Raw genomic sequence first — 56,942 nt, forward strand, 5'->3', positions numbered from 1 at the left:
GAACCACTCAGGACCGAATCGTCCTATATTTCGATTTCAATTTATAAATCTACAAATTGCAGCTTGATATTAAATCAAACGAGGCTCCTGAGTATTTTCTCAGAGCCTCGTTTGTCTACAGTCTGATGCACGCTTCTAAATGAGAAGCGTGCATTTTTCTCACCGCATTCATTCTAAGCCTTTAATCCAGCGTGAATACAAAGGTATCGCCCCAATGCCTGCGCTGAACAAACCGCGCCGTTCGATTGGTGTTGTCGTACACAACAGACCACTGGGTGTTGCTGGTGATGTCCTCAGGGTTGGGGACCTGAGACGATGCCCGCAGAGCTGCCCACGCCGCGTCCGCAGTGACGTCGCCCGCGTCGAGGATTGCCGCGATGGCCAGTGCGCGTTCTTTGCCGTGGCCGAACTCGCCGTTGACCTGGTTGGGTTTCACCCGGTCCGCGTACAGGGCGTAGTAATTCGTGATCTCCCGCGCCGGCGTGACCGTCATCCTTCGCGCGGGATCCAACATGTCGTACTCCACCACGACGCTGTCACCCGATTCGTCGTTGATGAAGAAATGGTAATCGCGCCCCGCCATCGCGTGCATGTCGTAGCGGCCCATCAGTTCGACGGCCTCCTGGGTCGTGGCCGCGCGGTCCAGCACCAGCCGAATGGCCAGAGCGGTGTTGATCGCCTCCGCTTTCGCATGTTGGTCGACCGGCTCGCTGTCCAGGGTCAGCACCGCAATGCTCACCCCCATGACGTTGACGCCGTCAAGACAAGCGAAAGGCGCGAGCAGCGTCGCGGCCCGCTTCTCGATGCTCCTGTCGGCCTCGTTCGCGCCAAGGTTATTCAAGCAAGCAAACGCGATGGACGCGTAGCCGTCTTTGGGATGCGTGCGGACCAGCAGCGCTGAGGTGTCCTCTTTGAAATCGTAGTTTCGTCCTGTGAGCACCGCCCCGTCTGTCTCGGCGCAGAAAGCGCTGCAGCCAAAGGACGGCGGCGCGGCTTTGACGGATATCCCGGGAAGGGCCTGCGCCACAGCGGCGTCCGTGAATGTCTGGTCGTCTCTGGCGGCTTCGCCGATCAGAGCGTCCAAATCGTAGTCGTAATTGACCGTCATTTCGTACAAATTGTACTCGCCCTCGTAGGCGGTGAGCCTTTTGATCGAGGCTGCCGTTGAGACGCGTGGGTTGCTTCTTTTCATAATCTCTCCAATCTGCGCTGACGAGATGCGCGGGAAAATTTTTGATTGACGATTTGGGCCTGGCTGTCTAGCGCTTCATCTAGCTAAGCAAGCGTTTATTTATATCATGAGGGGCGATTCAATCTTTGTCAAGGATTTCAAAAATTAAAATAAAAAAAGACCGGGAAACGCATTTTTTGCGCTTCTCGGTCTCCTTGATTAGTAACGGTAATCGTAAATCCGCGTGGATTTCTTTTCGCTGCGCGGCAGATCGCCGATTGCCACCGCTTTCGGAATGATGCCGACATTGATCACGGACTTAAACGTGTCTCTCAGCTGTTTTTCAAAAGCCTTGTACCCTTCTTTCGGCAAAGCCGTTTCGACAAAAACGGTAATGTTGTCCCGGCCGTTGACGTGATCGATGAACACCTGGTATTCGCTGCTGGCACCTTCCACCTGTTTGAGGACGTCATCGATCTGTCCCGGAAACATGTTGACGCCGTGAACCTTGACCATGTCGTCGGTGCGTCCGAGGATGACGTCGATACGCGGCAGGTCGCGCCCGCAGGGGCAGGGTTCGTCATCGGGAATGATCCGGGTCAAATCGTGGGTGCGGTAGCGGATCAAAGGCGCCCCTTCTTTTTGGAGGGTCGTGATGACCAGCTCGCCGAGCTCGCCGTCCGGCAGCACCTCGCCGGTTTTTGGGTCGATGATTTCAAAGTAGAGGTAATCGTCAAAATAATGCATCCCGGTATTGTACTTGCAGTTGATCGCAATTCCCGGACCGTAAACTTCCGTCAGTCCGTAAATGTCGTAAAGCTCGACGCCGAGCTCATCCGCAATCCGGGCGCGCATTTTTTCGCCCCAGCGTTCCGATCCGATGACGCCCTTCTTTAAGGCGATGCGGTCGCGAATGCCGCGCTTAGTGATTTCTTCTGCTAACAGCAGCGCGTAAGACGACGTCGCACAAAGTACCGTCGACTGCATGTCTTCCATAAATTTCAGCTGCTTAGCGGTGTTGCCCGGCCCCATCGGCACGGTCATCGCGCCGAGTTTTTCCGCGCCGAGCTGAAAGCCAATGCCGGCGGTCCACAGGCCGTAGCCCGGTGTGATCTGAATCCGATCTTTCGGGGTGATGCCGGCGATTTCGTAGCAGCGTGCAAACAACGTCGCCCAATCGTCCACATCTTTTTTAGTATAAGGGATGATCACTGGCGTGCCCGTCGTGCCGGACGACGAGTGAATGCGCACGATCTCTTCTTCGGGAACGGCGGCGAGACCCAAAGGATAAGCGTTGCGCAAATCCGCCTTTTCAGAAAAGGGCAGCTTTTCAAAATCAGCCTGGGACTGGATATCTTCCGGATCGATGTCCTGAAGGCGCTTGGCGTAGAAGCCTCCGGCCGCCTTAACCCGCTTCATCTGAAATTTGATCTGTTCAAGGGTTTCCGATTTCATTTTCATGGATCTTATCTCCTCACCATTTCAGCGCCGAGGGCCAGCGCCTTTTTATTCATTTCGACAAAGGCCGGCTTGACCCGGCGGATCATCGCCTCTTTGATCGCTTCAAAGGACAATCCCATCGCGCCGGTTGCGGCCAGCGCACCGGTCAGCACGACGTTGAGCACCTTTTCCGAGCCGCACGCCTGGGCCGCTTGGTCGCCGTCGACGACAAAGCAATGTGCTGCGTTTGCCTCAAGCCATTTCAAAACCGTCTCGCCGTCGTAGCCGCTCTTCCCAAGGGAAGCTGTCACCGGGACAATGGCGCGGCGGTTGACAATGACAATCCCGTCCGGCTTCAGCGCCTTGAGATTCCGCGCCGCCTCTCCAGGTTCAAAACCGATGAGCACGTCGGCCTGACCATCTGGGATCAAAGGCGACGTCACCGCTTCCTCCGGCGTTTCGCCGATTCTCACGTGGGAGACCACTGCGCCGCCCCGCTGTGCCATGCCGATGGTCTCTGCCGTCCGGGCCTGACGTCCGCTGTCCATTGCCGCTTGGGCAATAATTCGAGACGCCAACACGGTTCCCTGTCCGCCGACACCGCAAAGTAATGCGCTTTTCATCCTTTCACCTCCATGCAATGCTTCGGGCAAATCTGATTGCAAAGGCCGCACCCGGTGCACAGAGCCGGATCAATCACCGCCTTCAGCCCATTTTCTGTTTCCATCATCGTAATGGCCGGGCACCCCAGCTCATTGATGCAGCGCTTACAGCCGATACAGGCGTCTTGATCCACTTCCGCGATGCCCTGTTTCGGCACGATCGCGATACACGGCGATTTAAAGATGATTGCCCGGACGCCCTTTTCGTCTGCCGCCGCCTGAATGGCCGGTACGGCTTCGTCGAGATCGAGGGGATCCACTGTCCGCACGCTGGTAACCCCAGCGCCGCGCAGCACGCTTTCGATCGATACCGGCTCAACCCGTTCGCCCATCATCGTCACACCAGTGCCCGGATGGGGCTGGTGGCCGGTCATGGCTGTCGTCGAGTTGTCGAGTATGGCGAGAACGATGTCCGCCTGATTGTAGACGCCGTTAATCGCGCCGGTAATCCCCGAAGCGAAAAAGGTCGAATCGCCGATGAAGGCAAAGTTTACGGTGGACGGGTCGATGTGATTCATGCCCTGAGCCATGGTGACCCCGGCGCCCATGCACAGGCAGGTGTCTACCATGTCCAGAGGCATCGCGTTGCCCAGCGTGTAGCAGCCGATGTCGCCGAGGGCGATGATTTTTCGGCCGCGCATCGCTTTTTTAACCGCATAAAATGCACCGCGGTGCGGACAGCCCGCGCAGAGCACCGGCGGACGCACCGGCAGCGCCGGTGATTCAGGCAAGTTCGTCGGATGAAGGTCCAGTGATAACCCCGTCTGTTTTTCGATGATGCCCGCGACGACAACCGCGGACAACTCGCCTGCCTCAGGAACCGCGCCCGAGCGCTTCCCAATGACGTCAACACCCATGGCCGCAAGATGATCCTCAATGTACGGGTCCAGCTCTTCAAAAGCCAATACCGTATCAACCTGATCGACAAATTGTCTGGCCGCCTGAATCGGGAAGGGATACGGTGTGTTCACCGTGAAAACTGTAAACTGATCCTCGTGGCCTTGAATCGCATCGGCTGTATAGGCGGCCGCAATTCCACCGCAGGCGATGCCGATTTTCCCTGTGCCGGCGATCGTATTCATGCCGTTTTCAGAAAAGGTCTTTGCCAGCTCTGACTCTCTCGCGAAAATCTTCTTCTTGTTCTGATAAGACAATCCCGGGAAAATGACCCACTTTTTATCTTTGACAAAACCTTCGACCGGCTCTGGCGGGACAAATTCAGGCACATCGATCACTGAACAAGCGTGGCACACCCGTGTGGTCGACCGAAGAATGACCGGCATGTTCTTGGCTTCGGACAGTTCAAACGCGGCCTGTACTTGTTCAAAGGCTTGTTCCGGTGATGTACAGTCCAGAACCGGAATTTTTGCGAACTGTCCCCAACTTCGGGTATCCTGCTCCGTCTGAGACGAGATCGGTCCCGGATCGTCCGCAACATAAATGACCATGCCCCCTTTGACGCCAACGTAATTGACGCACATGATCGGGTCCGACGCGACATTCAGCCCCATTTGCTTCATCGTCACCATCGAGCGCGCCCCGGCGTAGGCCGCACCAGCCGCGACCTCTGCCCCAGCCTTTTCGTTAATCGACCACTCGACGTAAACCCCATCAGGCTTGCGCTTTGCGATGGTCTCAAGCGCTTCAGTAGACGGTGTTCCCGGGTAGCCAGCGACCACCTGAACTCCGGCAGCCAGCGCGCCACAGGCGACCGCTTCGTTTCCCATTAATAATTCCTTCATCTTGCTCCTTCCCCATTGATTCTCTCACCTAATAAAAAAGCCTCCGGGCAGGCTTATCCGCCTTCCCAGAGACTGAATCATCTGCTCAATCCAATTTAACACAGTGTTAAAAACGTGTCAAGGCTCAAAGGTATTTCGAAGCCTCCGATACGCTGAGATGTGCCATCTGGCTTCGGTGATGATCTAGGAAATTCCGCACCCAATCTGGATCCGTTTTGGAATATTCCCGCAGACTCCAGCCGATGGCCTTGTTGATGAAAAATTCATCCGAACCCAGATTCATTACAATCACCTCTGCCAAAAGTTCAGGATTGGTCTGCGCTTTCATACCTCGCTGGTGATCGATGGCTACCCTTCGCATCCAGAAATTGTCATCTCTCGCCCAATCTCTCATGATGGCCTCGATTTTCGGCCGAAAGGCGGACGCATTCAGCCCGATTCGCCCGACAATTTTGTCCAGCCCATCGATGGTATCCCACCACTGCTTATGCCTGAGATAAGGCTCAATGCGGGGCACATCCTCAGGCGTCAGGCGGCGCTGCACGCCGGCAAGAGCGTCGATGACGAAATACTGCATTTCGCGATGGCTGTCTGTGTAGCAGCGATCTAAGAAATCGTAATCGATCGCCGGCGCCCGCTTGAAGGCCTTGATGTCCTCTTTATAAGCCTGCCGTCTGACTGCTGCTGGAATCCCGTAAAACGCAAACTGATTGCGCATATAAGCCGCCATCGGAACGGCGCGCTCCCTGTCTGCCACAGCCGCAAGGGCGTGTTTCACCGCCATGTATTTTTGATCAGCTTGTTTCATTTTCGACCTGCGTTACTCAAACCGACGATGCGGTTTTTTGTTTATTATATCACAGTTTATTGTTGACCGAATAGTGCTCAACATCTGATCATTCAAGAGAAGCTTGCCGGCGGCTTTTTATTTTATCCCAGCCGTCTGCCGTCGATGCCAATGGTGACGATCTGCCACGGGATGAATTTTCCAGAAGCTTGAAGGGCGTTTTTCGCCGCCATGGCCAGTCCGCCGCAGCACGGCACTTCCATACGCACGATGGTCACGTCCTGAATGTCATTGTTCGCAATAATGGCAGCAAGTTTTTCGGCGTAATTGACTGCGTCCAGTTTCGGGCAGCCGATCAGCGCGACCCGGCCTTTGATGAAGTCTTCGTGCATCCGGGCATAGGCGTAAGCCGTACAGTCTGCCGCGATGAGCAGTCTGGCGCCGTCAAAATAGGGCGCCTGGGTCGGCGCAAGTTTAATCTGCACCGGCCAGTTGGTCAGCTGACTTTTGGCAACAGGTGCTGCCTGTGGTTCGGGTGTGCTGTCCCGGTGGATCTGTCTGACCTGTGACCCTGGGCATCCGGCAAAAGGCGCCGATGCCTGCGCTCTGGCCGCCTTCGCCTGAGCGACCGCCACTTCGTCGTAAGCTGGCGCTTCTCGTTCTTCAAAGGTGATGGCCCCGGTCGGGCATTCAGGCAGGCAGTCGCCGAAGCCGTCGCAGAAATCTTCGCGAGTCAGTTTCGCGACGCCGTCTACCATTTCAATGGCCCCTTCGTGGCAAGCCGAGGCGCACAGGCCGCAGCCATTGCATTTTTCTTCGTCAATATGGATAATTTTGCGTATCATGAACATTTCCTCCGTCGTGTTACGTGTTGATCTTTAATTATGGTAACCCTATTTTGTCAGAAAAAATGCTGCTCGTCTGTTGTTAAAACCACAGTTTAATTTTTTATTTCGCCGCCACTTTTATCGTTATGATTTCTTGATTAAGTCGAGGAATAGCTGCCGCTGTTCGGGCTGAGATTCAAATACCCCCCGCGCCGCCAGCGTGACCGTCTGGGTGCCTGGCTTTTGGACGCCGCGCATGGTCATGCACATATGTTCAGCTTCGATTTTAACCATGACGCCCTTCGGTTTGAGGCATCGCTCCACGGCATCGGCGATCTGGCCCGTTAACCGTTCCTGAATCTGCGGCCGTCTGGCGTAGACCTCGACGGTCCGGGCGAGCTTGCTTAAGCCTACGACTTTATCGCCTGGCAGATAACCGATGTGCACCTTTCCAAAAAAAGGCACCAAATGATGTTCGCAGGTCGAAAAAAACGGAATGTCTTTGACCACAACGATCTCGCTTCCGCCGCCTTCCGCATCAAACTGCCTGGCCAAATGGGCGTCCGGCGACTGCCCCAATCCGCCATAAACTTCCTCGCACATCCGTGCGATCCGCCCTGGAGTCTCCAAAAGTCCAGAACGGTCGGGATTTTCGCCGATCCCCTCTAAAAACAGACGCACCGCCTGTTTAATTTTATCTTGATCCATACTTTTCCTTTCTCTCACATCATCTCGGCCTTTAAGTGTCTGTCCGCTTTCATCTGTGATATAATAAAGCGGTTCTTTACCCTTGGTTCATTCTTGTATTTTACAATCATCAAAGGAGAAAACGATGTCCACTAAACCCAAAACCCGCAATTTGGTTTTTACCGCGCTGCTCGCGGCGTTCATGGCCATTCTCGGCCCGCTTTCGATTCCGCTGCCCGGCGGTGTGCCGCTCTCCCCGCTGACTTTCGCACTTTTTCTATCAGCCTATTTATTGGGCTGGCGCTTCGGGACACTGGCCGTCGCCGTTTATCTGCTGCTTGGCTTTTTCGGTGTGCCGGTGTTCTCCGGTTTCACCGCCGGCGCTGGGAGGCTCCTCGGCCCCACCGGCGGCTATCTGATCGGCTACATTCTCGCTGCACTCATCGCCGGAAAACTTTGCGAAACCCGGCGAAAATTTATTCCAGCACTGATTTCGATGCTCATCGGCTCCATCGCCTGTCTGGCCCTCGGGACGGTCTGGTTCATGTTGGTGACCCACACCGCGCTGATTCCGGCGCTGCTCGTTTGCGTCGTGCCCTTTATTCCAGGGGATATCGCAAAAATGGCCGCAGCGGCTGCCGTCGGCAGAATTCTAGACGAACGGCTCGCGCGAAGCGGCCTGTCCATTCAGAAATTCGAAGCCGGTGAAAATCCGAAGCGCCGCGTTTAACGGTTGTCCACCGCTTCGGGGTTCATGTCGTGGTGGGAAAGGCGCTGCCACGCGGCGTCCTCCCACTTCGTTCCGGGCCTGCCGTAATTACAGTACGGATCGATCGAAATGCCGCCCCGGGGCATGAACCGTCCCCAGACTTCGATGTATTTCGGGTCCATCAGCGCGATTAAATCTTCCATAATCGTGTTCATGCAGTCCTCGTGGAAGGCGCCGTGGTCCCTGAAAGAAAAGAGATAAAGCTTTAAGCTTTTGCTCTCGACCATTTTTTTATCCGGCACATAGGCGATCACAACGTTGCCGAAGTCGGGCTGGCCTGTGATCGGGCACAGGCTCGTAAATTCCGGGCAATTAAATTTGACAAAGTAATCGTGATCCGGATGTTTATTTTCAAAAGTTTCGAGCATCTCCGGCGCGTAGTCCGTCGGGTAGACGGTTCCGGTGCTGCCGAGTTTCGTCAGATGCTCCTTATTTTTATCCCGCTGATCTTTCATTCGCTTTCCCTCCGCTCACGCTTTTTCGTATTGAGCCATCGCCGGATCGGCGACGCCGTTGGCTGCAAAAGCCGCAGCCCGATCCAGACAAGTCCCGCATTTGCCGCAGGGGTGTTCGCCCCCTTCGTAGCACGACCAGGTCAATTCGTAGGGCACGCCGAGTTCAAGGCCGAGTTTCACCACTGCCGCCTTGTCAATCTCGACAAAGGGCGCCACGATTTCGAGCTGGTGGCCCGAGCCTTCGTAGACTGCGCGATTCATCGCATCGGCAAAGGCCGGTGAGCAGTCCGGATAGGCAAAACCTGCCGAATCATCGGCGTGGGCGCCGTAGAGAATGACGTCGCAATGTTTTGAAAGAGCCATACTCGCTGCCGATGACAGGAACAAGCCGTTTCGAAAAGGCACGTAAGTCGACACCGGCGTTTCGCCGCCAGTAGCTTCAATCTGTTCGGCGTAGCTTTCTTCGGGAATCGCCTGATCCGAACCTTTGAGCAGCGCGCAGTCGCTGTACTTAAAAATCGGTGTCAAATCCAAAAACAATTGTTCGACGCCGTAATGCGCCGAGACATCCTTGGCCGCTCGAATTTCTTTATCGTGCTTCTGACCGTATTGAATGGACAGGGCGATGACGTTTTCCGCGCCGAGACGGTCCACCGCCAGACCCAGGGCTGTCGTCGAATCGACCCCGCCGCTGGTCAGCACCATGGCCTTCTTGTATTGATCTAATGATTTCATTTTATCCTCTTCTTACAATTTAAATTGCTTACACCCCGCGGGTCATCGGATCCCAGATGATCTTGTGCAGCTGCAGCTGCAGACGCACACCGTTGAGCCTCCGCTTTTCCATAAACGTCACGATATCCGCCGGCTGAATCTTCCCGAAAACCGGACTTAAAAACACGTGACAGGTACGATCGAGATCGTAGGCCGCAATGATGCGTGCGGCGTCTTCTAAATCGGCCCGGCTGCCGCAGACGAATTTCACACTGTCGTGAGAACCCAAGTACCGGTAATTGTCCGGCCGCATGGCGATGACGCAGGCGGTGCCGCTGGCCGAAAGCTTGCAGTCCAGCGTAAAGACCGGCCGATGCGCCGCGTCGGCGCAGAAGGGCGCGATATCGATGGAACCGTTGGTTTCCACCTCGACGCGGCAGCCGTCGTCGATGAGGCGGGCGATTAGCCCGTCAATGCCGTGCTGAAGGAGGGGTTCGCCGCCGGTCAGGGTCACATTGTGCGTGCCTGTGCTCTGCACCCAGGCTGCGAGGTCTTCGGCCGTCTCGTCATTCGCGGCGCAGTCCGCGCGGTTGGCCCATTTCGTGTCGCAGTAATCGCAGTCTAAATTACAGCCCTTAAACCGGATGAAAGCGGCCAGCTCTCCGGCGTGGGGGCCTTCGCCGTCAATACTGACAAATTTTTCAGCTACCTGCATTTTAATGATCCCTCTCATTCTTTTGGTCCGGCTCGTAAGCGGCCATATTGTTCGGCGTTTCGTAAACCTCAACGCGGCGGACGTCGTAGCCTTTGGCCGCCATCTCATCGCAGAAGCGTTTCGCAAGATTTTCCGCTGTGGGGCGGACGGGAATGGCCCGTCCGGAAAAGCCTTCTTCCGTTAAAACTTTCAGCGCCGCCTCTGAGAGACTCCCGTCTTCATAAATCAAGCGGTGATCAAAGCTGTCGCAAACCGCCTTGAGATCCGCCTTCAAATCGCCAAAGTCGACGAGCATACCGCGGTGCTGTTCGTCCGTCCTCAGGGTTTCGCCCTGGATTTCCACGGTCACTGTCCAATGATGGCCGTGAAGGTTCGCACATTTTCCGGCGTAGCCCTTTAAAAAATGCGCCGCGTCGAAATGTCCATTCGTTTTAAGTGTGTACATCGGTTTGCCTTCTTTCCCAATAAAAAAAGCCCTGCACAGGCAGGGCGTCATCATCTATTAAAGCCCTGGTTTTATTTATCGGCAGGATGGTGCAATCGAACTGTCGTCTGCATTATAGACCAAGGCGGACGCAAAATCAAGCCGGCTTTTCAGCCGCCTTAGCTATTTTCATTGTTACAGTTAATCTTTTCCGGGCTGTGTTACACCGGCATTGATCCGCGTCGTCACGAGGGTGGGATCGTAGTTGGCAAGGTAGTCCCCAATTTCCGAGAAGGATTTTGGAAAATTTCGATTCATCTGCGCCGCAATCGTCTTCTGGTAGAGCTTCTGCGATGCGCTGGACACGAAAATCTTCACGTGCATTCGCTTCGGCTTGCTGCCCTTTACAAGAATCGAATAGGCCATCCGCCCGGCACGATATCCCTGATTGTAGGGATCGGTGTAAAGCGTCGCCAGCACATTTTTCCCGACCGCAGCATCGCCGGCCACAGTCGAAACACCGGCTTCAGCCGCGATGGGGGTGATGACCTTTGCCTGTTTGGCAAGACCGCAATCCATCGAAAAGTACAGCGCGCTGCATTCTGAGACGGCGGTTTGGGCAAGCGTTTCTGCGTCCCAATCCGTGCTGGTTCTGGACAAATCGTAGGTTTTCGAAGCGATTCCGGCTTCGTCGAGCATCGCCTTCATTTTGTTGCACTGGTAAACGCTGTCCGGTTCCTTCGGGTCGCGAATCAATCCAACGGTTTTTAAATCAGGGGTCACCTCGATGAGCATCGACAGCGTATCCGGCAGGCTCGGCTCCCCGGACACGCCGGTGACGTTGCGTCCCGTTCGGTAGTCCCAATTATCGCTGACGGTCATGCCTAACGCCCGTTGGAAATTCACAACACCTGTGCTGAGAATGGGCACCGTTGTCGTTGCGTCTTCGGCCCCCATCAGCGCACGAGTCCCACTCGTGAGGATCAGATCTTTATTTTGTTTAACCATCTGCTTTGCCGCTTTTTTAGCTTCGCCTCTGGTTGTAACTCGCTTTTCCGTAAATTTAATGTGGGTCGCGCCGAAAATATCCGTTATCGCGTCCATCGACCCTTGAACCATCTGATCCGCATAGCTGCCTTTTCTCGATTGAATGATCCCGATCGTGTAAACCCGTGATCCTTCCTCTTTGGAATCTTTGTATGTCGTGATATTGACGCGGTCTCTAAACAGAAAAGCCAATAGAGCAGCGGCCGCCGCGATAACGATCACCGCGATGATGATTTTCTTGCGTTTATGCATTCTGCTGCCTCCTATTCATTGTTCACGGCGGGCGCCGTATAGCTCACTTTATTCGACGTGCGGAGTTTGTCATCTCCGGAACCCATCTGGCTGACCTGAATCTTATCGCCCTGGCGCACATCGTCAATACTGATTGATAAATGCTGGCCGCTTTTGTATTTGGTTGAGACCTGCTTGCCGTTCACAAAAACCTTGCTCCACCGCGTAAAGTTTTCTCCGAAGAGATGGACGCGGTTATCGTAGGTGTAAATGCGATCGATCTTGATGTCATTTAATCCCATTTCAATAGTCGTCGCCGGATACGGGTTTTTGCCATCGTAGGCGTAACGCTTGCCGTAAAGCAAATCGTACTGCAGCATCTTCAGGCCGCGCATGTAGGTAAGTGAGCCCGCCTTTGTTCCATTTTCGAGCATCTTCTGATGGTAGTTCATTACCGTTCCGCCGTGGACGCCCAAACGGCCAAGCATGTCCGCCACAAGGTTGTAGGACGTGAGATCCGCATCCTCTTTTTTCATGCCGAAGTTGTTCCACGTGATGTATTTCGTCTTAAAAATATCACCGCTTTTCACTTCCTGGTTCGTCAAATCCATACTCGGCACGTGATCGCCAAACATGATGACCAGCGTCGGTTCGTTTCGGTTGTCGAGCATTTTAATATAATTTTTGATCCATTGATCTTCCCGATGGAGCATGTTGACGTAATATTCCCACTTGTAATCGAGCGCCTGATCCTTGCCCTTCGCCTTGACTTTTACGTCAGGATTGGTAAAGACCTTGTAATCTGGATAATTGCCATGGGTCGCAACCGTAATCGTGTAGACGAAATCTTTGCCCTTCGTCGCATCCATCGCCGCTTTGGTCGAATCGATCAGGATGTCGTCAGTCGGCCAAGTCTTAATTGGATTGTATTCCTTTTTAGTGATGTCCAGCATTTCCTTTGAGGTAAAAGTGTCAAAGCCCATCTTCGAGAAAGCGTTCTGCCGGCTGTAGAAATTCGCACCGTTGTTGTGAATGACGTGGCTCTTGATACCAAGCTTCTTCAAATCGGAGGCGTAGCTTTCGCAGCTTTGAACTTTCTTTAAAATGGTCTTTTGCGGATATTCGCCCGGTCCGAAGAACTGCATCGACATGCCGGTGAGCATTTCAAATTCCGTGTTACACGTCCCGGCGCCAACGACCGGCGCTTCCATATAACCCGAGGAATAATTTGATTCCAGCGAGTGGAAATACGGAATCGGGTCCTTCGACATCGACAGGTATTTCACGTCCTGCGGATCCATAAAGGATTCCAGCAGCACAACCACGACGTTGACCTTTTTGCCGTTAATCCAGACGGTCTGTCCCATATCCGTATCCGACATTACCTTTTTCACAGATTTTTTCGAGTAATTCCACGGCTTGCTCATGCCCCGGCTGAAAATACTGGTGCCGAAGCCGTAGAGAAAACCATAATCAGAATAGCCCTGAGCCAAATTGCCAAAATAGGCGCTGAGCTCGTGCTGACTGCGCAGGAAAACCGTCGAGCCGGGGATCAGTGCGATGCTGACCGCCACCGCGAGCAATCTGAGCGGAAAGGGCCACTTCCCTTTTTGCTTTTGGCCCTTGAAAAACAAGAGGACGACGTAGACGAAAAAGAGGATGATGGCAATGACAATCACCGCTGTCAGGGCGCCCGAAACGTATTGGCTGCCCTTCATCGTCAAAAGATCCGAAATCATCGTCAAATCGGTGAAGCCAAAAGGCGATACCCGGCTGAGCAGAATGACGCCATTCACGACGCCGAGAATGAGCAGCAGCCCGGTGATCAGCGTGCGTAGAAAGGTGCGCCGCCTGACGAGAAAGGTCAGCGAATAAATCAGGTAAACCACCAGACAATTGTAGAAAAACGGAATGGTGTGGTGGGTGATGAACTCAAAAACGCCCGCAAAGGAATGCCGCGCGAGCAGCTCGATCACGAAAACGACAAGCACCGCCAGCGGAATATGGAGCCAAACCGCGTGGTCGTTAAAGAATTGATCCGGTCCTTCCATTTTTTTCGCGGCGCGGTTGACAACGCGGTCGGCCTGCTTCCAAGCGTAACGCAGATACAGGCCGACAGTTTTCAATCCCTTTGTGAATTTTGAAGTGCCGCGGACGTCCACGTCTTTGAGCTCTTGTTCATCGTCTTCCTTGCCGTGATCTTCCGATTCAAATTTGACTTCGTCTCTGGCAATTCTCGGATTGTTGCGATCTTCCGAAGCCTCCGGCTTTTGCGTTTCGGCTTCGTCCATCGTCTTCATATCTTTTTTCTCACGCGATGTCATCGGACTCTCCTTTCTCGGTTTCTTTGTCAGGTGTGCGCGCTTCAGCAGCCGGTGCAATATTACCCGCACTCACATTTTTGTCAATAATCTCTTCGATTAAATTGTAAAGCGAGACTGAGCCCCGTTTCGTTCCGATTTGGCGCTTTTCAATTTGATCCCGGCGGACGTGATGGCGGCGCCAGTCGCCGCCGCCGTTCGCATTGTTGAGCAGCACCGGCTGAAGGTTGTCCATCGCCCGGGCGAACCGCGCCTCCGGCGTAACCCCCGCGTCGAATTCCTCGAATAAAGCGCGCAGCTTTGCCCCCTGATCTTCAGGCAGTAAGCCGAATATTCGGTCAGCTGCGCGTTCTTCGCGGTCATTCTGCGTCGTCTTGGCTTTTTCATCATAAGCGTAGGTGTCGCCGGCGTCGATCTCGACGATGTCGTGAATCAGACACATCAGCATGCCGCGGGCTAAATCGAATTCGGCGTCGGCATACTCAGCGAGCAGGGCCATCATCACGGCCATATGCCAGGCGTGTTCAGCGTCATTTTCAGCCCGTCCGCCGCCGCTCAAGTGCGTCTGGCGGAATACATTTTTTTCTTTATCGATTTCTAAAATAAAATTCAGCTGCTGCTGCAGCCGTTTTTGATCCATATTCTGCATAAAACTTACCTCTACATAAAAAGAAGGCCTTTCAGCCCGCTTCCTTTGTCTTTGACGCTTGCGCCTTATTTTCATCTAATAAAACTGGCTGTGCCGGATCAAAAAGAATTTCGCGAAGGGTGTGCGCTTTCAGCACCGATGCGAGCTGGTGCTGAATCGAAAGCAAATGTTCCTGGACACGGCAGTCTTCATCGTGGCTTTCGCACCACGGACAGGCGTAGTCATGGCCGCTGACACAGGCCGCAACGCCCGGTGCGTCGCCCAGCGTCGCCATAACATCGTACAGTGTCACTGCCGAGAGCGACTGGGCCAGCTCGTAGCCGCCGTCTGCACCGCGGGTAATGGCGACGATCTGGCCGCCCTCGAGTTTTTTCAAAATTTTATAAGCGTACTGTCTGGGTACTTTTTCCGAACAAGCGAGCATTGCCACGGTGTGCCTTTTGCCGTCGGAAAGACCGCGGATCAGCCGAAGGGCGTAGTCCGTCTCTTTTGTGATTAACATCATATTCCTTTTCTCTTTTCTATATCACAATCCCTGCACCATTCAACCATGATGTAGGGATTTTTGCGTTGTTACGCGTCAATATCTCTAGTTATCCATTTTATGAACGCATTTTATCACAGGGTGAAAAACGCTGCAATTATTTTCAAAAACTCGCTGCCTTGATTTAAGAATTTGAAAGATACCGCACCTTATGACGTTTTGATCAAATCATTTCCCGGGAAATAAATCACACAGCTTGAAAAAGACAATAAAAAAAGCACAATGCGTATGCATCGTGCTGATCTTTCATGGCGGAGAAGGAGAGATTTGAACTCTCGCGCCGCGTGAGCGACCTACACCCTTAGCAGGGGCGCCTCTTCAGCCAACTTGAGTACTTCTCCGTACTGTGCTTCGGGATTCCACGCTGATTGTGTCACTGAATCGCAAAGCTTTATTCAATTAAAATGGCCGAGAGGGTGGGATTCGAACCCACGTGGGCTTGCACCCAAACGGTTTTCAAGACCGCCTCGTTATGACCGCTTCGATACCTCTCGGAACACGTCATCGCAGTACGCGACAACTGCATGAAATATTATAACAGGGGCTTTCGCCCCTGTCAATTCTTTTATTAAATCTTTTAAATATTTTTACAACAAAAAACCTATAACTAGCAGACCTTGACGACCCAGTTGAATGGATCTTCGACAGTTCCGTGCTGAATACCGACCAGCGTGTCGTAAATTTTCTGAGCGCTTGGGCCGATTTCGTCGTTGTTAAAGACCATATCTTCGCCAGCGTAGTTCAATTTGCCGATCGGTGCGACGACTGCTGCGGTCCCCATCCCGAAGACTTCTTCGACTTTGCCTGCGTGGTAGTCATCCAATAATTCCTGAATCGGCAGCACCCGTTCTTCAACGGTTTCGCCCCAGCTCTTAAGCAGCTGAATAATGGATTTGCGGGTAATCCCCGGTAAGATGGTGCCAGTGAGTTTCGGCGTGACAAATTTGCCGTCGATCTTGAACATGATGTTGCAAGAGCCAACTTCTTCGATGTTTTTACGCGTCGCGCCGTCGAGCCACAGCGTTTCTTCGTAGCCTTCTTCGTTGGCCTTTTCTGTTGCAGCCAAAGAACCTGCGTAATTGCCGCCGCATTTGGCTTCGCCGGTACCGCCGGCAACGGTTCTCGCATAAACCTGTTCGATGTGCATGACAGCCGGTTTCAGGCCATCTTCGTAATAGGAGCCGACCGGACAGAGAATGATGAAAAATTTATAAGTACTGGAAACGTGAACGCCGATATAATTTTCCGTTGCGAAAATAAACGGGCGAATGTAAAGCGACGTTCCTGGAGCTGTCGGGATCCAATCCTTTTCAATTTCGACAAGCTGCTTTAAGGCTTCGAGCGCAAAATCTTCGTCAATTGGCGGAATGCACAGACGCTTGGCTGAACGGTTTAAGCGCGCAAAGTTTTCCTGCGGGCGGAACAGCTGAACGTGGCCGTCCGGCGTTTTATAGGCCTTTGTCCCTTCGAAAACTTCCTGGGCGTAGTGGAACACACAGGCAGAAGGATCGAGACTGATTGGGCCGTAGGGTTCAATCGTCGCGTTATGCCAGCCGTTTTCCGGATCGTAATCCATCGTGAACATATAATCCGTGAAGATGCGGCCAAAGGGCAGATTGCTCTGATCCGGCTTTTCTTTCAGCGTTTTAGCTTTAACAAACTTGATATCCATTTATTTCTCCTCATCTATCAATCGCCATCAAACGATTGGTCATTTAATAACAGTAGCTTTATTTTATCAATCATGTATACAATCTACAAGACATTTATTGCACTTTTTCTGATACAATTTCAGTTTGATTGCATCCGCACTTTTTGATACACTACTTCACATGAAACAAACGACTTCTTCAACGATTTTCCCCGCGCCGCCGGACGGCGCGGCGGACGCGCTCCTTTCCTGGTTTTCTGAAAACAAACGCGATCTCCCCTTTAGACGTCCCGGGGAAACGACCCGTGCCGATCCTTACCGCGTCTGGATTTCGGAGATCATGGCCCAGCAAACCCAAATTGACACGCTGATTCCCTATTTCGAACGGTTTATTGCCGTCTTTCCAACGCTTAAAGATCTGGCCGAAGCCAGCGAAGAGGCTGTCCTCAAACTTTGGGAAGGCCTCGGTTATTATTCCAGAGCCCGCAATCTGCGAAAGGCCGCGATACAGATTCAAGCGCTCGGGGATTTCCCCGACACGGCCAAAGCGCTTGCAAAACTTCCGGGCATTGGTCCGTACACTGCCGGCGCCGTCGCTTCCCTCGCCTTTAATCAAAAAGCCGCGGCTGTCGACGGCAACGTCCTGAGGGTTGTTAGCCGACTCATGGACAGCCCGGCCGACACGGCACTGCCTGCGGTGCGCAAGGCGATTTCGGCATGGCTCTTAACCTGGATGCCGGAAGACCGGCCAGGAGATTTCAACGAAGCACTCATGGAACTCGGCGCCCTCGTCTGCACGCCGAAGTCCCCGTCTTGTTTGATCTGCCCGTGGCGCGATGTTTGCCTTGCCCTTAAAAACGGCACCATCGGCGAGCGGCCGGTTAAATCGAAAAGGATGAAGCACCGAACCGAAAAAATCGCCGCTGCCATCGTCACCGATGCGGCCGGGCGCCTCTTAATCCACAGACGCCCGTCCAACGGACTGCTCGCCGGACTGTGGGAACTGCCGAACGTGACCAACTCAAAAGAAAGCGCTGCCGCTTTGAAAAGGTATCTCGAGTCCGTGCTCGACACGACCGTGTCCGACCCTGTTTTCATAAAGAACGGCCGCCACGTTTTTACCCACATTACCTGGCAAATTGCCGTTTATCAATTGCCGCTCCACAGCAGCGCCACGTTAAAATCGCGCGACTGGGTGTTTGCCGACCGAGATGATCTTAAGACGCGTTATCCGCTGCCCACTGCCTTTTCCAAGCTGCTTGCGTGACACAAAAAAATCCGAAGGCTGTCCATTCAGCCCTTCGGATTTTTTCTTCGTCGTTTTAGTCTAGCTTGTACAGCCGACCTGGTTTTCTCGGCAGTTCCTTGGGCGCATCGTCGCGATAACCCACAACACAGTGGCCGATGCCTTCATAATCGCCTTCGATCCCAAGAGTCTTCAAAATGGCCTTGCCTTCAGGCTGTTCAAATTCCTGCTTGGCCCGATGAATCCAACACGCGCCGAGGCCAAGTCCTTCGGCCGCTGTCAGCATGTTGCCGATGACGAGCGCGCCGTCGTACATGTAAGTGGGGGCTGATTTATCTGCCAGCACAGCGTACACGACCGGTGCGCCGTAGAACGGGTCGCCGTCCGTCCCCATAATGCCCGCATTGAGTTTGGACAGCATATCCCGGATCGCTTTGTTGCGAATCTGAATGATGATGACCGGCTGACGGTTTCGGCCTGAAGCCGCATTGAGCCCTGCCGATGTAATCTGATCTAGTAGACCGTCCGGCACGGGATCTGCTTTGAATTTTCTGCAGCTTCGCCGTTCGAGCAGCGCTTTCATTACCTTGTTTTCCATTGTAAACCCTCCTCCTCTGTATGATAAAATTTCTCATCTTCTTTTATAAATCCCGGCTGATTTCATTGCTCCAGTCGGAGTAATAGCGTTTGCCGCCGATTTTGATGTAAGCACGCACTTTTCCCTTAACCGTGCAGCCCGAATCGTTGACGTAAACCGCCACCGACGTCGTCGTGTCGTTCCAGTTCACCGGCCGCACCGCTTCCGTATCGTCGTCTTTGGTCTTCGTGATCGCCACCTCGTAGCCATCCGCGCCATCTACCGCGTTCCACGAGAAGCTGATGCCGTCCATATCCTGAATCTTGGTATCCTGCCAATCCTGCGCTTTTGGCGCCGCCAGCGCCGAAACGGTGTAGACGCCGTTAAGCACCGTGCCCTTCCGGCCAGAGGCGTTGTAAGCCACGACGCGAATCGTCGTCGTTCCCGGCGGCAGTTCAATGGCCGCGGTGTACACGTTGGACTTTTTCGTCGGCGCTGTGCCGTCTGTCGTGTAATACAGCGTGTCGGTTTTGTGTCCCGATTTGATGGCCAGTTTAAAGCCGATGCTGTAGCTGCCCGGATTTGAAGCAAAGCTCGGCCGGCTGACCAGCAACTGTTTTTTGAGCTTGAGCATATCGGTGTCACCCGTCGCCTGAGCCGCTTGATCGATCAGCTTCGAGACCGTCGAATTGCTGCGCCCTTCGCTGATGTAGAGATCGATCAGCTCGCGGTAAAGCCGTTTCAAGTCGCTCTTACTTTTCGCCGCCTTGATCCCGTGTTTGACAATCTGTTCGCCAAGTCTGAGCTCGCCGATTTTTTTCGCCGCCTGACCGCCGGCTACGGCCGTTCGCCGATCGATATTCGCGGCGATCGAAACCTCTGTCAAAAGTGTTTTGGCCTCGCTGTCCTTGTTCTGCACCGCTGCGGATTTTGCCTGCAGCGCTTTGCCGTAATCCGTTTCTTTGCGCTGCTTAGCCTGTTCGAGATAGCGGTCGGCTGCCTCGGGCTGGCCTTTCGCCAAAGCGGCCGCCGCCAGACCTTCGTAGCCTTCGACACGCCGATTGTTCATCTTGACTGCTTCCTTAAAGGAAGTCTGCGCCGCGGTGTAAGCCTTCTGATCCAAGTTGCGATTTCCTATGTCGATTGCCGATTGATATTGATGATTTTGGAACAGCAGCGCCGCTGCGCCCACCCCGCCGGCAATCAGAACCAGCACCACGATCACCAGGGTCGTCTTCAGCCGGCCTGAAGCAACCCGAGTCCCGACTGGTTTGGGCGGCATGCCTTCTTTGCGGCGCTGCGGCTGTGTTTTCTGCTCCGGCTGAACCGGCTGGCCGCATCGGGGACAATATTTCATCTCAGGCCCCAACTGCGCTCCGCACTTCCTGCATTTCATATTTTTTATCTCCATTACTTTTCTTTTATTTTAGCATGATGTGCCCTTTAAAGCAATTAAGCGCAGGCGCGGACAAAAGCCTCGAAGACAGCTAAGCTTTTGGGATCAGTCTCGAAGGCGCACTCCGGATGCCACTGAACGCCAAGGAGGAAAGCCCGTTTCGGATCGCTGACGCTTTCCACCACACCGTCCTCAGACACCGCCTGAACAACGAGGCCGGAACCGACCTCCTTCACCGCCTGATGATGAATGGAATTGACCGCGTACGCGCCCGCGCCGACAATACCGCTTAAAAGCGTGTCCGACAAAATCTCAACCCTGTGAATCGGCACATTGTAAGGCGGGCGTTGGTGATGTTCGGTCGCTGTCGGATGCTCCGTTGGCAGATCCTGATACAGATTTCCGCCGTAGAGCACATTCATGAGCTGAATGCCGCGGCAGATGCCGAGTACGGGCTTATCCCCTTGAGCGGCGGCGTGAAATAAAATCACGCTCATCCGATCCAATGGCTCGCAAATTTCATCGGTATCGGTTCGGCGCGGCTCGTTGTAATAAGACGGTGTCACATCCTGACCCCCTGGAAAGAGAAAGCCGTCATAGGTTTTTGCAAAATCGTTCAGGATCGCTTCATCCTCGGTGTAGGGCAGCATTACCGGAACACCCCCGGCCGCAAGGATACCCTTCATGTACCCAGGCAGCATCCAATAACTTTTCCGCTTCAGATCCATCAGTGGCAGAATCGCGATTTTTGGTTGCTTCATCGTTTAACCTCGTGTGCTATAATAAAATCAATTCATATTATAAACAAAAACAAATGAAAATGCGAAGGGTCGATGAAAGCTTCCATTCTTTACTTACTTTTTACTGAAATCTGCTGTAAATTTTATGATACTTCTATATAGTAATCTGACGGAGATATTGACGTTAATGGATTGATGAATATTAGAAAGAGAGTACACCATGCCAAATGAAAACCTGACATCCGCTGCAAAAGCCCCATCTGTGAGCCCTTACGACTTCATGCAAAACCGGGAGCTGTCTTGGCTGAATTTTAACGACCGGGTCTTAAGTGAAGCGCAGGATCCGTCGGTTCCCCTTCTCGAACGCCTTCGCTTCGTCCAGATCTTCGTTTCAAATCTCGACGAATTTTTCCGCGTCCGCGTCGGCTCTTTAATCGATATGGTCCCTGCCGGCGATGCCTACCACGACAGCAAAACCGGCTGGACCGCCGACGAACAGCTCCAGCACATTTACCGTGCGTCCAGAACCCTCTGCGCCAAAAAGGATCGCGTCTACTTTCATCTCGAGCACAAGCTGCGCCATCAAGATATCTGGCATTTGTCCTACGACGAGTTAACTGACGACGAACAGGAATACATCGAGCAGCATTTTCAAAATCATATCCTGCCGCTGCTTTCACCGCTGATTATCGACGCCCACCATCCCTTTCCCCATCTGCAGAACAAAAAAATCGAAATCGGCGTCGTTTTAAAGGATCAGGCAGAGCGCAAGGTCTTCGCAATCATTCCGATCCCCGACAGTCTTCCGGACGTCATTTACCTGCCGTCCCGCCACGCCTTGCGCTACATTTCCACTGAAGATGTGGTCTTCGATTACGCGGATATTATCTTCGACACGTACACCATCGTCGAAAAAGTCAAGATGTCGATCACGCGCAACGCAGACATCCACGCCGACGACGAAGATTTTGAAATCAACGACGATTTCCGCACCGTGATGCGCGACATGCTCAAGCGCCGCAAGCGCCTGGCACCGCTCCGTCTGGAACTCTCCAACACGATCAGCGACACCTGCTACGATTTTCTGAAAAAGAAACTGCGGCTGGCCGACGCTCAGATTTTTTACGTCAAATCGCCCATGCGTTTAGGTTACGCTTATCCAATCGCTGACAAGCTCAACGACGAACAGAAGGCCAATCTGCTTTACGCGCCGTTTTCGCCGCAGATTCCCGCATCGGTGAACATGAGGCAAAAAATGGAACCGCAAATCGAAAGCCGCGACATTCTACTCTCCTTTCCTTACGATGCTATGGATCCTTTCGTGAAAATGGTCTCCGAAGCGGCAGACGATCCGTCTGTGCGCGCCATCGCCATTACGATTTACCGGTTATCCTCCAAGAGCAAGCTGGTCGACGCCATCTGCCGCGCCGCCGAAAACGGCAAAAACATCACCACCCTGATCGAACTCAGGGCCCGATTCGACGAGCAGAACAACATCGACTGGTCTGAACGGCTGGAAAATTCCGGCTGTACGGTCATCTACGGCACGCCGGGCTTCAAAGTCCACTCGAAAATCTGCCTGATCACGCGGGAAAAGAACGGTGAAATCACCTACCAGACCCAAATCGGCACAGGCAACTACAACGAAAAGACAGCCGCCCTCTACACCGACCTGTCGCTGCTCACCGCCAACCCGGCCATTGGTCTGGACGCCATGCGTTTCTTCCAGAATATGGGCCTTGAAAAGCTTAACGCCAAATACAACAAGCTGATCGTCTCGCCATCCACCTTGAAATCGACGGTGCTGAAGCTGGTGGACGAACAAATTACTCGCGGCAGCGAGGGCGAAATGTTCTTCAAGCTCAATTCCCTGACTGACGTGGACATCATCCAAAAGCTCAAGGAAGCTTCCTGCGCCGGCGTTAAAGTCAACATGATCATCCGCGGCATCTGCTGCATCGTACCGGGCATTCCGGGCGTTACCGAAAACATTAACGTGCGCAGTGTCGTCGGGCGCTACCTCGAGCACTCCCGGATTTATCGCTTCGGCGCCGGAGAAACGCAAAAAATGTACATCGCTTCCGCTGATTTCATGACCCGAAACACCGAACGCCGCGTCGAAGTCGGTGCGCCGATCCTCGACCAGGGGATCCGCGACCAAATCAACCACATCGTAGACATCATGATGCACGACACGTCGAAGGCGCGCATCCTCGGACCAGACAAGCTGTATCACCCGATCACCGACGATAAGGGCGCCGCGCTGCCGCCCTACGACTGCCAGCAGGCGCAGATGGACGAAGCCATTCAAAACTGCTTCCGCCCCCAGATAAACAGGCTTTCAAACGGCGCCGACCGGCCAAAGCACAAGACGTCTTTCTTCTCAAGGCTCTTTCACCGCGACCATTAAGCCCTTCAATACATCGACAATGCCAGACGATATGCACATCGTCTGGCTTTTTATTTCAAAAAAAAATACAGCAGCCTTTTAAGCTGCTGTACGTTTTTGATTTAATCCCCAATGCGCAAAATTAGTTGTTGTCGATGTCCAGTTCTTTTAAATATTTTTTGAATCGATCGCCGACCCCCGGCATGCGCAGACCGTATTCGACGGTCGCTTCGAGGAAGCCGAGCTTATCGCCGACATCGTAGCGGCGTCCCGCAAAATCGTAGGCGATCATTTTCTGGCGGCGGGCCAATTTTCTCAGCGCATCCGTCAGCTGAATTTCGCCGCCGGCGCCGCGGCCGGTGTGTTCGAGGATTTCAAAAATTTCCGGTGTAATGACGTAGCGCCCCAAAATCGCCAAATCGCTCGGCGCTTCGTCAATGGCCGGCTTTTCGACCAAATCATCGACGGCAAATTCGTAATCGTTGATGGCCTTTCCCGAAACAATGCCGTATTTGTCGACTTGATCCTTGGGCACACGCTGCACCCCGATGACCGATGCCTGGTGTTTGTTGTAGACGTTGATCATCTGCTTGAGGGCCGGGTTTTCTTTGTTGTAGACAATATCGTCCCCCAGCACCACTGCGAAAGGTTCATCCCCGACAAATTCCTTGGCGCACAGCACGGCGTGGCCGAGCCCCTTGGCTTCGCCCTGGCGAATGGTGTAAATGTTGGCCATATTGGTAATATCTTCGACCATCTGCAGCTCAGCGTTTTTGCCCTTCATGCGCAGATTGAATTCCAATTCCGGCACGTGGTCAAAATGGTTGATGATGATTTCCTTATTGCGGCCAGTGATGATTAAAATGTCGGTAATGCCCGACGCGACAATTTCTTCGACGATATACTGAATGGTCGGCTTATCGACGATAGGCAGAATTTCCTTCGGAACCGATTTGGTCACCGGCAAAAACCGCGTGCCCAGACCCGCTGCCGGAATCACTGCCTTTTTCACTTCTTGTGTCATGAATGCTCTCCTGTATTGATTTCGTTCAAATTGAATTGAAATGCCCCTTGCATTTCTATCTGTCTTCTTATAAGTATAACGGCTTTAATTCAAATCTTCAAGCTTTTCAAACAGGCCGACCGGCTTCAGGCCCAGCGCTGCGATCTTTTTTCGGTCAAGACTGCCCGTCACATCGACGATCTGCCGGCCCGCCATGCGCTTCGCGAGCGCCGGTGTCAACATCCGGCCCATCCCCGGCCACGCGCCGAGAATGACGACCATTTCCGCATTCTTTGTCGCCTCAGCACAGCTGGCGCAGAACGTAAAGGCCGCCCGTGTGCGGAACAGCCGCCACTTCGCCTGATCCATGCCCCACGGCAGGTAGAGGGCGAACGGTTTTTCGCCTTCAAAAGTCTGGTCTTCAAAGGATTCCGCCATCGCTTTGAGCAGCGCCACCGCCGGTGTCTCCCGAAGGTCGTCCGTTCCGGGGACGTTGGACAAGCCCAGAACGGCAACTTTCCCGCCGCTGGATGTGATCTTTTGAACGGCCGGCATCAGCCAGGCCTTCACTTTTTCAAAATGCGCCGTATTGGCTGTCTGGAACCCGTCAATTAAAGACAACTCTTTTTTCTCAAAGGCTTTCAAATTCTCCAGCTCCTGACTCAGGCGCCGTCCGCCCACGCCGGCGGACAAAGGGGCACCCGCCCCGCGGTGCAGCTTTTCGCCTTTGGCCAAAATTTCAAAGACCTTCTGCCCCGACGCGCCGCAGTCTGCAGCGATGTCCTGCCAGTAATTGGCCAGCACTTGCGCAAAAGCAGCCCGCGCCGCATCTGATACGGCGGCCGCTTCCGCGTCTTCCGGCGTGCAGTAGATTCGGCGGCTGCTGTCCGGGTCCATCACCGCAAGCGCTGCTTCCACCGGCTGATACCGGGCATCTTCCCCGACGACGATCGGCGCCTCTCGGCGCATGGCCTTCATCATCGCGCCGTCGTCGTACAATTCCGGAAGCGCGATGACGTGAACCGGTACGGCGTCCTCGCGGTTTGCGGCCGCGTCCTCCGCGACGCGCTGCAGCGCGCGGATGCCGCCCGGCGGCAGCGTCGTCTTAACGGCAAGCACAGTGGTTTCCGGGCACTGGTTGGCGGCCTGGCGCACCACTGACTCAATGAATCTGAGGGAGGGCCTGCCGTCTTCCCCCGCCGGTGTCATGCCGCACAGTGTAATCAGGCGGCATTCCCGAAAAATCCGCCGCGGCTGCGTCAAAATCGTCAGACCGCCGGATTTGATCTGCGCCTCGAGAGCTGCTTTAAGCCCTGGCTCAACCCCCGGCAGCGACATTTCCTCCTGAATGCCCTCGGCCATATCTTCGTCCGGGTCCGTCGCCAAAACGGCCAGGCCCTTTTCCGCCTGAACGGCGGCCCAGGCCAGCCCTGTCACCGTCAAGCCGATCACGCCGACCGTCATGCGGTGCTCTTCTTCTGTATGCGTATTTGCGTTCCAATTCGTGTTCATCATGGTGCTATTATAACAAAGAACACCTGTCTCAAAAAATAAAAAACTGTTCCGATTTTTACAATTTTTTGTTGAGCCGCCGCGTTATCATAGACTCATCAAATCAAACAGATCAAGACAAAGGCGTCTCACCTATTCCGGTGACGGCGCCTTTTTGATTGATGGAGGCAAAACATGAAATTTTCAAGAGTTGAAATCGTCACGGACAATGCAAAATTAGAAACCCTGCTCAGTGCAGTTGGGCAGTACGGCATTTCTGGCATCACCGTTTATCAGGTTTTGGGCTGCGGCGTTCAGTACGGCTCTAAAGAATACGAAGGGGAATCAAAGAAAACGCCGACGCTCCTTCCCAAACAAGTGGCCATGGTCGTCATGCCGACCGATCAGGTCGACGCCTTTTTGAAATTCGTCAGCGAAGAATTGTACACCGGCCACATTGGCGACGGCAAAATCTTCGTATCCGACATTCAGGAAATTATGCGCGTGCGCACCGGCGAAGTCGGCATCGAAGCGCTGGAACCCCAGAAGCACTAAGCGCCGTTTTCTTAAATTCAATGGATTGATAACAAAAGGAAGTGAATCCTCTTGGCTGCTAATAAAAAACTCGGCATGGGCAGCGTCGTCGCCACCGGGGTCGGCCTGATCGTCGCCACCAGCTGTCTGCTCTCTCTCGGGCAGGGCGCCTCGGCAATCGGGACCACGTTCATCATCTCGATGGTGATCGCCTGTGTCATCAACATTCTATTCGCTTTATCGGTTTCGGAGCTCAATTCGCTGATGCCTAACATCACCGGCGGGCTGCCGCAGTACACCCTCGCGAGCATGGGCCCCTTTGTCACCATCGTCATCATGGTGGGCGGGTATCTGGCCTGCAACACGATGGTCAGCTCGGCGGAATGCGCGATGTTCGGCAACACCATCCAAAGTGTCTTCCCGCAGGCGGGCATTCCGGCCTCGGTCTACTGCGTCATCCTCGTCGCCATTTTGATCGCCATCAATTTAAACGGCGTCGACATCTTCGCCAAGGTTCAGGATTTCGTCGCCTACGCCCTGATTATCTCGCTCTTAATTCTCGGCGTCCTCGGGACGATTAAAGTCGGCACCGGCACACCGATTTCTCAGCCGGCTGTCCTCTCCTCGAAGTTCTCGGACATCACCGGGCTCTGCGGCTTGGCTTTCTTCCTCTTCATCGGATGCGAATACGTCATCCCGATCGGGGATAAAATCGACAATCCGCGCCGGAAAATCCCCGTGGGGATGATCATTTCCCTGCTCTTGGTTCTGACTTTTCAGATTTTTATGTGCATTGGCTTCAGCCATTACACTCCGTGGGCAGCACTCGGCAAAAGCACGACGCCCCACGTCCTCTACGGCACCCTGCTTCTCGGCCCTGTGGGGACGTACTGGATGGCGGTCGTTTCCATCCTCGCTGTCGTCTCGTCGGTCAACACGGTCATTTCCTCTCTGGCCTATATCGCTGCAGGGATGGCGAAAATCGGACTGCTCCCTGAAATTTTCAACAAGACGAACAAGAAGGGCGCACCGGTCGCCGGTATCCTCCTCTTTGGCGGGATCATCCTCGTCATCAACGCCGTCGGCCTGTCGACTTCTTCGTCGCTGTCGTTCTTAATTCTCTGCGGATGCGCCTTCTGGATGCTGTCCTACATCGTCACCCACATCAACGTGCTCATCTTCAGAAAACGCCTGCCCAACGCGCCGCGCAAGTTCAAAGTGCCGGGCGGCCCCATCATTCCGGTCCTCGGGGCCATCGGCATGGCCTGGATGTTCTGGAATATCTCTTCCGATCCGGCAGAACGGGCATTGATTTACATTGTCTGCCTGATCATGGTCGCCGTCTTAAGCGTCTACGCCGTCTTGTGGATCAAAAAAGTCATGCACCGTCCGCTCTTTAAGGCCTTCCCGGTGGAAGAAGTCATGGCCATGGACAACGACCTCTACGCTGTCTACCACGATCCGAAAACCGGCAGGCTGCGCGCCAATATCAGCCGCGGCGGCGTCACACCTGTCGCTGAGCGCGACGCATAACCCCAAACAAATGCAACGTATTTAATTGATTCACATTCCATTATGATTTTGAAAGGACACAAAAATGAGTTACCCAAAAATTGATTTTCTGTATTTAAGCGAACCCGATATGTTAAAAGCCGGCGTCGATGACGTCGTCGCCTGCACCGACTGCATGGAAGAGCTGCTCAAGCTGCTCGACAAAGGCGACTACCGCATGGGCGGCGAAAACGGCAACTCCCACGGCTGCATGGTCACCTTCCCCGATCATCCGGAATTCCCTGGCATGCCGGCCAACGGCCCTGACCGCCGCTTCATGGCCATGCCGGCCTACGTCGGCGGCCCGTTCCAGGTTGCCGGTGAAAAATGGTACGGCTCCAACACCGCCAACCGAGAAAAAGGCATTCCGCGCTCGATTTTGATGGTCATGCTCAACGACAAGGACACCGGCGAACCGGAAGCCCTGATGTCCGCCAACCTGATCTCCGCTTACAGAACCGCCGCCATTCCTGGCGTCGGCGTCAAACATTTGGCCCTCGAAGACGCTAAAGTCCTCGGTGTTGTCGGCCCTGGGGTCATCAACCGCGCGACCATCGAAACCTTTGCTGCCCTGCGGCCGTCTCTCGAAACCTTAAAAATCAAAGGCCGCGGCCAGGCGTCCATCGATCGCTGCATCGAATACGTCAACACTAAAATGCCGGGCCGTTTCAAGGACATCATCGTCTGCGACACCCTTGAAGAATGTGTCCGCGATTCCGATATCGTCAGCTTCTGCACCAGCATCACCGGCGGCGATCCGGCCAATTATCCGCACGTCGAAACCGAATGGATCAAACCTGGCGCCTTGTTCACCTGCCCGATGGCCGGCGACTTCAGCGACGACATCATCGAAGATCCAAATACCAAGCTGGTCGTCGATAACTCCGGACTCTACGAAGCCTGGGCGGAAGAATATCCGTACCCGACCTACAACACCATCGCCATTCCGGGGAGCAAATTCACCGACATGATCCACGACGGGAAAATCGAAGCCTCCAGAATCGAAGACCTCGGCGGCATTTTAAACGGCCGCTTCCCAGGCAGAAAGGACGACAAGCAGGTCATCATCTACTCCATCGGCGGGATGCCAATTGAAGACGTCGCCTGGGGCAAAGTGCTTTACGACAGAGCCGTTGAAAAGGGCATCGGCGTGAAGCTCAATCTCTGGGACAGCCCGTACTTCTATTGATCCTAAGGACTTCTCCTTTAATCTTTATTGAAAACATCCATTTACTGACTTCTTCACAAAAGACTCCTGAGGACAAGCTTTTGCCTTCAGGACTCTTTTATCTATATTAGAAACAGAGGTACACATGAGTACAAGATTAACCACCCACCCGATTTTAGGGACGTACGAAAAGGGCCCTAAAGTCAATTTCACTTACGACGGCAAACCGATGACCGGTTACGAAGGTGAGCCGATTGCGATGGCGCTCAAGGCAGCCGGCGTCATGGTCCACCGCTACACCTCCAAAAAACACAGCCCACGGGGCATTTTCTGCGCGATCGGCCGCTGCACCGACTGCGTCATGATCGTCGACGGGCAGCCAAACGTCCGCACCTGTATGACCCCGTTGAAAGCCGGCATGACCGTCCAGACCCAATACGGCGTCTCGGCTGAACCCTTTCCAGAATTGGAGGAAAAAGCATGAAACGTGTTGATTTAATCGTCATCGGCGCAGGCCCGGCCGGGCTCTCCGCCGCCATCGAAGCTTCAAGCCGGGGGCTGTCCACCGTCGTTTTCGACGAAAACGCCCGCCCCGGCGGCCAGCTCTTTAAACAGATTCACAAATTCTTTGGCTCAAAGGAACACAAGGCGAAAATCCGCGGCTTCCGTATCGGCCAGACCCTCCTCGACGAAGCGGGAAAAGCCGGCGTCGACGTCGTCTTGAACGCGACGGTGATGGGCATTTACATGGAAAAGGAAGTCGTCGTGAAAATCGGCGAAGCCATCGAACACATCAAAGCCGACGCCATCATCGTCGCGACCGGCGCCTCTGAAAACATGGTCACCTTCAAGGGCTGGACCCTGCCCGGCGTCATTGGAGCCGGCGCGGCTCAGACCATGATGAACCTTCACGGCGTCAAACCGGGCAACCGCATTCTGATGCTCGGGACCGGGAACGTCGGCCTCGTCGTCTCCTTTCAGCTGCTTCAAGCGGGATGTGAAGTCGTCGCCTTGGCTGACGCTGCACCTTTTATCGGCGGCTACGGTGTCCACGCTTCTAAGGTCGCCAGAACCGGCGTGCCGTTCTACCTGTCCCACACCATCGTCGAGGCCGAAGGCGACGATCACGTCACCGGCGTCACCATTGCCGAAGTGGACAGCCACTTCAACTTTATTCCCGGCACAGAAAAACATTTCGATGTGGACACGATCTGCGTCGCCGTCGGCCTTTCGCCGATGAGCCAGCTGCTCAAAATGGCCGGCTGCAAAATGGAAGACAACCCGAAACGCGGCGGCCAGGTGCCGATCATCGATGAACACGGCGCCACTTCCGTTCCCGGCATTTTCGCCGCAGGGGACGTCGCCGGAATCGAAGAAGCCAGCTCTGCAATGATCGAAGGCCGCCAGGCCGGACTCTACGCCGCCCAATACCTCGGCTATGCCGAAGAAGACGAATTTTCTAAAGGCGAAGACGAATTGGACGCGGCACTCTCAGGTCTTCGCCAGGGCATGTTCGCGCCGGGTAATAAAGGCAAGCGCATCGAAAAAACCGACGAGGGTATTCCGATTTCCCAGTCCCTTTTGCACCACGGCTTCGTCGCTGACGACGAAATCGAACGTTTTCCCGGCGTTACCCACCGCCCCGGCGTCCATCCGGTCATCGAATGCACACAAAATATCCCATGCAACCCGTGCCAGGATGCCTGCCCGAAAAAATGCATCGCGGTCGGCGAAAAGATCACCACCCTGCCCCACATCAACGAAGACAACCCCTGTGTGAATTGCGGCATGTGTGTCGCGTCCTGTCCGGGGCAGGCGATCTTCTTGATTGACGAAGACTGCGGCGACGGCACCGCTGAAATCACCCTTCCCTACGAATTTTTGCCCGTCCCCGAAAAGGGCTCAGTCGGCAAGGCGCTTTCGCGGAAAGGCGAACCCGTCTGCGACGCGACCGTCGTCAATCTGCGCACCGCCAAGACCTTCGACCAAACGGTCCTGCTTACCATGAAAGTCCCAAAGGCCTACGCCATGACGGCGCGGTTTTTCAAAGCTGAATAGAAACGAGAGTCAACCATGAGTGAAAATAAACAACCATTAACCGATTTATGTGACCGCTGTGCGGACATCGGCCCCTTTGTGCCGGCGCCGGACGACGATATGATCGTCTGCCGCTGCGAAGAAGTGACCAAAGGGGAGATCCGAAAGGCCGTTCACGCCGGCCTCTGGACCATCGCGGAGATTCGGCGCTACCTGCGCTGCGGCATGGGCCTCTGTCAGGGGCAGACCTGCAGCAAGCTGGTGAAGGGCATTGTCGCCAGAGAACTCGGCGTCTCCCCGGCGCTGCTCGAGCCCGCAACGTCGAGAGCGCCAATGCGCCCCACTGAAATGCAGATCATCGCCACAGAAAGCGAGGTGAATTTCTAATGAAAACAACAGCAGACGTCATCGTGGTGGGTGCCGGCATCATCGGCAACGCCATCGCGTATTACACCGCAAAGAAAGGCCACTCGGTCATTGTATTGGAAAAAAGCGCCATCATCGGCGACGGCGGCTCCAGCCGAAACGGCGGCGGCGTGCGCCAGTCCGGCCGCGACGCGCGGGAATTGCCCCTCGCGATGTACGGCATTGAAAATCTCTGGCCGAGCCTGTCCGACGAGCTCGGGTACGACGTGGAATACGTGAAAAAAGGCAACCTGCGTCTTGGAAAAACGCCGGAACATCTGAAAATTCTGGAAGGGCTGGCAAAAGTCGGCCAAAGCTGCGGCCTCGACATGCGCATGATCGACGGCAAGGAAGTCCGGGCGATCAACCCTTACATGTCCGATGAAGTGGTCGGCGCAAGCTGGTGCCCCACCGACGGCCATGCCAATCCGCTGAAAGCGACCCTCGCCTTTTACATGAAAGCGCGGGAACTGGGCGTGCAGTATTATACCGAAACCGGTGTGACTGGTCTCAAGAAGAAAGCCGGCAAGCTCAAAATCGTCGAAACCGACAAAGGCATTTTTGAAGGGGATACGGTCATTCTGGCCTGCGGCATCGGAGCACGGCCCATCGCGAGCCAAATCGGCATCGACGTCCCGATGAAACCCGTTTTAATCGAGGCCCTCGTCACCGAACAGGAACCGGAAATGTTCCCGCAGATGCTCGGAACGGCGGAAGCCGATTTCTACGGCCACCAGACCGCTCACGGTTCTTTCGTTTTCGGCGGCTCCTCCGGTCTTGAAGACGTCAACGGCGACAACGGCACACCGGTGACCCATTCGATCACCGCGCCGTGTATCTGCCGCGGGATCATCAAATACATGCCGCGGCTCGCCAATGCCAAAATCGTGCGCACCTGGGCCGGATGGATGGATCACGTCGTCGACGGTGTCCCCGTCATCGACCGGGTCGACGAAGTGCCGGGCCTCATCCTGGCCTGCGGCTTCAGCGGCCACGGCTTCGGCATCGCTCCGTCTGTCGGGATGACCGTCTCTGAACTGGTCGACGGACCGGACACGACGATCGATATTTCCGGGCTGACCTACGACCGGTTCAAGGCAAAAGCTTAATGGCCTCGGATGCTAACAATTGATGAATTTGCTCTCGTAATGGCTGTTGACGATCTGATCCCGATATTTTTTCGGGGTCAGGCTCGTCGCTGCCTTGAAATAGCGCGTCATCTGTGACTGGTCGTAATACCCGCAGGTCTGTGCCAAATCCACCATCTTGACCGAATGACCGTGGGTCAGCTGCGACAGCGTGTACTGAAAGCGGATGGCCTGACTGAATTGCTTGGGACTGATGCCCATCCTTCGGCTGAAAGCTTTATCGATGTAGCGCGTACTGTATTGCAGGTGATCGGCCAGATCGTCCATGCGGATGCAGCCCTTCGATTGAACGATCCCCTGAATGATGGCATCTACGAGCAAATTTTGCTCCCTGTCTTTTTCTTCTTCGATGTGATTTTCCATCGCCCGAATCAAAAGATCCGCGCGCATTCCTGTAAAGCGGCTCTGCATCAATTGCGCTTCCAATTTGCGGTCTCTCATGCAGTCGTCGAGGGGAATCACCTGGGCGAGAAAGTCCTTGAATTTTCCGTCAATAAACGGCGGCAGCACCCCGGGATCGAAACGAACGCCAAAATAAAAATGGCCTGGCTCTGTTTCCAGAACATCATGGCTCGGCACCGGCCCCATGACCTTCGCGCGCACATCGTCTTTATAAAAATCAAACTGAATGTCAATGGAACCGTCGGGCACCCCGATGGTTTTGCATCGCGTGGGATTCGGGGTGTAGGCATAAGTCTGCGTAATCCCCGCCCGATGCACCCGCTTCACAAAATACGCGTCGGTACTCAGCGCAAAAAAAGGTTGAATGGCCATACCATCGTCCTCTCTATCTTTTCATTTTATTGATTTATCGCACAAATAAAAAAAGAACGCAAAAATTCGCTAAAGCGCCTCTTTGCGTTCTTTTTATATTATAATATGCTTTTTATTTTTGTGCAATGCTCTTAATAAAATTACGAACGGCTGTATTTTGCTTCAATCGCGGAAATTTTGTCCAGCCGTCTCTGGTGACGCCCACCTTCAAATTCGGTGGTCATCCAAACCCTAAGAATATCCTTGGCCAGTTCGTCGCCCACTACCCGGGCACCCAGGGCCAAAACGTTGGCATTGTTGTGTTTGCGGGTCATCATCGCCATATATTCGTTGGTGCAAAGCGCCGCACGCACGCCCGGCACTTTATTCGCCGAAATGCTGATGCCGATGCCCGTCCCGCAGATGACAATGCCCCGGTCCGCTGCGCCAGAAACGACCGTTTCGCCGACTTTCTGGCCATAATCCGGATAATCGACCGAATCTGTTCCGTCGCAGCCGCAATCGATGACTTCGACCTGGTAATTGTTCTTTAATTCTTCAATGAACTTCTGCTTAAGCTCGTATCCGCCGTGGTCCGATCCAATCGCAATTTTCATATTATCTTCTCCAATCGTGAAATGATTCTTTTTTTATTTTATCATATTTTCACAATTCTGAACGTATCGGTTTTTATTTTAACATAAGTAAATATTATTCGGTTTGAAAATCCGGATCGTGCGCTTCATCCGCTTCTTTTTCAATGGCGTCGATCATCGCCATATCTTCCGGCGCAATTTCAAAGTCGAAGAGCTTTGTGTTTTCCGTGATGTGCTGGGAACTTAAAGCCTTGGGCAGCGGAATCACCCGGTGCTGCAGCACCCACCTGAGGATCAGCTGCGCCGGCGTGACGGCGTAACGATTCGCCCGCTCGACGATAAGGGGATTGCCAACGATCGTGCCCTTCCCGAGGGGGCGCCAGCCTTCGACCACGATGTCGTGACCCATACAGAAATCGATGGTCGCCTGCTGATCCAGTCCCGGATGAAACTGAATCTGATCCACCATCGGAACCACTTCCGTGTCCATCAAGGCCTTCAAATGCGCCGGCTTAAAATTGGAAACGCCGATCGCCTTCACGCGTCCCGACTTGTACAGCTCAATGAGCGCTTTCCAGGTATCGACGTTGACGGCTTCCCAGTCGTCTGAAAGTGCAGACACCATCGGCCAGTGGATCAAATATAAATCGAGAACGTCGAGCTTCAAATCGGCCATCGTTTTGTCAAAGGCGCGCATGGTATTGTCGTAGCCCCGGTCTGTTTTCCAAACCTTGCTTGTGATGAATAATTCATCCCGTTCCATTTCGTATTTCTCCAGTGCGCGGCGAATGCCTTCGCCGACGTGGATCTCATTATGATAATAAGCCGCACCGTCAATCAAGCGATAGCCCGCACCGACTGCCGCATCGATTGCGTCGATGACGCGTTCATCGTCTGGCATTTGGTACATGCCGAATCCAAGACAGGGAATCGTTGTCCCGTTTCTCAGCGTCACGCGGTCCGATGCACTTTTAAGCTGCATACTTGCCTCCCTTTGTAAATGTTCATGATCTTTATCTTTATTTTACCTTAATTATCTTAAACTTGTTTGATTCTGGACGGCCGATTGACAATGTAAATGCCCAGCGAGACACAGATCAGCGCCAAAAGCGCCGGCCAGCCGAGCGCCTGATTCTTTTCGCCGAGCAGCCACGCCGACAGAAATACCCCGGCCACAGGCGTCACGAAGAAATAAATCTGCACTTTCGAGACGGGGTTGTGCGCCAAAAGCAGGGCCCAAAGCCCGTAGGCCACAGCGGAAACCAGTGCCAGATAAATCAAAATGCCAATTCCCTGCATCGTGACCGCACCGAATCGGCCGCCTACAATCCATCCAGCCGCCGTCAAAATTAAACCGCCGAAAAAGAACTGCCATCCGCTGAGCAGATAGGGGGCTTCCCGGCTGCCGAACTGTCTGAGAAGCGCCGCTGAAACCGACGACGCGATCGTCGAAAGAATCATAAACCCATCCCCCAGAACCGAAAAGGACGCGCCTGCGTGCAGTCCTGAAAGATTCACCAGCAGAATACCGAGAAAACCAATGGCGCAGCCGGCGAGCTTTCTTGCGGTGAGCTGCTCCTGCTTGAAAATCAGGCACGCCACGAGAATGGCCCAGAAAGTGCCGGTGCCGTTAATGATTGATCCGCGCACACCGGATAAATGGGCGAGGCTGACGTAAAACAGCGTATACTGCAAAATGGTTTGAAACAGTGCCAGCCAGGCCATACAGGGCAGGGCGCTGCGCTTCGGCAAAAAACTCCCTTTAAAAATCCCCTTGCCGATCACCACGGTTAAAATGCCCGCAAGGGTAAAGCGCAGGCCGGCGAACAAAATCTGATCGGCTGTCCCGCCGATGGAAAGAAAGCGGTAGCCGAGCTTGATCATGGAAAAAGCCGACCCCCAAAGCAGGCAGGCGATCAGCGCCAGGGCGAACACGATCGTCCCCCGGGTCAGCGGATCTTTGGAATGCATTGATTGTGACACGACATCCTCTTTTCTAGTCTCGATTCAAAAATCATGCCGGCGATTGAGCGCTCCCGCACCTGACAAATCCGCCATGATTTGAAATTTACACGCACATCGGCGCGTCCTTGTGCTAAAATGGTTGCGGTTTTATTTTATCATTTTTTAATACAGAAAGGAAATTATGTAATGGAAAACAAAACTGAAAAAATGAATCCGACACGCCAGCTCGTGTACGCAGCGGTGTTTATCGCCTTGTCTTTTGTCGGCGCGAATATCAAAATCATGGGATCGATCGCCTTTGATTCACTGCCGGCTTTTATTTCCGTGCTGGTTCTCGGCGCGCCTTGGGGCTTTGCCATCGGCTTTCTGGCCCATATTCTGACAGCCGCCACCTCGGGCTTTCCGCTTTCGCTGCCCGTTCACCTAATTAACGGCGTCATGATGGGTGTCACCATGGTGGCTTTCTACTGGAGCACCAAGGCCTTGCTCGACCACCGCGTCAACAGCATCGCCGCCTATGTCGTCGGCTGCATCGTCGCGGTGATTTTCAACGTGCCCATCGCACTGCTGGCCACCTCACCGCTGATGACCTTCAAGGTTGCCATGGCGCTCGTCCCGGTGCTGATCCCTGCGGCCTTCGCCAATGTCATCATCGCCTGCGTCATCTACCGCTTTCTGCCGAAGGGCATGCAGCGGCTGACACCTCCGGGGAAATAAGATGACCGGCAACGTCTTTCGCTACCGGGACTTGTGTATGACGCCCGTTCCCGGCGGCACCATTGTCCTCGCCGCTGACAGCTGCGCCGCCACCGGCGAAAAAGCGGGCGACACCTTGAAGTGTCCGCCTTATCACTGCGGGCGGGTCTCGGCGCGGGTCGTGCTCTTCGAGCTGCTCTGTGTCGGCGCCGAGGTGCTCATGGTCGCCGACGGGGTCTGCAGCGAGATGGACCCGACCGGCCTGGGCATCATCAAAGGCTTTCACGACGAGATGAAGCTCGCGGGCCTTTCGCCGGAACGCCTCACTGGCTCGACTGAAGAAAATTTTGCCACGTCGATGACCGGCGTTGGTACGGCTGCCGTTGGGTATTTCCCGGGAAATTTTAAACTCCCCGTCTGCCACGCCGGAGATCTATTGATCAGCGTCGGCAAGCCCGCCGTCGGTCTCGCCTTCCTCCACCAGGATGCGCCGATCGCGACCTACGATTCAATCAAAACGCTTTCTCACGATCCCGACGTGCACGAGCTGGTGCCTGTCGGCTCCCACGGTATCGCCTGGGAAGCGCGCAACACGGCGGCGCTTCACCAATTGACGGCTGAACTCGACGAAACCTGCGGCCTCGATCTCAACCAGTCCGGCGGGCCGTCGTCCTGTATTCTGGCCGCGATGACCCGATCCGCCTATCAGCGCCACAAAGATCACTTGATACTGACTCCTGTCGGGCGTTTCATTTAATCTTGTTATTTTGAAACCATCCACGTGTCAAAGGCGTTGTTTTCTCTGTACAAAAAAGCGTCGAACTGAGAACTCAGCTCGGCGCTTTGCTTTATTAAACCTGGTCCGCCCTCTCCCCGCTGCCTGGAGATTGATCTTTGAGCAGCTGCGGCATTTTAAATAATCATACACGCATCCCCTCACGGCCATCGATACAAAAATATGACTCCTTCAAAAAAAGGGGAGGATTTCCATTCCGGCGGCTGGTCGCCGAAAACCTCGGCGAAAGCCGAGGAAAGAGGATCCTATCCTCTACTCTGTTATACTGTACTCTTTTATACTGTTCTTTACTTTACTATGTGTATTTTTCGGAGAAAAATTCCATAAAACTTATATCTCGGTGCGGCGCCCGACCCCGTTTAATTTTTAATGGCGTCATTTTCCGCCTTCATCGCTTTTCGAGAAACGCCTTCATCCCCTCGATGTGTTTTTCGCCGACAACCCGGCCCTGGGCGTAAACCCGGCGCAAATCGTCGGGATTGTGACAAATGCTGCCGATCTTCAGCGGGAAATCGGGCATCACGACGTAGGCGCTGCCCTCAGACTCGCGCCTTCGCACGTAGGCGCGCTGTTTGTTGTAGAAATCGTGGCGGACGTCGAGGGCTTTCACCATTTTCGGGTATTTCCGGCCGAATCGCATCCGCAGGTACGGCATGGTTTTATTGTGCTTTTTGATGTATGCCGCCGGCTGGGTCAGGATGACGACGTTGCGGTTGTAGCCCATGTCCTCAAAAGCCTTGAGGGGAATGGAATCCGAGATGCCGCCGTCCAGATACAGGTGGCCGTCCAGCGCCACCGGTGTCGAGAATACCGGCATGGACGCCGACGCCCGCATCCATGCCAGGCTCTCCTGCGCGTCGTCGCAGCGGTGATAAACCGGCAGACCGCTTTCAATATCGGTCACCACCGCATAAAAAGCCGTCGGATTTTCATTGTAAGCTTTTTTGTCAAAGACGTCCAGCTCGTCGGGCAGCACGCGGTAACAGAAATCCGCACCGTAAAGATCGCCGGTCTTAAACAGCGAGCGGAAGCTGCAGTACCGCGGATCCTTACACAGCGCGACATTGTAGCGAATTGTCCTCCCCGGCTGGCGGGATTTATAGTTGCAGCCGAAGGTCGCGCCGGCCGAAACGCCGATAATGCCGTCAAATTCGATGCCGTTTTCCATCATCACGTCGGTGACGCCGGCGGTGAACATCCCGCGCATCGCCCCGCCTTCCAAAACCAGACCGGTTTGTTTATCCGGCTTGTTTAAATTTTTTACGGATTCATTTTCTTCCATACAACACCCCTGATCACGATTCAATAAGATGCTGAATGACATCGCGCTTGCCGAGAATCAAGATGGTGTCTTTCTGTTCGAGAATCGTCCCCGGCGTCACCGCTGTATCCAAACTATTTTTGCGTTTGATGGCCAAAATGTTGATGCCGTAGCGCTTGCGCGTGTCCAAGGCGCTGACCGTCTTGCCGGCCCAGTCCTTGGGCACAGAAATTTCGTAAATGGCGTGATCGTGGTCCAATTCGAAATAATCGATGATGTTGTCCGAGCTCGAGCGAATGGCGATCCACTCCGCCAGCTGCCGTTCGGGGAAGGCGATGGAATCCGCCCCGTTGCGCAACAAAAATTTAGCTTGAATGTCTGAGCAGGCTCTCGAAATGATATAGTTTGCGCCCAATTCCCTGAGCAGGTCCGTGGTTTCCAATGACGCTTGGAAATCGTCGCCAATGGCCACGATGCATGTATCAAAATTTCGGATGCCAAGGGAGGCGAGAAAGTCCGGATCGGTGCTGTCGCCGATCAGAGCACTGGTGACCATCGGCAGCACTTTGTTCACCCGATCTTCGTCGTGATCCACCGCCATGACTTCCTGGCCCACTTCGTTCAGCCGCATCGCAATATGGCGTCCGAAGCGTCCCAATCCAATTAATAAAATCGATTTTACTTTCATGTTCAATCTCCTATTCCCTTAACCGACTGTCAAATCTTCTTTGGGCAGACGCGAATGGTAAATCTTAGGCCCTGACGACAAGGCAAAGAATATCGTCAGACCGCCGACCCGTCCAAAATACATCAGCAAAACCAGCACGGTCCGCGAAATAAGTGACAAATGCGGGGTAATGCCGAGGGTCAATCCGACTGTTCCAATGGCCGAGGCTGCTTCAAACAAGCACGTCGTGATGGGAATATTTTCCACAGACGAAATGATAAAGCCGCCGATCAAAAACAGAATGATGTACATCATCAGAATCGCACCCGCACGACGCACCGTATCTTCGGGAATGTTGCGCCCGAAAAAATGAATGTTGCCGGATTGGGCGAAAACCGAAAGGGCTTCTGCGATCATGACCGCAAAGGTTGTGGTCTTCATCCCGCCGGCCGTCGATCCGGGCGAGCCGCCGATGAGCTGCAAAATCGTCAGAATTGACACGCCGGTATCGTTAAAACGGGTGAGGTCGACGGAGTTGAAGCCTGCTGTTCTCGGCGTCACCGCCTGGAAAAAGGCCGCCATCCATTTGGCTCCTTCTGTCTTCGGCAGCGCCTGCGCCTGGAAAAAGAAAAAGTACAGCGTCGGGATGACGATCAAAAACGCCGTCGTCGTCAGTGCCACTTTGCTCTGCAGACGGTATCGCTTAAAGTGCCATTTGTGCTTGACCACATCGTTCCAGACGATAAAGCCGATCCCGCCGACGATGATCAAAAGCGCAATGGTGATGGAAATGGCCGGGTTGCTTACAAACTCCGTGATGGAGCTGTATTTCTGGTGCACACCCATCAAATCGAAGCCTGCGTTGCAAAAGGCAGAGATCGAATGGAACACCGCGTACCAAATGCCCTTGCCGACGCCGAATTCCCGAATAAAGGTCGGCGCCATCACCGCCGCGCCGATGCCTTCGATCAAGACTGTCCCTTTTATGATAAAACCCGTCAGCCGAATAATGCCGCCGACCTGCGGCGCTGAAATCGAATCCTGCATAAAAGAGCGCTGCATCAGGCCGATGCGCCGCCCCGAAACGATAAAAATCGACATGGCCATGGTCACCACTCCGAGGCCGCCGATTTGAATCAGCGCGATGATGACCGCCTGCCCGAAGGCCGTCCAATAAGTGCCGGTGTCCTGGACGATCAACCCCGTCACACACACCGCCGAGGTGGACGTAAACAAGGTATCGGCAAAACTGGCGTGTCCGGGGCCGCGGGTGGCGATCGGCAGCATCAGAAGCAGGGCGCCGGCTAAAATCACCGCGGCAAAGCCAATGGTGATGAGCCGAGCGGACGACAAGCGCTTGCGCAGCTTCCCCGGATCAGAAAAATCATTAATTGAAAGCAGTTCCATTTTTGTACGCTATTTTTTCAAAATTGATTTGAGATTGTTTTGAATCGCTGCCGCTACGTCCGGCTTGTTCATTGAGTAAACGTGCACGTGGTTGATGCCGTTGGCAAACAAATCGACGATCTGTTCTGTCGCGTAGGCAATGCCGGCTTCGTAAATCGAGGCCGGATCATCCCGGAAATGGTCGACAATGTTCAAGAAGGACTGCGGCATAAAGGCGCCGGAAAGATCGACGATGCGGCTGATCTGCGCGGCATTGGTCACCGGCATGATCCCGGCGACAATCGGCACGTTGATGCCCGCTTCTCGAATTTTATACATAAAATTGTAGAACAAATCATTGTCAAAGAACATCTGCGTCGTCAAAAATTCGCAGCCTCGATCCACTTTTTCTTTCAGATGGCCGATGTCGTCCTTTTGGCGGGCCGATTCCGGATGGCCTTCCGGGTAGCAGGCGCCGCCAATACAGAAATCGGCGTCAAAGTGGTGAATTTCATCGATGAGCTCCGAGGCGTGGCGATATTCCCCGGGAACGTAATCTTTTGGCAAATCTCCACGCAATGCCAAAATGTTTTCGATCCCCGCCGCTTTTAAAGCTGAAAGCTGGGAATGGATGGTCGCCTGGTCACTGGACACACAGGTCAGATGCGCTAACGGCGTGACGTTCATGGCCTTGATTTTTTTCGCGATGTCGACGGTGTACTGGCTCGTGCCGCCGCCGGCGCCGTAGGTGACGCTCATGTAAGCCGGGTTAAGTTTGGCAATCCCCTTGACGGCTTCCATGATCGGCTCAAACCGCGCTTCCGTCTTCGGTGGGAACACTTCGAAAGATAACATCGGTCGGTCAATTTTTAATTGTTCACTGAGTTTCATTTTAATCTCTCCTTATCGCTTTTGCCAGCGTTCAACGAAGGCAGCAATGGCCTTCCCATCTTCGAGTCCTTTGTGATAAAGCTTTTCGCCAGCTTCCGGGTCCGTCCCCAATGTTTTCATGCCGGCGATGGAATCCGGTGCGACGATCAGCACCCTGCCCTGTTTTTCGAGTTCGAGGGCCTTCCGCAAATCGCGGTTATATGTCAGGGCGCGGCGCGCGTACACTTTAGCGGCTTCCGGATAGCGGTGCTTCAGAATTTTTGACAGCGCCGCGTCTGTCGACGTCTTTCTGAAAAAGTCCTTCGGACGCGTCAGAATTAAAACCACCGCGTCCGCCCCGTCGTCAAAGGCTTTCTGAATCGGAATCGGATTAGAGATGGCCCCGTCGAAATACAGATGCTTTCCAACAGGCGCCGGCCGTGTAAACACCGGAACGGAACAGCTGGCAATGATCACCTGGTACTGATCCTGTGCAAAGTCCGCCTTTGTGAAATAATGGGGAAATCCCGTTTCCGCTTCTGTCGCGATGACCGTACAGGGGGCCGGATTCGCCATCATGGCCGGATAGTCCAGGGGATATTCGCCGTCAGAATTGGATAACGTTTCGTACACATAGTGCAGATCGATGAAGGCGTGTGCTTTCATCAGCACTTTGAAACTTTTATATTCTTTTCTTAAACAGTACTCGCTGTAGTAAACGTAATTGCGGCCGCGCTGCCCCGCTAGATAAGAGGTGACATTGGCCGACCCGGCGGAGATGCCGTACGTCATATCGAACCGGACGTTGTCGTCAAGGCAGGTGTCGAAGACCCCAGCGCCGTAGATGCCCCGCTGGCCGCCGCCGACGTCGATAACCGCGACTTTCCCCGCTTTGTTGTGTTTAATTTCGCTCATCGTATTCTCCTTATTCTTGTAAAGAATGGATTGCTCAAAAAGCTCTGTTCATCATAGCACAAAACAATTTGTCCGGTTCAATTTCTTTTATCAATCTTTATTTGTAATCGATGCGAGAAATTCCCGGGTCCTTTCGTTCTTCGGATGATTGAAAATGTCGTCCGGCGTGCCTTCTTCAAGAATGATCCCGTCATTCATAAACAAAATTTTGTTCGCGACCGAACGGGCAAATCCCATTTCGTGGGTAACGACGATCATCGTCATCTTCGCCTTGGCCAAATCGCCCATGACCTTCAGCACTTCGCCGGTGAGCTCCGGATCCAGCGCCGATGTCGGTTCGTCAAATAGCATGATATCCGGGTTCATCATCAACGCCCGGGCAATGGCGACGCGCTGTTTTTCACCGCCGGAAAGGGTCGATGGCATGGCGTCGATACGGTCGCTCAAACCAACTTCTTCCAGAAGCTTTTTCGTGTCAGCTTCGATCCGACCCTTGTCTTCCTTGGCCACGATTTTCGGCGCGAGCTGTAGGTTCTTTTTAACGGATAGATGCGGAAACAAGTTAAAATGCTGGAACACCACACCCATGCGGGAAATAATTTTCTTCACTTCTGCCGGCGGCGCCTGAACGCCGTCTTTGACCAGAGCCTTGTCTTCGATCATGATCGTGCCGCCGTCGGCCTGTTCCAAATCGATCAGACAGCGCAGCAGCGTCGATTTTCCGGAGCCCGATGACCCGATAATGGCCACGACGTCGCCCTGTTCCACTTCAAAGTTGATATTTCTCAGCACGTGATTGTCGCCGAAACGTTTGTCCAGTGACGTCACGCGAATCATAGTTTTGCTCATGGTTTTCCCTCTCTCTTAGAAATCTGTCTTCTTTTCCAGCTGCTTGAAAATAATCGTAATGAAGAAGTTGATCACCAAGTAAATCGCACCGGCCACAATAAACGCTGTCGGGTCGGCGTCGCGGACGACGGCGCCCTTCGCGTAATACATGATTTCCGGAACAGCAATCGCTGTGACCAAAGCCGTGTCCTTAATGAGCACGATGGTTTCGTTGGAAACCGCCGGTAAAGTCACCCGGATCATCTGCGGCAAGACCACGTGCCACATGGTCTGGGCGTGGGTCAACCCCAGCACCTTTGACGCTTCGTACTGGCCATCGTCGATGGCGAGCAGGCCGCCTCGGAAGATTTCTGCAAAATAGGCCGCGTAGTTCAGGGCAAAGGCGATGCAGGACGCTTCAAACCGTTCGAAGACCATAAATTTTCCGATGCCGGGAATGTAGGGCAGCCCGAAATAAACGAAGAACAGCTGCAGCAGCAGCGGCGTCCCTCTTAAGATATAGACGTAAACTTCCGCAATCCACTTCACCACTTTCAGCTTGCTTCTCAGCATCAGGGTGATCAAAAATCCGAGGGGGATGGACACCACCAGCGCGATCGCAAACAATGCCAGTGTGGTGCCGAGCCCTGCCATGATCGAACTGAACAGGCTGATCACATTTTCACTCATTCTATTCTCCTCTATGCTTTTCTTTTTCAACTTGTCCGTTTTTAAAAGGACGGATAAAAAAACAATAACAGACCTCCCGAATGGGTGGGAGGTCTGTCTGCTTTAGCGCGAAATCTTTTGTTTATTTGTTGTAGATAATATCTTCGCCGAACCATTTCTGCGAAATCTTGCCAGCTGTGCCGTCGGCTTTCATGTCGTCCAGTGCCTTTTGAATCTTGTTGAGCATCTTGGTGTTGCCTTTCTTAACCGCGACACCGTATTGTTCAGGCTGCAGGCTTTCGCCGACAATTTTGAAATCTGAATGATGCTTCGCAATGTAGTATTTCGCGACGACGGAATCGACAACCATGGCATCAATTCGGCCAGCGTCGAGATCCTGGAAACAAGAAACATTTTCGTCAAATTCTGTCGGTTTGCCGTCTTTGATTTTTTTGTAAATCGGGTCCGCCTTCAATGCGTCTTCCGCTGATGAGCCTTTCTGGCAGCCGACGGTTTTGCCCGCTAAGTCAGCCTTCGAATTGATCGAGGAATCCTTTTTGACGACTATGACCTGATCATTTTCGAGGTACGGTGTGGTGAAGTCCATTTTTTTCTTCCGTTCGTCGGTGATAGACAGACCGTTCCAAATCGCATCGATGTTGTTCTTGTTTAATTCCATTTCCTTGGTATCCCAGTTAATGGCCTGTACTTTGAATTTCATGTTCATCCGTTTTGCCGCTTCGCGGGCCAAATCGATGTCGAATCCAACAATCTTGTTATTCTTATTTCTGAAGCCCATCGGCGGGAATGTGTCATCAACCCCAATGACGAAGGTTTTGCTGTCGTTCTTCGTCGTCGTCTTGGACGATGTGCTCTTTGACGAGCTGCTGCCGCACCCTGCAACAACTACCATCGCCAAACAGGCGGTTAGCAATACTGCCACGAGTTTCTTTTTCATTTACTTTGCTCCTTTGCAGGCGGCGTTCAATTGTTAAACACCGCATATTCTTTAAGATAATTTTATTATACACTTCATCACTGTAAAATGCTAACATTATTTTAAATTTCTATTAAAATGGAAATACTGATGTCTCTCCTGTCATTATTTTTGCTATTTCGTTTTTTGATAGGTAATATTTTGAATCAATATTTGCTGATGATCTGGTGCACTTAATAAAAATTCGACATTGCGGCACCTTTCTGTTTTAAAGGGCAATGCAACCGTACATTCTCCATTCGCAGAAAATTTTTTAGCATTTATTGTTTTTTTAGTAATTTGTTTTTCGCCACCATATGCTGTTATTTTTATTGTGCAAATATTTGAATTTAGCCGAAGCGATGCCGGGTCTACTTTTAATCGGTAAATCACCAGATAATTTCCACCGAAAAGGTCAACTCCGCTGCCGTGAACCAAAGATTGCGTATTGCCATTAATGTGTAATCCTTCTTTTGAATATTCTAATTGATTTTTACTCGCTAAATCTCTCAAATCAATCGTTTGAACTAGTGAAAAATATGGTTTCATACGGAAACCTGATCTTTTCAATGCTTGAATGACCTTTTGATCGTTTGTATAAACTGCGTGATATTTTGAAATTTCTCCATAGGAAAAGCCTCTTGTAATAAAGCAGGCAGAATCATAATCGCGATCCATAATTACTGTTGTGTTCTTATACCTTGCTAAATCCTCACCACTAAAAATCGAAGTGGCGATATCAGGATAAGCTTTTCGATAAACTTCAGGATATGAATTAACATAAACTTTTCCTGAAGCATGAGACAGCATAATCTTTACTGCAGCTGCATCTGCTTGTACAAGAGGTGATGCATGGCTTTCTGCGCGCTTAATGATATGATTACTTTTAATCATTGTCCCAGATATTACGCTAATTAAAACTATTAGATACAAAAGATAACGCCATCGAAACGGCTCATTTTCATCCTTTGCTAATCGATGCAATGCGGTACGCTGCCAAATCTTGTCAATCAAAATAAGTCCAACAACCGTCACCACAATCGCCCCTGATATTAGTCCAAATACCTTGAGGCCATGGCCATTATTTACTGTGATCCCTGTCTCTTCCGATAAAGTTCGAATGTATGATAACCAATAAGGTGATGTTAAGATTATTACTGCTAGTCCACATAATGAAGGAATATGCCTCAACAGAAATTTTTTCCACTGATATCTGTCCCAGTGAAGCTTAATATCCTCATTGATTTTGAGTTCGGGTTGAAATGTTGCCAAGGCAAGCGGAAGCGCGAGAAGGAAATTGTAATTCAGCTCAGAAAAATGATGCTCAGAAAATGCATCCATCGCGATGATTAGCATTCCTGCTGCCAATCTATTCTTTTTAATTTTAATGGCTCGATTTGTTGTCAATATCCATAAAATTCCAATTAATATAAAAAAGACGATTCCAAAGCGGATGAACATGGACTGATATGAGCAGTCAATAAATGTATAGTTCTTAGTCGGCGGGCCAAAAACAGATCCGCCATTGCCTGCCATACTAACTTGCGTTCCAAAAAGATGAATCCCATTTTCCTTTGCAGCGTTTGAAGCAACCAGTAGACGATTCGTCAAAATCTTATTGAAGTGGCGTGCAAAACCAAAACCCTTTCTATAAGCGTGTGTAAGCAACAATATCATTCCACTAAATAATAAAAAAGCTGCTTGTGCAAAGCCATTAAAAAATTTTCTCAAATAATAAAAACGTGCGCCTCTTTTTTCTTCTATTAGTTTGAAAATGAGAATCAGCATAAGAAAAGCAATACAAATTAAGCTTGTTATCCCATATATTACATAATAAACAAACACAGCCGTAACAGCTGAAATGATCAGCATCGCCTTTGTCGATATATTTTCCCATCCAATCCAAAGTGCTATCAGTAAATAAATAAATTCCGCAGCAAAATCAGTTGATGAAATATTGCCTAAATAAGATCGAATGTGTGTTGCCTTAAGAAAAGTGAGTTTTGTTATTAAGCCACCAGAAGCAGCCAAAATAGTAACGATCAAAAAAAATCCAATCGTTAAAAAATAGACCTTTGCGATTTTACGATAATCCATTCCTACACCACATATCATAATGATCGCTATCAATGGTACCGCTCTAATCTGAATTTGATGATAATTGATCAAACAAGCTATAAGAAAAATAAATGCAAGAATAAATATTACTTTTTCACTTATCCTAATTTCTTCCCAATTTTGAATCAAATAGTCGCCAACTCTTAAAAAAGCAATCACAGCAAACATCCAAAATAGTACAATTTCAAAATCTGGTGTCCATGAAAAACGTAAAAATGTGTTATTTGACGCACAAAAGAAAAGATATAAACTAAACAAACACAAAAATAAAATGTCCCTTAAATTCGATGAAACTAATTCTATATGATCCTTTGTAATTTGTTCATTTGATATTATCATTTATTATTACCCTTCCTAAACTGAAGAAAAATCTGACTATTCCTTCATATTAACGAATATTTTAATTTAAATACTGTTGTCAATCTTGGAACGATTGTAACTATGGCAAACCACTCTACACCCTTAATAATTTTGCCTAAGTTTAGATTAATTATAACATTATTCTTGCAAAACTATTATTGGCGTTATACAAAATATTATATTTTTCTCTGTTATTAAAATAAATGTTTATATATAATTTAAGCGAACGATGAAATTAACAGAGGACAAAACGAAATGAAAAAACTACTCACACCAGAAGAAAAGGCTTTACTCTTTGCCGAAACGAAAAAACGGTTTGCCAAAGATCGCTTCGCGACGAAAAAAACAGAATGTAAACTTTTGGATGTGGCGCCCGGATACGCTAAATGTGCCATGCCGATTACGGAGGACCACCGCAACGGACTGGACATGGTCATGGGCGGTGCGATTTTCACGCTGGCGGATTTTACCTTCGCCATCGCTTCCAACACCGGTCAGCCGGATACGGTTTCCCTTGACGCGCACATCACCTATTTGAACCCTTCAAAAGGGCACATGCTTTACGCCGAATCGGAATGCCTCAAAGCCGGACGGCGCACTTGCTCTTTTACGATCCACGTCACAGACGACGAGGGCGCTCATGTTGCCGATGTGACCCTTAACGGTGTTCGGGTCTGAAATGAATAAAATAAATTTAAACACACAAAAAGACGGTGCCTTTTCTCGGCACCGCCTGTTGTGATTAATTTATAGAGGAGTCAACGGTCCGCTGGGGGAGTGTGAAGTGGCGGACCGATTTGGTATTTTGAATGGGTGTTAATAAGGAGTTGTTTCTGGAATATACAGAATGTGTGTTAGATTAAAAGGATGTTATGGCTGGTTTGGCTTTCTAATCGCTGCAGCCCATTAATCGATTTGAATCAATTTAGACGCTTCGATTTCTTCTTTCCCTTTTTTCGGAATCGTCAGGGTCAGAACACCATCTGCCATTTTCGCGCTGATGTCGTTCTTCTTGATGTCTTCGCCGACGTAGAAGCTTCTGCTGCAGCTGCCGCTGTAACGTTCACGTCTGACATAAGCGCCTTTTTCATCTTTCTGATCGTTGTTTTCTGCTTTGGTCGCCGTAACTGTCAGCGTGCCGTTTTCGAATCTCACCGACACATCATCTTTTTTAAAGCCCGGCAATTCAATATCGACGGTATAATCATCGTCTGATTCTTTCACATCTGTTTTCATCACATTGGCTCTTGATGTTGTGCCATTGCCGAAAAACTTGCGGTCAAATGCTGTATCGAATAAACTATCAAATAAATTTTCTCCAAAAGTGCTTGGTAACATGATTTCCAACCTCCTGTCGTTTGTTCATTTCATTTATCTGGAAACATCCGCCGATTGCTTTCCGGCCGATGGATTTTTTTTATGATCCCTCCGGCACAAAGGCCGGAGGGCTGAATACGCTTTGCTGAATTTTACTTGCCGCCGATTCCAATCAGCGCTTCTGCGTTAACCTTCGATTAAAATTTGTTTTTCCTGATCGACAGCCTTCTGATCTTTCTTCGGAAGACTGATGGTCAATACACCGCCGTCCATTTTTGCTTTGATGTCATCTTTTTTGACTGCATCGCCGACATAAAAGCTTCTCATGCAGCTGCCGGTGTAGCGTTCCCGTCTGACGTATTCGCCTTTGTCATTCTTCTTGTCGTCGCTCTTTTTCGTTTCCGCCGAAATGATCAAATTGCCGTTTTCGAGTTTCACGGTCACGTCATCTTTCGTGAATCCCGGCAGATCCACTGCCAATTGATAGCCATCATCAGATTCTTTGACGTCGGTTTTCATCATGTCGTGTCTTGCGGCATTTCCAAAGTAGCCTGGGTCAAATGCACTGTTCATCAATTCATCAAATAAATTTTCTCCAAATACGCTTGGTAACATGATTCATAACCTCCTAATTTGAATTTGATGCCGGACCCTTCGGGCTTGTCTCTCGGGGGATTCAGCTTCATGTCTTTTCTTGTTGTCTCTCTTTCCTTTCGACACCTATATTATAGGGCCGGTTGTTAGCACTGTCAAGCGTTGAGTGCTAAAAATCTATTCCGCTTTATTTTCTTTTAAGTTTTCTAATTTATTTGGCCATTCCGAACTATTTGGGCCGCGCTTTTTCTGAATGTCTTCTTTAAAATAGAAATGCGTTCGGATGGAAATCGCGATTTTTGTATGAATTTGAAAGCGTATTTTGTCGACTTATGATATAATTTAGTTATTTTATGAAACTATTTGACAAGAGAGAGGAACGTTTGTATGAATCATAAACTATCAGAAGTCATTCAAGCGGCCGTTGACATCGACGCGGGCGATCCGAAACGCATTCAGCATTTTTTGAAAGTCCAGTCCTTTGCCGATTACATTGCCAGCCGGGAAAAGGTTCCTGCAGAACCCGCCTTTTTGCTGGAGGTTGCCGCGATTCTTCACGATATTGGCATTCATGCCTGTGAAGAAAAATACCATTCCACTGCCGGCCATTATCAAGAACTTGAAGGCCCGCCGATTGCGCGCAGCATTCTCGAAGAAATCGGCGGCTTCACGGACGCGCAGATCGAACGTGTGCTGTTTTTAATCAGCCACCACCACACTTACGATCCCGAACAGATTGACGGCATCGATTATCAAATCCTCATTGAAGCGGATTTTCTCGTGAATCTTTACGAAGACGGTGCCACGGAAGCGGCGATTGCCAATGCCCGCGAAAAAGTTTTCAAAACCAATACCGGCATTTCATTGATCGAGCACATGTTTCTCGCCAAAACCCATTAATTTTCTTGCAAGTGGCGGGTTTGTTCATTATAATATTAACCATGCAACAAACAATGCAAAGCTATAAGCCTTGTGTTGAATTCTGAAAGGAGAATCCCAATGAAAAAATACGAATGCACCGTCTGCGGCTATATTTACGATCCTGAAAAGGGCGATCCGGATAACGGCATTGCACCGGGAACCGCGTTTGAAGATCTTCCGGACGATTGGACTTGCCCGGAATGCGGCGTTGGCAAAGACGATTTCGAAGTCGTTGAATAATTTCCTGTAATATCCTGGAAACGAGGAAAACATGGCCATTAAAGCCAAGGAAAGAGTTCACAACAAGCAGATGTCCGGCAAGACTTCGCTGATTATCTGCGTGATTTTAATCGCCTATATCACGTTTTATTACGTGATGAGCAGAACCCATCCTGCGATTGCCCGGCCGTTCAGTCTATTTTCGACGATCATCCTGGCCATCGCGCTTATCATTCTGCTCCGATTTGACAGCACAATGTACGACTTGCTGCTCACCCACGAGCGTCTGGAAATTGAACGCCGCGTCACCGTTTTGTACCATCACATTGTCGCGGAAATTCCAATTTCTCACATCATCGGACTGTGGCACACCAGCCAGTTCACCGAAGATGCGCTCGTCACCGGCAAAACCTTCAAATACACCGTCTCCCCGCGGGAGCTCGACAATTTGAAGTTCTACACGCTGCTGTACAACCGCAACGGCGAAACCTGCCGCGTCGATTTTCAGTGCAGTGACAGCTTTTACCGCTCACTACGCCGTTTGATTTCAAAATAATTCAGACCCCATCCGTCTTTTGCGGATGGGTTTTTCTTTATCGGAGGACAAAATGAAAATACTGCACACCGGAGACTGGCACATCGGACGACTTTTGGACCAACATTCGCTGATCGACGACCAGCGTCACGCACTTGAAGGGTTTCTGGCTATCGTCCACGATGTCAATCCGGACGTCATTCTCATCGCCGGCGATTTGTACGACCGGGCGATCCCGCCGCGGGAGGCCCTCGAACTTGTCGACACTGTCCTCACCCGTTTGATTCTCGACGACCACATTCCGGTGATCGTCATCGGCGGCAACCACGACGGCCGCAGCCGCCTGGACTACGGCTCGGCCATCCTCGCCCGCAAAGGGCTCTATTTCCGCGGGGCATACGACCCGGACGCCGGCCCCATCGAAATCACAGGCCGAGGCGACACGACACCGACCGCTTTCTGGCCGGTGCCTTTCATCAAGCCTGTCGAATACCACACCGTCTGCAAGACCGAAAACATCCCCGACTACAACGATATGTACGCCGATATTGTCGCCCGCATCCGGCCGCGGATGAACCCTGCACAACCCAACGTCCTCATTTCTCACGGGCTGATCCTCTCTGCACCGCCCAGCACCGACACCCTCGACGATTCGGTTCGCCCCATTGAAATCGGCGGGATCGCCTACGCGTCTTCCCATTTGTTCTCCGATTTTGATTACGTCGCCCTCGGCCATCTTCACCGCCCGCAGAAAGTCGGCAGCAACCGTATCCGCTACGCCGGATCGCTCCTCAAATACTCATTTTCCGAGGTCAACCAGAAAAAATCCGCCGCGGTCGTCACCCTCGATCCCAAACGGCAGACCCTGCCCGATATCGAACTCATCCCCATTCCGGCGAAACGGGACCTGCGCATCATCTCCGGTCCTTTTGACGATTTGACCGGTCTGGCCGCGTACACTCAAGACAACCGCGACGACTACATCAAGGCGGTTCTCACTGACAAAATCCGCGTCACCAACCCCATGGACGGGCTGCGCGAAGTCTATCCCAATGTATTGGAAATGACTTACGCTCACAGCCAGACCGTTGACGGCACAGACAAGCAGCGCAGAATCAAGGAGCATCTCAACGATCCGATGACGCTGTTTGCCGATTTCTACGCAGCTATCCGCGGCGAGTCTTTACCTGACGAAGAGACTGCCCTCGCCAAGACCCTTTTTGACGCTGCCCACGCAGACCACGAAAACCAAACGGCTGAAACCGCCGAGGAAGGAAACCACCATGCGTCCCATTAGTCTACATCTTCAGTGCTTCGGCCCTTTTTTAGATCAGCGTATCGATTTTTCAGCGCTGAGTCACCATCTCTTTCTGATTTCCGGGCAGACGGGCAGCGGCAAATCCACCATTTTCGACGGGATCTGCTACGCGCTCTACGGCGAAACCAGCACGCCGAACGACCGCTCAATCGATACCATCAAAAGCGATTTTGCCAACCCCGGTGCACTTTGCTGCGTCTCCTTTGTCTTCCGAGTCGGGCCGAAAACCTACAGAATCGACAGACAGCCCCGTCAACAGGCCTATAACCGCCAGAACACCCGATTGGTCGCCAAGGCCGCTGAGGCCTCCCTTTGGGAATGCGACGCCTCCGCCAATCCCGTGACCCTTCTGGAATCCTCCGTCAAAGCCTGCAATCAGGCCATTCACCACATCCTCGGCCTGAGTGCGGAACAGTTTCGGCAGATCGTCATGCTGCCCCAAGGGCAGTTCAGCCAGCTTTTAAAAGCCAAAGATTCGGAGCGGGTCGCTTTATTGAAAACCTTGTTCTCGATGGCCGGCTACAAACGTTTTGAGCGCCAGGTTGAGCTGGAGCGTCAGCGCTGCATCGAGGACGCTGAGCACATTGCGGCTGCGCTGGACATCGAAATCCAGCACCTGCAGGTCAAACCTAAATCCAATCCGGCCAAACTAATCGCTGAAGGCGCACCTGTGGCCCATCTGCTGAAGGCGCTCGAACAAAACATGGCTAAGGATGAAAGTTTCCGGGCTGATCTCGAAAAGGAACAGGCTTATTTAGACGGCTGCATCGACGCAATCAATCGGCAGATCGAAAAGGATGAAGGCTTAATCGAACGCTTTAACCAGAGAAAATACTTGGTCCAGCAGCGGCAGACCTTGATCAAACAGCAGCCTGCCATCGACAAAAGCCGGCATTGGGTCTCGGTGAGCCGCAAGGTGCTTCAGATTCTTCCGGTTTACCGAAATCTCCTGCGCCAGCTGCAGCACGAAGCCCAATCCCGGAAAGACTTGGCTCAAACAAAGGCCCGGCAGGCCGAGGCCCAACAGCTGATTGAAGCGCTGCGCCCACAGCTCGAGGCCGTCAGCTCTGAAACGTATCTCCAGCATTTAAAGGCGCAGCAGGACCGTCTCTCCCGGCTCTCCGGCGCAAAGGCGACCTTTGAAAAACTCACTGCGGTCAACCGCGAGCTCGACGCCTGCCGCCGTCAAATGAAGCAGCTCGACGCCCAGCGCCAAAGGCGCGAGACCGTTGAAGGGCAGATGGCCGAGGGTCGAAAACAGACTGAAGCGCTAAGCGAAAAGCGCAGCCATATCCAAAGCGAGCTGATTCAAAAGGGCGATACCCTCAACGATATGCGCGAAAAACTGACGCATTTAAACGAGCTGAGCACCATTTGCAGCCGCATGGCGCATCGGCAGAAAACCGCCGATGATAACCGGCGCCTGTGTCAAAACAGCAAAGCCGAATTAGCCAAGCTCAAACTGCGGGAAGAAGCGTTAGAAGACAAGCTCGAAGCGGCGGCTGCCGGGCGGCTGGCTATCACGTTAACCGACGGCGAACCCTGCCCGGTCTGCGGCGCGACGCATCATCCATCGCCCGCCCCCGCCACTGAGCTTGACGCCGCGGACAAAGCGCTGCAAGATTGCAAGGATGCGCTGATCCGGGCGCAGCGCACTGCCGACACGGCACAGGGACAAATCGATCTGCTGAGCCGCGAGCTGGCTGCCGACCGCCAGGTTCTCGACGAGCGGATGTCCCGCCACGCTTGGATGGCGCCGCTGCTCGAGGGCGAATCAACTGCAGTGCTCGCGGCGATCCAAACCGAACAAAAACAGCTGCGCGCCGCTTATGAAGCCAACCAATCCGATCAGGCCAGGCTGCAGGCGAATCTGGCCCAAATCAAAGGTCAGCTCAATACCCTCACGCAAGCTTTAGCGCAGAACACCGCACTTCTCGACCAGGGCCGGGACGATGCCGACAAACAGGCCTCGATTCAAAGCCAGATCGACCAGAAAACCGGCGCCATCGACCAGCTGGAGGCCAATATCAGCGCCGTGCTGCCCGGATTTACGACGGAAAGCGGAAGCGCTCGGCTCGACGCCGAAATTGCCAAGCTTCAAAAGCAGCTCGACGCAGATGCCGGCCGCCGAGACGCCCTCAAGCAAAAGCAGCAGCAGCTCGAAAAAGATTTGGCCGGCGCAGCCGCGACAACCGCTCAGCTCGAACACGCGGCCAGCGCGGCCCAAGCTGCCCTCGAGCAGGAGCAGCAGGAATTCAACGATGCCCTATCCGCCAACGGATTGACCCGCGAGGTCTTTCAGGTCTACGAATCCCTCGACACCAAAACCCTGAACAGCCAAATTCAATCCGCGGAACAGAAAATTTCACGCTTCGACGAGAATATTCACGGTGTCCAGAGCCGACTCGACGCAGTGGAGGAAGAACTGAAAGGCAAGACTGTACCGGATATAACCCGAAGCCAAACCCAGCTCGGCCACTACAAATATTGGCACAAACGGGTTTCGGACACCATTGCCGATCTCATCGTCCGCGTCAAAAACAACACCGATCAAATCGCGCGCATTAAAAAAACGACGGCCCTTCAGCAAAAAGCCGAACAGCGAAAGCGCATCGCCTGCGATCTTTATGACACAGTCAAGGGGAAGGTCAAAGACTGCCCAAAGATCAGCTTCGAGCGCTACATCCTCTCGGCCTATCTGCAAGATATCTTGCTTTCGGCGAACACCTTCCTCGAAGACATGTCCGATTCCCGCTACCACCTCACCCTGGCTGATCAGCCTGAGGGCAAGGGCAGCCGCGGGCTCGCCATTCAGGTCTACGACGATTTCACCGGTAAGGAACGGCCGGCCGCATCCCTGTCCGGCGGCGAAACCTTCATGGCGGCGCTGTCGATGGCCCTCGGACTTTCCGACCGGGTTCAAAGCGAGAGCGGCGGCATCCAGCTGGACACCTTGTTTATTGACGAGGGATTCGCAACCCTCGACGCCGACGCCTTGGATAACGCCATGAACTGTCTGGCCAGACTTCAGCGCAACGGACGTGTCATCGGCATCATTTCCCACGTCAGCGAGCTGCTCGATCTGGTCGACGATAAAATCATGGTGCGCAAAACGGAGGGCGGGTCTTATGTAAAAGTCGTATCGGCTAAGGCCTAACCCCCCCTTAAGAATTTGCAAAGCTTATCTGATTTTTATATAATAGTTCTGTTAAACTAGAATTTGGAGAATTTATGAATCGCATGGAAAAACCCAATAAGCCTTACGTTTCCAAGGCACGGAAACGGCTTGGCATTGTCAGTCTCATTCTGGACGCGGTTTACGTCATCCTCGGTTTCAGCTTCTATCATTACGAAAAACTCCCGTCCTTCTATCAATCTATTTTATCCCACGTGTGGATCGGCCTTATGGCAGCCGCGCTGGTCGTGGCCCTCATCGGTATTTTTGCAAGCAAAGAATACGAGTTGTTCCGCAGCAGTATGTTCGAAACGGTGATCCTCATCGCTCAGGGGGTGTGGCTCGGCGCTTCGGGCGGCATGATGCTCGTCAAGAACCAGCAGGCACCTTTCCCGATGTATTTCCTGATCGGGCTGTTCTGCATCCTCGCCGTCGGTCTCTTTATCCAGATTGACGCGATCTGGTTCCGCTCGATCATGCACTTCATGATGAAGGACAGCGCAGACATGGTTGAAATCGAAACCCCAGCTAAACTGAAAAAAACGCCGTCGCCTCAAGCCGCAGTTGTCCGCCAGGGCACTGTCACCCTCGACACCAGCCATCTCAGACGCAGCACCATGCGCCGACAGACGCAGATGCAGCCAAGGGTTCAGGTCATTGACCAAAATGAAGCCCGCAACGCGATCAAGCAGGCGCAGGCCAAGGCGCGCGCCAAACAGGCGCTGGCCGAAGACTTTGAAAAGCGCAGCCGCAGCGCGTCGCGCACCTCTTCTCCCTCCGCTAGACGCCAGACGGCACAGCCCCGCAAAGCTGTCGTCAATGTCACCGCACAAAGCCAGCCGAGACAAAAGCGCGAACCGCTTTTCATCGAACCACAAAAAGAATCGTCCGCTCATCCGTCAAAACACACCCGCAGCGCGGGACCACAGCGTTCGCAGGTGCAGGCCAATTCGGCGAAACGCCGTGTATCGACCCAGCCGCGGGTTCGCGTTCAGCAGCCTGAAAATCAACGAACTGCCACTCCACGGCCAACCCATCACACACAACCAGCTCGCCACGCTCAGCCCGCTGCCTTGGCAGACGCCACCACAAAATGGGAACCAAAGAAGGTCCGTCAGGCTGAAGAAGCCGCGCAAAGAGCTGCGAAGCTTAGAGAGCTGAAGGCGCGGAAAGCGGCCATGCGCACCCGCACCCCGTCGTCCACTCCTGCAGATTCTGCGGCGTCGTCCACCGAGTCCCCGCAATGGGCCACTCAGCGCAAGCGCCGGCCCAAGCCTCATCATTATACGAAGAGCGCCACTCACCTGTTTATCCGGGACGATGATCAAGAATAATCCTGTACGTTATTCAAAGTTAATTCGCCGGCAGGGCGGTTTTGACCGCTCCAGCCGGCTTTTTTCAATTTAATAAATTTTTTTAAAATAATACTTGATTTTTATTTTTGAACTGCTATAATAATCAAGTAAGCTTTTTTAAAGCAGATGCG

55 protein-coding genes and 3 tRNA genes (1 of these 58 running past the window's edge) are annotated in these 56,942 nt (G+C 52.6%); 20 read left to right on the forward strand and 38 right to left on the reverse strand.

Features of this window, described 5'->3' with window-relative positions; genetic code table 11:
• Positions 1–181 precede the first annotated feature (181 nt).
• The 7 genes from FYJ52_RS04645 to folE all read right to left on the reverse strand — a co-directional run bounded on the left by FYJ52_RS04645 (position 182) and on the right by folE (position 7,337).
• Entirely contained in the window at positions 182–1,192 is a 1,011-nt protein-coding gene (locus tag FYJ52_RS04645) for a carcinine hydrolase/isopenicillin-N N-acyltransferase family protein (protein ID WP_154576099.1), read from the reverse strand.
• Positions 1,193–1,390: 198 nt separating this feature from the next.
• Positions 1,391–2,632 (reverse strand): phenylacetate--CoA ligase family protein, encoded by a 1,242-nt coding sequence (locus FYJ52_RS04650; protein ID WP_154576100.1) that lies wholly within the window; start codon positions 2,630–2,632, stop codon positions 1,391–1,393.
• 5 nt (positions 2,633–2,637) lie between these two features.
• Complete coding sequence (locus FYJ52_RS04655) at positions 2,638–3,234, reverse strand: indolepyruvate oxidoreductase subunit beta (protein WP_154576101.1); 597 nt, start codon at positions 3,232–3,234, stop codon at positions 2,638–2,640.
• Positions 3,231–5,015 carry an indolepyruvate ferredoxin oxidoreductase subunit alpha gene (gene iorA, locus FYJ52_RS04660; RefSeq protein ID WP_235901538.1) on the reverse strand — a complete coding sequence of 595 codons (1,785 nt, stop codon included), beginning with the start codon at positions 5,013–5,015 and terminating at the stop codon, positions 3,231–3,233. Before iorA ends, FYJ52_RS04655 begins: the two co-directional genes overlap by 4 nt.
• Positions 5,016–5,139: 124 nt before the next feature.
• Entirely contained in the window at positions 5,140–5,823 is a 684-nt protein-coding gene (locus tag FYJ52_RS04665; protein WP_154576102.1) for a DNA alkylation repair protein, read from the reverse strand.
• Between the two features lie 122 nt (positions 5,824–5,945).
• Positions 5,946–6,647 (reverse strand): ATP-binding protein, encoded by a 702-nt coding sequence (locus FYJ52_RS04670; RefSeq protein WP_154576103.1) that lies wholly within the window; start codon positions 6,645–6,647, stop codon positions 5,946–5,948.
• A gap of 126 nt (positions 6,648–6,773) precedes the next feature.
• Positions 6,774–7,337: a GTP cyclohydrolase I FolE gene (folE, locus tag FYJ52_RS04675; protein ID WP_154576104.1), complete on the reverse strand. Its 564-nt coding sequence runs from the start codon at positions 7,335–7,337 to the stop codon at positions 6,774–6,776.
• Between the two features lie 124 nt (positions 7,338–7,461).
• Between folE and FYJ52_RS04680 the strand changes: the two genes are divergently transcribed.
• Positions 7,462–8,046, forward strand: a complete 585-nt coding sequence (locus tag FYJ52_RS04680; RefSeq protein ID WP_154576105.1) for a biotin transporter BioY — start codon at positions 7,462–7,464, stop codon at positions 8,044–8,046.
• Here FYJ52_RS04680 and queF read toward each other — a convergent pair.
• The 11 genes from queF to FYJ52_RS04735 all read right to left on the reverse strand — a co-directional run bounded on the left by queF (position 8,043) and on the right by FYJ52_RS04735 (position 16,857).
• The gene (queF, locus tag FYJ52_RS04685; RefSeq protein ID WP_154576106.1) at positions 8,043–8,540 is read right to left on the reverse strand and encodes a preQ(1) synthase; all 498 of its coding nucleotides are present in this window, start codon (positions 8,538–8,540) and stop codon (positions 8,043–8,045) included. The genes FYJ52_RS04680 and queF overlap by 4 nt on opposite strands.
• Before the next feature lie 15 nt (positions 8,541–8,555).
• Positions 8,556–9,275, reverse strand: coding sequence for a 7-cyano-7-deazaguanine synthase QueC (queC, locus tag FYJ52_RS04690; RefSeq protein WP_154576107.1), 720 nt, complete (start codon positions 9,273–9,275; stop codon positions 8,556–8,558).
• 28 nt (positions 9,276–9,303) lie between these two features.
• Positions 9,304–9,969, reverse strand: a complete 666-nt coding sequence (gene queE, locus FYJ52_RS04695; protein WP_154576108.1) for a putative 7-carboxy-7-deazaguanine synthase QueE — start codon at positions 9,967–9,969, stop codon at positions 9,304–9,306.
• Between the two features lies 1 nt (position 9,970).
• The gene (queD, locus tag FYJ52_RS04700; protein WP_154576109.1) at positions 9,971–10,414 is read right to left on the reverse strand and encodes a 6-carboxytetrahydropterin synthase QueD; all 444 of its coding nucleotides are present in this window, start codon (positions 10,412–10,414) and stop codon (positions 9,971–9,973) included.
• A 180-nt stretch (positions 10,415–10,594) separates the two neighbouring features.
• Positions 10,595–11,692: an ABC transporter substrate-binding protein gene (locus FYJ52_RS04705; RefSeq protein WP_154576110.1), complete on the reverse strand. Its 1,098-nt coding sequence runs from the start codon at positions 11,690–11,692 to the stop codon at positions 10,595–10,597.
• 11 nt (positions 11,693–11,703) lie between these two features.
• On the reverse strand, positions 11,704–13,995 hold the full coding sequence (locus FYJ52_RS04710) for an LTA synthase family protein (protein ID WP_235901539.1): 2,292 nt from the start codon (positions 13,993–13,995) through the stop codon (positions 11,704–11,706).
• Positions 13,982–14,641 carry an HD domain-containing protein gene (locus FYJ52_RS04715; RefSeq protein ID WP_408003698.1) on the reverse strand — a complete coding sequence of 220 codons (660 nt, stop codon included), beginning with the start codon at positions 14,639–14,641 and terminating at the stop codon, positions 13,982–13,984. Before FYJ52_RS04715 ends, FYJ52_RS04710 begins: the two co-directional genes overlap by 14 nt.
• A gap of 31 nt (positions 14,642–14,672) precedes the next feature.
• Positions 14,673–15,146 carry an RrF2 family transcriptional regulator gene (locus tag FYJ52_RS04720; RefSeq protein ID WP_235901540.1) on the reverse strand — a complete coding sequence of 158 codons (474 nt, stop codon included), beginning with the start codon at positions 15,144–15,146 and terminating at the stop codon, positions 14,673–14,675.
• A 288-nt stretch (positions 15,147–15,434) separates the two neighbouring features.
• Positions 15,435–15,526: transfer RNA gene (locus FYJ52_RS04725), tRNA-Ser, on the reverse strand.
• Positions 15,527–15,590: 64 nt separating this feature from the next.
• Positions 15,591–15,679, reverse strand: a tRNA-Ser gene (locus FYJ52_RS04730).
• A gap of 113 nt (positions 15,680–15,792) precedes the next feature.
• Positions 15,793–16,857 (reverse strand): branched-chain amino acid aminotransferase, encoded by a 1,065-nt coding sequence (locus FYJ52_RS04735; protein ID WP_154576111.1) that lies wholly within the window; start codon positions 16,855–16,857, stop codon positions 15,793–15,795.
• A gap of 160 nt (positions 16,858–17,017) precedes the next feature.
• Here FYJ52_RS04735 and mutY point away from each other — a divergent pair, with 160 nt between their 5' ends.
• Complete coding sequence (mutY, locus tag FYJ52_RS04740) at positions 17,018–18,103, forward strand: A/G-specific adenine glycosylase (RefSeq protein ID WP_154576112.1); 1,086 nt, start codon at positions 17,018–17,020, stop codon at positions 18,101–18,103.
• Between the two features lie 55 nt (positions 18,104–18,158).
• Here the strand turns inward: mutY and FYJ52_RS04745 are convergent, their stop codons facing one another.
• Genes FYJ52_RS04745 through FYJ52_RS04755 form a run of 3 tightly spaced genes read right to left on the reverse strand, consistent with a single transcriptional unit; the run spans position 18,159 to position 20,816 of the window.
• Positions 18,159–18,680, reverse strand: coding sequence for a nitroreductase (locus tag FYJ52_RS04745; protein ID WP_154576113.1), 522 nt, complete (start codon positions 18,678–18,680; stop codon positions 18,159–18,161).
• A 43-nt stretch (positions 18,681–18,723) separates the two neighbouring features.
• Complete coding sequence (locus FYJ52_RS04750; RefSeq protein WP_154576114.1) at positions 18,724–20,070, reverse strand: chitobiase/beta-hexosaminidase C-terminal domain-containing protein; 1,347 nt, start codon at positions 20,068–20,070, stop codon at positions 18,724–18,726.
• Between the two features lie 41 nt (positions 20,071–20,111).
• Positions 20,112–20,816, reverse strand: coding sequence for a gamma-glutamyl-gamma-aminobutyrate hydrolase family protein (locus FYJ52_RS04755; RefSeq protein WP_154576115.1), 705 nt, complete (start codon positions 20,814–20,816; stop codon positions 20,112–20,114).
• 199 nt (positions 20,817–21,015) lie between these two features.
• Here FYJ52_RS04755 and ppk1 point away from each other — a divergent pair, with 199 nt between their 5' ends.
• Positions 21,016–23,205 (forward strand): polyphosphate kinase 1, encoded by a 2,190-nt coding sequence (gene ppk1, locus FYJ52_RS04760; protein WP_154576116.1) that lies wholly within the window; start codon positions 21,016–21,018, stop codon positions 23,203–23,205.
• Between the two features lie 121 nt (positions 23,206–23,326).
• Here ppk1 and galU read toward each other — a convergent pair whose 3' ends face one another.
• Entirely contained in the window at positions 23,327–24,208 is an 882-nt protein-coding gene (gene galU, locus FYJ52_RS04765) for a UTP--glucose-1-phosphate uridylyltransferase GalU (RefSeq protein WP_154576117.1), read from the reverse strand.
• Between the two features lie 84 nt (positions 24,209–24,292).
• Entirely contained in the window at positions 24,293–25,702 is a 1,410-nt protein-coding gene (locus tag FYJ52_RS04770; RefSeq protein ID WP_154576118.1) for a UDP binding domain-containing protein, read from the reverse strand.
• A 171-nt stretch (positions 25,703–25,873) separates the two neighbouring features.
• On the opposite strand from FYJ52_RS04770, the gene FYJ52_RS04775 reads away from it, so the two are divergent.
• The 7 genes from FYJ52_RS04775 to FYJ52_RS04805 all read left to right on the forward strand — a co-directional run bounded on the left by FYJ52_RS04775 (position 25,874) and on the right by FYJ52_RS04805 (position 32,482).
• Complete coding sequence (locus FYJ52_RS04775; RefSeq protein WP_154576119.1) at positions 25,874–26,233, forward strand: P-II family nitrogen regulator; 360 nt, start codon at positions 25,874–25,876, stop codon at positions 26,231–26,233.
• Positions 26,234–26,284: 51 nt separating this feature from the next.
• A complete protein-coding gene (locus tag FYJ52_RS04780) occupies positions 26,285–27,745 on the forward strand; it encodes an APC family permease (protein ID WP_154576120.1) in 1,461 nt (486 codons plus the stop codon).
• Between the two features lie 64 nt (positions 27,746–27,809).
• Positions 27,810–28,952 carry a tyramine oxidase subunit B gene (locus FYJ52_RS04785; RefSeq protein WP_154576121.1) on the forward strand — a complete coding sequence of 381 codons (1,143 nt, stop codon included), beginning with the start codon at positions 27,810–27,812 and terminating at the stop codon, positions 28,950–28,952.
• 124 nt (positions 28,953–29,076) lie between these two features.
• Entirely contained in the window at positions 29,077–29,415 is a 339-nt protein-coding gene (locus FYJ52_RS04790) for a (2Fe-2S)-binding protein (protein ID WP_154576122.1), read from the forward strand.
• A complete protein-coding gene (locus FYJ52_RS04795; protein WP_154576123.1) occupies positions 29,412–30,989 on the forward strand; it encodes an FAD-dependent oxidoreductase in 1,578 nt (525 codons plus the stop codon). The genes FYJ52_RS04790 and FYJ52_RS04795 overlap by 4 nt, the downstream gene beginning before the upstream one ends.
• Positions 30,990–31,004: 15 nt before the next feature.
• Positions 31,005–31,355: a (2Fe-2S)-binding protein gene (locus FYJ52_RS04800; protein WP_154576124.1), complete on the forward strand. Its 351-nt coding sequence runs from the start codon at positions 31,005–31,007 to the stop codon at positions 31,353–31,355.
• Positions 31,355–32,482 (forward strand): NAD(P)/FAD-dependent oxidoreductase, encoded by a 1,128-nt coding sequence (locus FYJ52_RS04805; protein ID WP_154576125.1) that lies wholly within the window; start codon positions 31,355–31,357, stop codon positions 32,480–32,482. Before FYJ52_RS04800 ends, FYJ52_RS04805 begins: the two co-directional genes overlap by 1 nt.
• Before the next feature lie 12 nt (positions 32,483–32,494).
• Here FYJ52_RS04805 and FYJ52_RS04810 read toward each other — a convergent pair whose 3' ends face one another.
• The 4 genes from FYJ52_RS04810 to FYJ52_RS04825 form a co-directional block, all read right to left on the reverse strand.
• On the reverse strand, positions 32,495–33,295 hold the full coding sequence (locus FYJ52_RS04810; RefSeq protein ID WP_154576126.1) for an AraC family transcriptional regulator: 801 nt from the start codon (positions 33,293–33,295) through the stop codon (positions 32,495–32,497).
• Positions 33,296–33,435: 140 nt separating this feature from the next.
• The gene (gene rpiB / locus FYJ52_RS04815) at positions 33,436–33,891 is read right to left on the reverse strand and encodes a ribose 5-phosphate isomerase B (RefSeq protein WP_154576127.1); all 456 of its coding nucleotides are present in this window, start codon (positions 33,889–33,891) and stop codon (positions 33,436–33,438) included.
• A gap of 94 nt (positions 33,892–33,985) precedes the next feature.
• Positions 33,986–34,852, reverse strand: coding sequence for an aldo/keto reductase (locus tag FYJ52_RS04820; protein WP_154576128.1), 867 nt, complete (start codon positions 34,850–34,852; stop codon positions 33,986–33,988).
• 56 nt (positions 34,853–34,908) lie between these two features.
• Positions 34,909–35,853 (reverse strand): DMT family transporter, encoded by a 945-nt coding sequence (locus tag FYJ52_RS04825; protein WP_328598765.1) that lies wholly within the window; start codon positions 35,851–35,853, stop codon positions 34,909–34,911.
• Between the two features lie 168 nt (positions 35,854–36,021).
• Between FYJ52_RS04825 and FYJ52_RS04830 the strand changes: the two genes are divergently transcribed.
• The gene (locus tag FYJ52_RS04830; protein WP_235901542.1) at positions 36,022–36,552 is read left to right on the forward strand and encodes an ECF transporter S component; all 531 of its coding nucleotides are present in this window, start codon (positions 36,022–36,024) and stop codon (positions 36,550–36,552) included.
• A gap of 1 nt (position 36,553) precedes the next feature.
• The gene (locus FYJ52_RS04835; protein WP_154576129.1) at positions 36,554–37,288 is read left to right on the forward strand and encodes an alpha-ribazole-5-phosphate synthase; all 735 of its coding nucleotides are present in this window, start codon (positions 36,554–36,556) and stop codon (positions 37,286–37,288) included.
• Positions 37,289–37,715: 427 nt separating this feature from the next.
• Here FYJ52_RS04835 and FYJ52_RS04840 read toward each other — a convergent pair whose 3' ends face one another.
• The 9 genes from FYJ52_RS04840 to FYJ52_RS04880 all read right to left on the reverse strand — a co-directional run bounded on the left by FYJ52_RS04840 (position 37,716) and on the right by FYJ52_RS04880 (position 47,356).
• A complete protein-coding gene (locus tag FYJ52_RS04840; RefSeq protein WP_154576130.1) occupies positions 37,716–38,609 on the reverse strand; it encodes a patatin-like phospholipase family protein in 894 nt (297 codons plus the stop codon).
• A gap of 13 nt (positions 38,610–38,622) precedes the next feature.
• The gene (locus tag FYJ52_RS04845) at positions 38,623–39,276 is read right to left on the reverse strand and encodes a potassium channel family protein (protein WP_154576131.1); all 654 of its coding nucleotides are present in this window, start codon (positions 39,274–39,276) and stop codon (positions 38,623–38,625) included.
• A gap of 18 nt (positions 39,277–39,294) precedes the next feature.
• On the reverse strand, positions 39,295–40,662 hold the full coding sequence (locus FYJ52_RS04850) for a TrkH family potassium uptake protein (protein WP_154576132.1): 1,368 nt from the start codon (positions 40,660–40,662) through the stop codon (positions 39,295–39,297).
• Positions 40,663–40,671: 9 nt separating this feature from the next.
• Positions 40,672–41,532 carry a methylenetetrahydrofolate reductase [NAD(P)H] gene (gene metF, locus FYJ52_RS04855; protein WP_154576133.1) on the reverse strand — a complete coding sequence of 287 codons (861 nt, stop codon included), beginning with the start codon at positions 41,530–41,532 and terminating at the stop codon, positions 40,672–40,674.
• Positions 41,533–41,544: 12 nt separating this feature from the next.
• Positions 41,545–42,426: a patatin-like phospholipase family protein gene (locus FYJ52_RS04860; RefSeq protein WP_154576134.1), complete on the reverse strand. Its 882-nt coding sequence runs from the start codon at positions 42,424–42,426 to the stop codon at positions 41,545–41,547.
• Between the two features lie 90 nt (positions 42,427–42,516).
• A complete protein-coding gene (locus FYJ52_RS04865) occupies positions 42,517–43,275 on the reverse strand; it encodes an amino acid ABC transporter ATP-binding protein (RefSeq protein WP_328598766.1) in 759 nt (252 codons plus the stop codon).
• Positions 43,276–43,290: 15 nt separating this feature from the next.
• Complete coding sequence (locus FYJ52_RS04870; RefSeq protein WP_154576135.1) at positions 43,291–43,944, reverse strand: amino acid ABC transporter permease; 654 nt, start codon at positions 43,942–43,944, stop codon at positions 43,291–43,293.
• A gap of 121 nt (positions 43,945–44,065) precedes the next feature.
• On the reverse strand, positions 44,066–44,881 hold the full coding sequence (locus tag FYJ52_RS04875) for an amino acid ABC transporter substrate-binding protein (protein ID WP_154576136.1): 816 nt from the start codon (positions 44,879–44,881) through the stop codon (positions 44,066–44,068).
• Positions 44,882–45,034: 153 nt separating this feature from the next.
• On the reverse strand, positions 45,035–47,356 hold the full coding sequence (locus FYJ52_RS04880) for a hypothetical protein (protein WP_154576137.1): 2,322 nt from the start codon (positions 47,354–47,356) through the stop codon (positions 45,035–45,037).
• Positions 47,357–47,632: 276 nt separating this feature from the next.
• On the opposite strand from FYJ52_RS04880, the gene FYJ52_RS04885 reads away from it, so the two are divergent.
• A complete protein-coding gene (locus tag FYJ52_RS04885; protein WP_154576138.1) occupies positions 47,633–48,055 on the forward strand; it encodes a PaaI family thioesterase in 423 nt (140 codons plus the stop codon).
• 228 nt (positions 48,056–48,283) lie between these two features.
• Here the strand turns inward: FYJ52_RS04885 and FYJ52_RS04890 are convergent, their stop codons facing one another.
• On the reverse strand, positions 48,284–48,715 hold the full coding sequence (locus tag FYJ52_RS04890) for an Hsp20/alpha crystallin family protein (protein WP_154576139.1): 432 nt from the start codon (positions 48,713–48,715) through the stop codon (positions 48,284–48,286).
• A 165-nt stretch (positions 48,716–48,880) separates the two neighbouring features.
• Positions 48,881–49,309 carry an Hsp20/alpha crystallin family protein gene (locus FYJ52_RS04895; protein WP_154576140.1) on the reverse strand — a complete coding sequence of 143 codons (429 nt, stop codon included), beginning with the start codon at positions 49,307–49,309 and terminating at the stop codon, positions 48,881–48,883.
• Between the two features lie 366 nt (positions 49,310–49,675).
• Between FYJ52_RS04895 and FYJ52_RS04900 the strand changes: the two genes are divergently transcribed.
• The 7 genes from FYJ52_RS04900 to FYJ52_RS04930 form a co-directional block, all read left to right on the forward strand.
• A complete protein-coding gene (locus FYJ52_RS04900) occupies positions 49,676–50,188 on the forward strand; it encodes an HD domain-containing protein (protein WP_154576141.1) in 513 nt (170 codons plus the stop codon).
• Between the two features lie 99 nt (positions 50,189–50,287).
• The gene (gene rd / locus FYJ52_RS04905) at positions 50,288–50,449 is read left to right on the forward strand and encodes a rubredoxin (protein WP_154576142.1); all 162 of its coding nucleotides are present in this window, start codon (positions 50,288–50,290) and stop codon (positions 50,447–50,449) included.
• Between the two features lie 31 nt (positions 50,450–50,480).
• Positions 50,481–50,984: a hypothetical protein gene (locus FYJ52_RS04910; protein ID WP_154576143.1), complete on the forward strand. Its 504-nt coding sequence runs from the start codon at positions 50,481–50,483 to the stop codon at positions 50,982–50,984.
• A gap of 52 nt (positions 50,985–51,036) precedes the next feature.
• On the forward strand, positions 51,037–52,260 hold the full coding sequence (locus FYJ52_RS04915; protein WP_154576144.1) for an exonuclease SbcCD subunit D: 1,224 nt from the start codon (positions 51,037–51,039) through the stop codon (positions 52,258–52,260).
• Positions 52,247–55,438: an AAA family ATPase gene (locus FYJ52_RS04920; RefSeq protein WP_154576145.1), complete on the forward strand. Its 3,192-nt coding sequence runs from the start codon at positions 52,247–52,249 to the stop codon at positions 55,436–55,438. Before FYJ52_RS04915 ends, FYJ52_RS04920 begins: the two co-directional genes overlap by 14 nt.
• A 74-nt stretch (positions 55,439–55,512) precedes the next feature.
• Positions 55,513–56,790, forward strand: a complete 1,278-nt coding sequence (locus FYJ52_RS04925) for an MFS transporter (RefSeq protein ID WP_154576146.1) — start codon at positions 55,513–55,515, stop codon at positions 56,788–56,790.
• 149 nt (positions 56,791–56,939) lie between these two features.
• Positions 56,940–56,942, forward strand: a tRNA-Arg gene (locus FYJ52_RS04930) (it continues 74 nt past the right edge of the window).

Origin of the sequence: Pseudoramibacter porci (genome assembly GCF_009696145.1) — a bacterium.
In the GTDB taxonomy this organism is placed as follows: Bacteria; Bacillota; Clostridia; order Eubacteriales; family Eubacteriaceae; genus Pseudoramibacter; species Pseudoramibacter porci.

Coding starts and splice junctions, on each gene's coding strand:
- FYJ52_RS04785 (WP_154576121.1), top strand. CDS start 27,810: ATGAGTTACCCAAAAATTGATTTTCTGTATTTAAGCGAACCCGATATG.
- mutY (WP_154576112.1), top strand. CDS start 17,018: ATGAAACAAACGACTTCTTCAACGATTTTCCCCGCGCCGCCGGACGGC.
- rd (WP_154576142.1), top strand. CDS start 50,288: ATGAAAAAATACGAATGCACCGTCTGCGGCTATATTTACGATCCTGAA.
- FYJ52_RS04850 (WP_154576132.1), bottom strand. CDS start 40,662: ATGGAACTGCTTTCAATTAATGATTTTTCTGATCCGGGGAAGCTGCGC.
- FYJ52_RS04875 (WP_154576136.1), bottom strand. CDS start 44,881: ATGAAAAAGAAACTCGTGGCAGTATTGCTAACCGCCTGTTTGGCGATG.
- FYJ52_RS04645 (WP_154576099.1), bottom strand. CDS start 1,192: ATGAAAAGAAGCAACCCACGCGTCTCAACGGCAGCCTCGATCAAAAGG.
- FYJ52_RS04865 (WP_328598766.1), bottom strand. CDS start 43,275: ATGAGCAAAACTATGATTCGCGTGACGTCACTGGACAAACGTTTCGGC.
- FYJ52_RS04870 (WP_154576135.1), bottom strand. CDS start 43,944: ATGAGTGAAAATGTGATCAGCCTGTTCAGTTCGATCATGGCAGGGCTC.
- FYJ52_RS04720 (WP_235901540.1), bottom strand. CDS start 15,146: ATGATGTTAATCACAAAAGAGACGGACTACGCCCTTCGGCTGATCCGC.
- FYJ52_RS04820 (WP_154576128.1), bottom strand. CDS start 34,852: ATGCAGCTTAAAAGTGCATCGGACCGCGTGACGCTGAGAAACGGGACA.
- FYJ52_RS04845 (WP_154576131.1), bottom strand. CDS start 39,276: ATGAAAGTAAAATCGATTTTATTAATTGGATTGGGACGCTTCGGACGC.
- FYJ52_RS04910 (WP_154576143.1), top strand. CDS start 50,481: ATGGCCATTAAAGCCAAGGAAAGAGTTCACAACAAGCAGATGTCCGGC.
- FYJ52_RS04795 (WP_154576123.1), top strand. CDS start 29,412: ATGAAACGTGTTGATTTAATCGTCATCGGCGCAGGCCCGGCCGGGCTC.
- FYJ52_RS04750 (WP_154576114.1), bottom strand. CDS start 20,070: ATGGAGATAAAAAATATGAAATGCAGGAAGTGCGGAGCGCAGTTGGGG.
- queD (WP_154576109.1), bottom strand. CDS start 10,414: ATGTACACACTTAAAACGAATGGACATTTCGACGCGGCGCATTTTTTA.
- FYJ52_RS04900 (WP_154576141.1), top strand. CDS start 49,676: ATGAATCATAAACTATCAGAAGTCATTCAAGCGGCCGTTGACATCGAC.
- FYJ52_RS04860 (WP_154576134.1), bottom strand. CDS start 42,426: ATGAGCGAAATTAAACACAACAAAGCGGGGAAAGTCGCGGTTATCGAC.
- FYJ52_RS04650 (WP_154576100.1), bottom strand. CDS start 2,632: ATGAAAATGAAATCGGAAACCCTTGAACAGATCAAATTTCAGATGAAG.
- FYJ52_RS04925 (WP_154576146.1), top strand. CDS start 55,513: ATGAATCGCATGGAAAAACCCAATAAGCCTTACGTTTCCAAGGCACGG.
- FYJ52_RS04735 (WP_154576111.1), bottom strand. CDS start 16,857: ATGGATATCAAGTTTGTTAAAGCTAAAACGCTGAAAGAAAAGCCGGAT.
- rpiB (WP_154576127.1), bottom strand. CDS start 33,891: ATGAAAATTGCGATTGGATCGGACCACGGCGGATACGAGCTTAAGCAG.
- FYJ52_RS04665 (WP_154576102.1), bottom strand. CDS start 5,823: ATGAAACAAGCTGATCAAAAATACATGGCGGTGAAACACGCCCTTGCG.
- FYJ52_RS04890 (WP_154576139.1), bottom strand. CDS start 48,715: ATGTTACCAAGCACTTTTGGAGAAAATTTATTTGATAGTTTATTCGAT.
- FYJ52_RS04715 (WP_408003698.1), bottom strand. CDS start 14,641: ATGCAGAATATGGATCAAAAACGGCTGCAGCAGCAGCTGAATTTTATT.
- galU (WP_154576117.1), bottom strand. CDS start 24,208: ATGACACAAGAAGTGAAAAAGGCAGTGATTCCGGCAGCGGGTCTGGGC.
- FYJ52_RS04745 (WP_154576113.1), bottom strand. CDS start 18,680: ATGGAAAACAAGGTAATGAAAGCGCTGCTCGAACGGCGAAGCTGCAGA.
- FYJ52_RS04920 (WP_154576145.1), top strand. CDS start 52,247: ATGCGTCCCATTAGTCTACATCTTCAGTGCTTCGGCCCTTTTTTAGAT.
- FYJ52_RS04880 (WP_154576137.1), bottom strand. CDS start 47,356: ATGATAATATCAAATGAACAAATTACAAAGGATCATATAGAATTAGTT.
- FYJ52_RS04810 (WP_154576126.1), bottom strand. CDS start 33,295: ATGGCCATTCAACCTTTTTTTGCGCTGAGTACCGACGCGTATTTTGTG.
- queE (WP_154576108.1), bottom strand. CDS start 9,969: ATGCAGGTAGCTGAAAAATTTGTCAGTATTGACGGCGAAGGCCCCCAC.
- FYJ52_RS04885 (WP_154576138.1), top strand. CDS start 47,633: ATGAAAAAACTACTCACACCAGAAGAAAAGGCTTTACTCTTTGCCGAA.
- FYJ52_RS04680 (WP_154576105.1), top strand. CDS start 7,462: ATGTCCACTAAACCCAAAACCCGCAATTTGGTTTTTACCGCGCTGCTC.
- FYJ52_RS04915 (WP_154576144.1), top strand. CDS start 51,037: ATGAAAATACTGCACACCGGAGACTGGCACATCGGACGACTTTTGGAC.
- FYJ52_RS04670 (WP_154576103.1), bottom strand. CDS start 6,647: ATGATACGCAAAATTATCCATATTGACGAAGAAAAATGCAATGGCTGC.
- FYJ52_RS04840 (WP_154576130.1), bottom strand. CDS start 38,609: ATGGAAGAAAATGAATCCGTAAAAAATTTAAACAAGCCGGATAAACAA.
- FYJ52_RS04775 (WP_154576119.1), top strand. CDS start 25,874: ATGAAATTTTCAAGAGTTGAAATCGTCACGGACAATGCAAAATTAGAA.
- FYJ52_RS04800 (WP_154576124.1), top strand. CDS start 31,005: ATGAGTGAAAATAAACAACCATTAACCGATTTATGTGACCGCTGTGCG.
- FYJ52_RS04770 (WP_154576118.1), bottom strand. CDS start 25,702: ATGATGAACACGAATTGGAACGCAAATACGCATACAGAAGAAGAGCAC.
- FYJ52_RS04705 (WP_154576110.1), bottom strand. CDS start 11,692: ATGCATAAACGCAAGAAAATCATCATCGCGGTGATCGTTATCGCGGCG.
- FYJ52_RS04805 (WP_154576125.1), top strand. CDS start 31,355: ATGAAAACAACAGCAGACGTCATCGTGGTGGGTGCCGGCATCATCGGC.
- iorA (WP_235901538.1), bottom strand. CDS start 5,015: ATGAAGGAATTATTAATGGGAAACGAAGCGGTCGCCTGTGGCGCGCTG.
- FYJ52_RS04755 (WP_154576115.1), bottom strand. CDS start 20,816: ATGAAGCAACCAAAAATCGCGATTCTGCCACTGATGGATCTGAAGCGG.
- FYJ52_RS04710 (WP_235901539.1), bottom strand. CDS start 13,995: ATGACATCGCGTGAGAAAAAAGATATGAAGACGATGGACGAAGCCGAA.
- queC (WP_154576107.1), bottom strand. CDS start 9,275: ATGAAATCATTAGATCAATACAAGAAGGCCATGGTGCTGACCAGCGGC.
- FYJ52_RS04895 (WP_154576140.1), bottom strand. CDS start 49,309: ATGTTACCAAGCGTATTTGGAGAAAATTTATTTGATGAATTGATGAAC.
- ppk1 (WP_154576116.1), top strand. CDS start 21,016: ATGCCAAATGAAAACCTGACATCCGCTGCAAAAGCCCCATCTGTGAGC.
- FYJ52_RS04830 (WP_235901542.1), top strand. CDS start 36,022: ATGGAAAACAAAACTGAAAAAATGAATCCGACACGCCAGCTCGTGTAC.
- FYJ52_RS04655 (WP_154576101.1), bottom strand. CDS start 3,234: ATGAAAAGCGCATTACTTTGCGGTGTCGGCGGACAGGGAACCGTGTTG.
- FYJ52_RS04790 (WP_154576122.1), top strand. CDS start 29,077: ATGAGTACAAGATTAACCACCCACCCGATTTTAGGGACGTACGAAAAG.
- queF (WP_154576106.1), bottom strand. CDS start 8,540: ATGAAAGATCAGCGGGATAAAAATAAGGAGCATCTGACGAAACTCGGC.
- FYJ52_RS04835 (WP_154576129.1), top strand. CDS start 36,554: ATGACCGGCAACGTCTTTCGCTACCGGGACTTGTGTATGACGCCCGTT.
- metF (WP_154576133.1), bottom strand. CDS start 41,532: ATGAAACTCAGTGAACAATTAAAAATTGACCGACCGATGTTATCTTTC.
- folE (WP_154576104.1), bottom strand. CDS start 7,337: ATGGATCAAGATAAAATTAAACAGGCGGTGCGTCTGTTTTTAGAGGGG.